The sequence below is a fragment of the Paenibacillus alvei DSM 29 genome (assembly GCF_000293805.1).
Taxonomy (GTDB): Bacteria; Bacillota; Bacilli; order Paenibacillales; family Paenibacillaceae; genus Paenibacillus_B; species Paenibacillus_B alvei.
This window is the reverse complement of sequence record NZ_AMBZ01000002.1, coordinates 5,001-61,258: the sequence shown is the minus strand read 5'-3', so window position 1 is coordinate 61,258 and position 56,258 is coordinate 5,001. Positions and strand designations below refer to the sequence as shown.

68 protein-coding genes, 1 rRNA gene, 3 pseudogenes and 1 other annotated feature (2 of these 73 cut by a window edge) are annotated in these 56,258 nt (G+C 46.2%); of the genes and pseudogenes, 70 read left to right on the top strand and 2 right to left on the bottom strand.

What is annotated here, in order from left to right; genetic code table 11:
• From PAV_RS06845 to PAV_RS06520, 65 genes and pseudogenes are all read left to right on the top strand, one after another.
• On the top strand, positions 1 to 7 hold the end of the coding sequence (locus PAV_RS06845) for a PIN/TRAM domain-containing protein (RefSeq protein ID WP_005544592.1). Its footprint begins 1,079 nt before the window's first position; the window shows 7 of its 1,086 coding nt (coding positions 1,080-1,086); its start codon lies beyond the left edge, outside the window; it ends in the stop codon at positions 5 to 7.
• A gap of 42 nt (positions 8 to 49) precedes the next feature.
• The gene (gene ispD / locus PAV_RS06840; protein WP_005544589.1) at positions 50 to 757 is read left to right on the top strand and encodes a 2-C-methyl-D-erythritol 4-phosphate cytidylyltransferase; all 708 of its coding nucleotides are present in this window, start codon (positions 50 to 52) and stop codon (positions 755 to 757) included.
• Between the two features lie 32 nt (positions 758 to 789).
• Positions 790 to 1,272 carry a 2-C-methyl-D-erythritol 2,4-cyclodiphosphate synthase gene (gene ispF / locus PAV_RS06835; protein ID WP_005544587.1) on the top strand — a complete coding sequence of 161 codons (483 nt, stop codon included), beginning with the start codon at positions 790 to 792 and terminating at the stop codon, positions 1,270 to 1,272.
• 43 nt (positions 1,273 to 1,315) lie between these two features.
• Positions 1,316 to 2,764: a glutamate--tRNA ligase gene (gltX, locus tag PAV_RS06830; RefSeq protein WP_005544585.1), complete on the top strand. Its 1,449-nt coding sequence runs from the start codon at positions 1,316 to 1,318 to the stop codon at positions 2,762 to 2,764.
• Positions 2,765 to 3,368: 604 nt separating this feature from the next.
• The gene (gene cysE / locus PAV_RS06825) at positions 3,369 to 4,142 is read left to right on the top strand and encodes a serine O-acetyltransferase (protein WP_005544583.1); all 774 of its coding nucleotides are present in this window, start codon (positions 3,369 to 3,371) and stop codon (positions 4,140 to 4,142) included.
• Between the two features lie 30 nt (positions 4,143 to 4,172).
• Positions 4,173 to 5,588 (top strand): cysteine--tRNA ligase, encoded by a 1,416-nt coding sequence (gene cysS / locus PAV_RS06820; RefSeq protein WP_005544581.1) that lies wholly within the window; start codon positions 4,173 to 4,175, stop codon positions 5,586 to 5,588.
• A gap of 43 nt (positions 5,589 to 5,631) precedes the next feature.
• Entirely contained in the window at positions 5,632 to 6,114 is a 483-nt protein-coding gene (locus tag PAV_RS06815) for a Mini-ribonuclease 3 (protein ID WP_005544579.1), read from the top strand.
• 33 nt (positions 6,115 to 6,147) lie between these two features.
• Positions 6,148 to 6,888, top strand: a complete 741-nt coding sequence (rlmB, locus tag PAV_RS06810) for a 23S rRNA (guanosine(2251)-2'-O)-methyltransferase RlmB (protein WP_005544578.1) — start codon at positions 6,148 to 6,150, stop codon at positions 6,886 to 6,888.
• Between the two features lie 11 nt (positions 6,889 to 6,899).
• Positions 6,900 to 7,439, top strand: coding sequence for an NYN domain-containing protein (locus tag PAV_RS06805; protein WP_005544577.1), 540 nt, complete (start codon positions 6,900 to 6,902; stop codon positions 7,437 to 7,439).
• A 207-nt stretch (positions 7,440 to 7,646) separates the two neighbouring features.
• Positions 7,647 to 8,306, top strand: coding sequence for an RNA polymerase sporulation sigma factor SigH (gene sigH / locus PAV_RS06800; protein WP_005544576.1), 660 nt, complete (start codon positions 7,647 to 7,649; stop codon positions 8,304 to 8,306).
• A gap of 473 nt (positions 8,307 to 8,779) precedes the next feature.
• Positions 8,780 to 8,929 (top strand): 50S ribosomal protein L33, encoded by a 150-nt coding sequence (rpmG, locus tag PAV_RS06795; protein WP_019420680.1) that lies wholly within the window; start codon positions 8,780 to 8,782, stop codon positions 8,927 to 8,929.
• Positions 8,930 to 8,967: 38 nt separating this feature from the next.
• Positions 8,968 to 9,159, top strand: a complete 192-nt coding sequence (gene secE / locus PAV_RS06790) for a preprotein translocase subunit SecE (protein ID WP_040735664.1) — start codon at positions 8,968 to 8,970, stop codon at positions 9,157 to 9,159.
• Positions 9,160 to 9,182: 23 nt separating this feature from the next.
• Positions 9,183 to 9,716: a transcription termination/antitermination protein NusG gene (nusG, locus tag PAV_RS06785; protein WP_005544574.1), complete on the top strand. Its 534-nt coding sequence runs from the start codon at positions 9,183 to 9,185 to the stop codon at positions 9,714 to 9,716.
• 76 nt (positions 9,717 to 9,792) lie between these two features.
• Positions 9,793 to 10,218: a 50S ribosomal protein L11 gene (gene rplK / locus PAV_RS06780; RefSeq protein ID WP_005544573.1), complete on the top strand. Its 426-nt coding sequence runs from the start codon at positions 9,793 to 9,795 to the stop codon at positions 10,216 to 10,218.
• A 61-nt stretch (positions 10,219 to 10,279) separates the two neighbouring features.
• Positions 10,280 to 10,972 carry a 50S ribosomal protein L1 gene (rplA, locus tag PAV_RS06775; RefSeq protein ID WP_005544572.1) on the top strand — a complete coding sequence of 231 codons (693 nt, stop codon included), beginning with the start codon at positions 10,280 to 10,282 and terminating at the stop codon, positions 10,970 to 10,972.
• 108 nt (positions 10,973 to 11,080) lie between these two features.
• Positions 11,081 to 11,246, top strand: a sequence feature (ribosomal protein L10 leader region).
• Positions 11,247 to 11,306: 60 nt separating this feature from the next.
• Entirely contained in the window at positions 11,307 to 11,810 is a 504-nt protein-coding gene (rplJ, locus tag PAV_RS06770) for a 50S ribosomal protein L10 (protein WP_005544571.1), read from the top strand.
• A gap of 46 nt (positions 11,811 to 11,856) precedes the next feature.
• Entirely contained in the window at positions 11,857 to 12,222 is a 366-nt protein-coding gene (gene rplL / locus PAV_RS06765; RefSeq protein WP_005544568.1) for a 50S ribosomal protein L7/L12, read from the top strand.
• Positions 12,223 to 12,403: 181 nt separating this feature from the next.
• Positions 12,404 to 13,018 (top strand): class I SAM-dependent methyltransferase, encoded by a 615-nt coding sequence (locus tag PAV_RS06760; protein WP_005544567.1) that lies wholly within the window; start codon positions 12,404 to 12,406, stop codon positions 13,016 to 13,018.
• 366 nt (positions 13,019 to 13,384) lie between these two features.
• The gene (gene rpoB / locus PAV_RS06755; RefSeq protein ID WP_040735563.1) at positions 13,385 to 16,927 is read left to right on the top strand and encodes a DNA-directed RNA polymerase subunit beta; all 3,543 of its coding nucleotides are present in this window, start codon (positions 13,385 to 13,387) and stop codon (positions 16,925 to 16,927) included.
• Positions 16,928 to 17,078: 151 nt separating this feature from the next.
• Positions 17,079 to 20,702: a DNA-directed RNA polymerase subunit beta' gene (gene rpoC / locus PAV_RS06750; RefSeq protein ID WP_040735562.1), complete on the top strand. Its 3,624-nt coding sequence runs from the start codon at positions 17,079 to 17,081 to the stop codon at positions 20,700 to 20,702.
• Positions 20,703 to 20,887: 185 nt separating this feature from the next.
• A complete protein-coding gene (locus tag PAV_RS06745; protein WP_005544564.1) occupies positions 20,888 to 21,142 on the top strand; it encodes a ribosomal L7Ae/L30e/S12e/Gadd45 family protein in 255 nt (84 codons plus the stop codon).
• A 136-nt stretch (positions 21,143 to 21,278) separates the two neighbouring features.
• Positions 21,279 to 21,698, top strand: a complete 420-nt coding sequence (gene rpsL / locus PAV_RS06740) for a 30S ribosomal protein S12 (RefSeq protein WP_005544563.1) — start codon at positions 21,279 to 21,281, stop codon at positions 21,696 to 21,698.
• A gap of 32 nt (positions 21,699 to 21,730) precedes the next feature.
• Positions 21,731 to 22,201 (top strand): 30S ribosomal protein S7, encoded by a 471-nt coding sequence (gene rpsG / locus PAV_RS06735; RefSeq protein WP_005544562.1) that lies wholly within the window; start codon positions 21,731 to 21,733, stop codon positions 22,199 to 22,201.
• Positions 22,202 to 22,263: 62 nt separating this feature from the next.
• Positions 22,264 to 24,339, top strand: a complete 2,076-nt coding sequence (fusA, locus tag PAV_RS06730; protein ID WP_005544561.1) for an elongation factor G — start codon at positions 22,264 to 22,266, stop codon at positions 24,337 to 24,339.
• Positions 24,340 to 24,444: 105 nt separating this feature from the next.
• Positions 24,445 to 25,638 (top strand): elongation factor Tu, encoded by a 1,194-nt coding sequence (gene tuf / locus PAV_RS06725; RefSeq protein WP_005544560.1) that lies wholly within the window; start codon positions 24,445 to 24,447, stop codon positions 25,636 to 25,638.
• A 141-nt stretch (positions 25,639 to 25,779) separates the two neighbouring features.
• Positions 25,780 to 26,924 (top strand): IS3 family transposase gene (locus tag PAV_RS06715; RefSeq protein WP_085981350.1). Its coding sequence is split into 2 segments (ribosomal slippage): positions 25,780 to 26,053 and positions 26,053 to 26,924, totalling 1,146 coding nucleotides; the frame shifts between segments, so codons are not numbered across the junction.
• Between the two features lie 1,023 nt (positions 26,925 to 27,947).
• Positions 27,948 to 29,171 (top strand): hypothetical protein, encoded by a 1,224-nt coding sequence (locus PAV_RS06710; RefSeq protein WP_157266693.1) that lies wholly within the window; start codon positions 27,948 to 27,950, stop codon positions 29,169 to 29,171.
• Positions 29,172 to 29,494: 323 nt separating this feature from the next.
• Complete coding sequence (gene rpsJ, locus PAV_RS06705) at positions 29,495 to 29,803, top strand: 30S ribosomal protein S10 (RefSeq protein WP_005544556.1); 309 nt, start codon at positions 29,495 to 29,497, stop codon at positions 29,801 to 29,803.
• A gap of 87 nt (positions 29,804 to 29,890) precedes the next feature.
• Complete coding sequence (rplC, locus tag PAV_RS06700; RefSeq protein ID WP_005544551.1) at positions 29,891 to 30,514, top strand: 50S ribosomal protein L3; 624 nt, start codon at positions 29,891 to 29,893, stop codon at positions 30,512 to 30,514.
• Between the two features lie 25 nt (positions 30,515 to 30,539).
• On the top strand, positions 30,540 to 31,163 hold the full coding sequence (gene rplD / locus PAV_RS06695) for a 50S ribosomal protein L4 (RefSeq protein ID WP_005544550.1): 624 nt from the start codon (positions 30,540 to 30,542) through the stop codon (positions 31,161 to 31,163).
• Positions 31,163 to 31,453: a 50S ribosomal protein L23 gene (rplW, locus tag PAV_RS06690; protein WP_005544549.1), complete on the top strand. Its 291-nt coding sequence runs from the start codon at positions 31,163 to 31,165 to the stop codon at positions 31,451 to 31,453. Before rplD ends, rplW begins: the two co-directional genes overlap by 1 nt.
• Before the next feature lie 31 nt (positions 31,454 to 31,484).
• Positions 31,485 to 32,315, top strand: coding sequence for a 50S ribosomal protein L2 (rplB, locus tag PAV_RS06685; RefSeq protein ID WP_005544548.1), 831 nt, complete (start codon positions 31,485 to 31,487; stop codon positions 32,313 to 32,315).
• Between the two features lie 66 nt (positions 32,316 to 32,381).
• Entirely contained in the window at positions 32,382 to 32,663 is a 282-nt protein-coding gene (gene rpsS, locus PAV_RS06680; protein ID WP_040735662.1) for a 30S ribosomal protein S19, read from the top strand.
• 36 nt (positions 32,664 to 32,699) lie between these two features.
• Positions 32,700 to 33,032 carry a 50S ribosomal protein L22 gene (rplV, locus tag PAV_RS06675; RefSeq protein ID WP_005544545.1) on the top strand — a complete coding sequence of 111 codons (333 nt, stop codon included), beginning with the start codon at positions 32,700 to 32,702 and terminating at the stop codon, positions 33,030 to 33,032.
• A 13-nt stretch (positions 33,033 to 33,045) separates the two neighbouring features.
• Positions 33,046 to 33,711 (top strand): 30S ribosomal protein S3, encoded by a 666-nt coding sequence (gene rpsC / locus PAV_RS06670; protein ID WP_005544543.1) that lies wholly within the window; start codon positions 33,046 to 33,048, stop codon positions 33,709 to 33,711.
• 2 nt (positions 33,712 to 33,713) lie between these two features.
• Positions 33,714 to 34,148 carry a 50S ribosomal protein L16 gene (rplP, locus tag PAV_RS06665; protein WP_005544541.1) on the top strand — a complete coding sequence of 145 codons (435 nt, stop codon included), beginning with the start codon at positions 33,714 to 33,716 and terminating at the stop codon, positions 34,146 to 34,148.
• Positions 34,138 to 34,338, top strand: coding sequence for a 50S ribosomal protein L29 (rpmC, locus tag PAV_RS06660; RefSeq protein ID WP_005544540.1), 201 nt, complete (start codon positions 34,138 to 34,140; stop codon positions 34,336 to 34,338). Before rplP ends, rpmC begins: the two co-directional genes overlap by 11 nt.
• 63 nt (positions 34,339 to 34,401) lie before the next feature.
• On the top strand, positions 34,402 to 34,668 hold the full coding sequence (rpsQ, locus tag PAV_RS06655; RefSeq protein WP_005544539.1) for a 30S ribosomal protein S17: 267 nt from the start codon (positions 34,402 to 34,404) through the stop codon (positions 34,666 to 34,668).
• 35 nt (positions 34,669 to 34,703) lie between these two features.
• Positions 34,704 to 35,072 carry a 50S ribosomal protein L14 gene (rplN, locus tag PAV_RS06650; RefSeq protein ID WP_005544538.1) on the top strand — a complete coding sequence of 123 codons (369 nt, stop codon included), beginning with the start codon at positions 34,704 to 34,706 and terminating at the stop codon, positions 35,070 to 35,072.
• A gap of 39 nt (positions 35,073 to 35,111) precedes the next feature.
• Positions 35,112 to 35,462, top strand: coding sequence for a 50S ribosomal protein L24 (gene rplX, locus PAV_RS06645; RefSeq protein WP_005544537.1), 351 nt, complete (start codon positions 35,112 to 35,114; stop codon positions 35,460 to 35,462).
• Positions 35,463 to 35,489: 27 nt separating this feature from the next.
• The gene (gene rplE / locus PAV_RS06640) at positions 35,490 to 36,032 is read left to right on the top strand and encodes a 50S ribosomal protein L5 (protein WP_005544536.1); all 543 of its coding nucleotides are present in this window, start codon (positions 35,490 to 35,492) and stop codon (positions 36,030 to 36,032) included.
• Between the two features lie 89 nt (positions 36,033 to 36,121).
• Positions 36,122 to 36,307 carry a type Z 30S ribosomal protein S14 gene (locus PAV_RS06635; protein WP_005544535.1) on the top strand — a complete coding sequence of 62 codons (186 nt, stop codon included), beginning with the start codon at positions 36,122 to 36,124 and terminating at the stop codon, positions 36,305 to 36,307.
• A 32-nt stretch (positions 36,308 to 36,339) separates the two neighbouring features.
• Positions 36,340 to 36,738 (top strand): 30S ribosomal protein S8, encoded by a 399-nt coding sequence (gene rpsH, locus PAV_RS06630; protein ID WP_005544534.1) that lies wholly within the window; start codon positions 36,340 to 36,342, stop codon positions 36,736 to 36,738.
• 31 nt (positions 36,739 to 36,769) lie between these two features.
• Positions 36,770 to 37,312, top strand: coding sequence for a 50S ribosomal protein L6 (gene rplF / locus PAV_RS06625; RefSeq protein WP_005544533.1), 543 nt, complete (start codon positions 36,770 to 36,772; stop codon positions 37,310 to 37,312).
• A 64-nt stretch (positions 37,313 to 37,376) separates the two neighbouring features.
• A pseudogene (gene rplR, locus PAV_RS06620) lies at positions 37,377 to 37,744 on the top strand (50S ribosomal protein L18).
• 25 nt (positions 37,745 to 37,769) lie between these two features.
• Positions 37,770 to 38,267: a 30S ribosomal protein S5 gene (gene rpsE / locus PAV_RS06615; protein WP_005544531.1), complete on the top strand. Its 498-nt coding sequence runs from the start codon at positions 37,770 to 37,772 to the stop codon at positions 38,265 to 38,267.
• A 13-nt stretch (positions 38,268 to 38,280) separates the two neighbouring features.
• On the top strand, positions 38,281 to 38,466 hold the full coding sequence (gene rpmD, locus PAV_RS06610; protein WP_005544529.1) for a 50S ribosomal protein L30: 186 nt from the start codon (positions 38,281 to 38,283) through the stop codon (positions 38,464 to 38,466).
• A gap of 94 nt (positions 38,467 to 38,560) precedes the next feature.
• Entirely contained in the window at positions 38,561 to 39,001 is a 441-nt protein-coding gene (rplO, locus tag PAV_RS06605; RefSeq protein WP_005544528.1) for a 50S ribosomal protein L15, read from the top strand.
• Entirely contained in the window at positions 39,001 to 40,299 is a 1,299-nt protein-coding gene (secY, locus tag PAV_RS06600; protein WP_005544526.1) for a preprotein translocase subunit SecY, read from the top strand. The genes rplO and secY overlap by 1 nt, the downstream gene beginning before the upstream one ends.
• Before the next feature lie 142 nt (positions 40,300 to 40,441).
• Positions 40,442 to 41,086 carry an adenylate kinase gene (locus PAV_RS06595; protein WP_005544525.1) on the top strand — a complete coding sequence of 215 codons (645 nt, stop codon included), beginning with the start codon at positions 40,442 to 40,444 and terminating at the stop codon, positions 41,084 to 41,086.
• A gap of 3 nt (positions 41,087 to 41,089) precedes the next feature.
• Entirely contained in the window at positions 41,090 to 41,842 is a 753-nt protein-coding gene (map, locus tag PAV_RS06590; protein ID WP_040735556.1) for a type I methionyl aminopeptidase, read from the top strand.
• A gap of 9 nt (positions 41,843 to 41,851) precedes the next feature.
• Complete coding sequence (locus tag PAV_RS06585) at positions 41,852 to 42,163, top strand: KOW domain-containing RNA-binding protein (protein ID WP_005544523.1); 312 nt, start codon at positions 41,852 to 41,854, stop codon at positions 42,161 to 42,163.
• Positions 42,164 to 42,165: 2 nt separating this feature from the next.
• Positions 42,166 to 42,381 (top strand): translation initiation factor IF-1, encoded by a 216-nt coding sequence (gene infA / locus PAV_RS06580; RefSeq protein ID WP_005544522.1) that lies wholly within the window; start codon positions 42,166 to 42,168, stop codon positions 42,379 to 42,381.
• 101 nt (positions 42,382 to 42,482) lie between these two features.
• Positions 42,483 to 42,596 (top strand): 50S ribosomal protein L36, encoded by a 114-nt coding sequence (gene rpmJ, locus PAV_RS06575; protein WP_003333770.1) that lies wholly within the window; start codon positions 42,483 to 42,485, stop codon positions 42,594 to 42,596.
• Between the two features lie 20 nt (positions 42,597 to 42,616).
• Positions 42,617 to 42,985, top strand: coding sequence for a 30S ribosomal protein S13 (gene rpsM, locus PAV_RS06570; RefSeq protein ID WP_005544507.1), 369 nt, complete (start codon positions 42,617 to 42,619; stop codon positions 42,983 to 42,985).
• Positions 42,986 to 42,994: 9 nt separating this feature from the next.
• A complete protein-coding gene (gene rpsK / locus PAV_RS06565) occupies positions 42,995 to 43,399 on the top strand; it encodes a 30S ribosomal protein S11 (protein ID WP_040735554.1) in 405 nt (134 codons plus the stop codon).
• A gap of 138 nt (positions 43,400 to 43,537) precedes the next feature.
• Entirely contained in the window at positions 43,538 to 44,482 is a 945-nt protein-coding gene (locus tag PAV_RS06560; RefSeq protein WP_005544505.1) for a DNA-directed RNA polymerase subunit alpha, read from the top strand.
• A gap of 33 nt (positions 44,483 to 44,515) precedes the next feature.
• Complete coding sequence (gene rplQ, locus PAV_RS06555) at positions 44,516 to 44,881, top strand: 50S ribosomal protein L17 (RefSeq protein ID WP_005544503.1); 366 nt, start codon at positions 44,516 to 44,518, stop codon at positions 44,879 to 44,881.
• A 272-nt stretch (positions 44,882 to 45,153) separates the two neighbouring features.
• Positions 45,154 to 45,954: a tRNA pseudouridine(38-40) synthase TruA gene (gene truA / locus PAV_RS06550; RefSeq protein ID WP_005544501.1), complete on the top strand. Its 801-nt coding sequence runs from the start codon at positions 45,154 to 45,156 to the stop codon at positions 45,952 to 45,954.
• Between the two features lie 181 nt (positions 45,955 to 46,135).
• Positions 46,136 to 46,573 carry a 50S ribosomal protein L13 gene (rplM, locus tag PAV_RS06545; RefSeq protein WP_005544500.1) on the top strand — a complete coding sequence of 146 codons (438 nt, stop codon included), beginning with the start codon at positions 46,136 to 46,138 and terminating at the stop codon, positions 46,571 to 46,573.
• Positions 46,574 to 46,595: 22 nt separating this feature from the next.
• Positions 46,596 to 46,988: a 30S ribosomal protein S9 gene (gene rpsI, locus PAV_RS06540; RefSeq protein WP_005544499.1), complete on the top strand. Its 393-nt coding sequence runs from the start codon at positions 46,596 to 46,598 to the stop codon at positions 46,986 to 46,988.
• A 279-nt stretch (positions 46,989 to 47,267) separates the two neighbouring features.
• Positions 47,268 to 47,960, top strand: coding sequence for a phosphoadenylyl-sulfate reductase (locus tag PAV_RS06535; protein ID WP_005544498.1), 693 nt, complete (start codon positions 47,268 to 47,270; stop codon positions 47,958 to 47,960).
• A 122-nt stretch (positions 47,961 to 48,082) separates the two neighbouring features.
• Positions 48,083 to 49,261, top strand: a complete 1,179-nt coding sequence (gene sat / locus PAV_RS06530) for a sulfate adenylyltransferase (protein WP_005544497.1) — start codon at positions 48,083 to 48,085, stop codon at positions 49,259 to 49,261.
• Between the two features lie 115 nt (positions 49,262 to 49,376).
• Entirely contained in the window at positions 49,377 to 50,135 is a 759-nt protein-coding gene (gene cwlD / locus PAV_RS06525) for an N-acetylmuramoyl-L-alanine amidase CwlD (RefSeq protein WP_040735660.1), read from the top strand.
• Positions 50,136 to 50,205: 70 nt separating this feature from the next.
• Positions 50,206 to 51,351 (top strand): Mrp/NBP35 family ATP-binding protein, encoded by a 1,146-nt coding sequence (locus PAV_RS06520; protein WP_005544495.1) that lies wholly within the window; start codon positions 50,206 to 50,208, stop codon positions 51,349 to 51,351.
• Positions 51,352 to 51,425: 74 nt separating this feature from the next.
• Here the strand turns inward: PAV_RS06520 and gerD are convergent, their stop codons facing one another.
• A complete protein-coding gene (gerD, locus tag PAV_RS06515; protein ID WP_005544494.1) occupies positions 51,426 to 52,100 on the bottom strand; it encodes a spore germination lipoprotein GerD in 675 nt (224 codons plus the stop codon).
• 129 nt (positions 52,101 to 52,229) lie between these two features.
• Between gerD and PAV_RS06510 the strand changes: the two genes are divergently transcribed.
• A complete protein-coding gene (locus PAV_RS06510) occupies positions 52,230 to 52,832 on the top strand; it encodes a KinB-signaling pathway activation protein (protein WP_005544493.1) in 603 nt (200 codons plus the stop codon).
• Positions 52,833 to 52,996: 164 nt separating this feature from the next.
• Positions 52,997 to 53,421, top strand: a pseudogene (gene tnpA / locus PAV_RS06505) (IS200/IS605 family transposase).
• A 186-nt stretch (positions 53,422 to 53,607) separates the two neighbouring features.
• Here tnpA and pdaB read toward each other — a convergent pair.
• Positions 53,608 to 54,412, bottom strand: a pseudogene (gene pdaB / locus PAV_RS06500) (polysaccharide deacetylase family sporulation protein PdaB).
• 164 nt (positions 54,413 to 54,576) lie between these two features.
• Between pdaB and PAV_RS06495 the strand changes: the two are divergent.
• The 3 genes from PAV_RS06495 to PAV_RS06485 form a co-directional block, all read left to right on the top strand.
• Entirely contained in the window at positions 54,577 to 55,182 is a 606-nt protein-coding gene (locus PAV_RS06495) for a stage II sporulation protein M (RefSeq protein ID WP_005544488.1), read from the top strand.
• Between the two features lie 201 nt (positions 55,183 to 55,383).
• Entirely contained in the window at positions 55,384 to 55,608 is a 225-nt protein-coding gene (locus PAV_RS06490; protein ID WP_005544487.1) for a hypothetical protein, read from the top strand.
• 323 nt (positions 55,609 to 55,931) lie between these two features.
• Positions 55,932 to 56,258: ribosomal RNA gene (locus PAV_RS06485) — 16S ribosomal RNA — on the top strand (it continues 1,224 nt past the right edge of the window).

Genomic DNA, 56,258 nt, shown 5'->3' with positions numbered 1-56,258 from the left:
CCAATAAACAGGTATGATGGGGATACTACCATCATGGGGGTTAGCAAGGATGGACAGAGGGTTTGGCGTGGTCATCGTCGCTGCCGGAAAAGGCACGCGCATGGGTACGGAAGAGAGTAAGCAGTATTTGCAATTAAAGGACAAGCCAGTAATCATCCATACAGTAGAGCGGTTCCAAGCCATGGAGGAATGCGAGTCAATCGCATGGGTAACTTCGGCACAGGATTCTACGCGGTGCGAAGCATGGGTGAAACAATACGGATTGCATAAGGTACAAGACATCGTCGCAGGGGGCAAGGAGAGACAGCATTCAGTATATGCTGGCCTCCAGGCTCTGAAATCGCGCGGCATTGAGTATGTATGTATCCATGATGGTGTACGGCCCTTTGTAGAGCCGGGCAAAGTAAGCGCATGTTATGATGCGGCCCGGCAGCACAGAGCGGCCGTATTGGCCGTTCCGGTCAAGGATACCATTAAGCAGGTGGACAATTCCGGTATCATTACGGCAACGCCTGATCGCAGCAGATTATGGGCCATTCAGACACCTCAGGCTTTCAGGCTGGAGGATGTAATGGCTGCACATGAGCTTGCTGAGCAGGATCAATTCGTTGGAACAGACGATGCAATGCTCGTTGAGCGGATGGGAATTGCTGTTCATGTGGTAGAGGGAAGCTATACGAACATTAAGCTGACGACGCCAGATGATCTGGAGTGGGCTGAATGGTGGCTGTCTCGCCATAAGGCTTCAAGAACTTGAATCTAGAGGCAGAAGGAGAGGGAGGCATTCGGATGATTAGAGTGGGTCAAGGATTCGATGTTCATCAGTTGGTAGAAGGACGCCCGTGTATTATCGGCGGTGTTCGTATTCCGTACGAGAAGGGATTGCTTGGGCATTCAGATGCTGATGTGCTTTTGCACACGGTCAGTGATGCTATTTTGGGTGCGCTTGGACTAGGGGATATAGGCAAGCATTTTCCAGATACGGATCCAGCATTCAAAGATGCAGACAGCATGAAGCTGTTAGAACATGTATGGGCACTGGCTGTTGAGCGGGGGTATCGTCTAGGCAACATTGACTGCACAATCATTGCACAGAAGCCGAAGATGCTGCCGCATATCCCGGCTATGGTAGCGAATATTGCTAGGGCGCTCGGAGCGGAAGAATCGCAGGTGAATGTAAAGGCTACAACAACAGAGCAGCTAGGCTTTGCAGGGCGTGGCGAAGGAATTGCCGCACAGGCTGTTGTCTGCTTATTTCACAATATGGTATGATGAAATGATTAATGGAAAGACAAAGTACGGGAGTGAAGCAATCATGAATAACGATATTCGAGTTCGTTACGCACCAAGCCCAACAGGACACTTACATATTGGCAATACGCGTACGGCATTGTTTAATTATTTGTTCGCACGCCACCATGGGGGGAAATTCATCGTTCGAATCGAGGATACGGACGTGAAGCGCAATGTGGAAGGCGGAGAAGAGAACCAATTTACGTATATGAAGTGGCTCGGCATGAATTGGGATGAAAGCGTTGATGTAGGCGGCGAATATGGGCCTTATCGCCAGACGGAGCGCTTGGATATCTACAATAAATATGTGAATGAGTTGCTTGAGCGTGGTCTTGCGTATCGCTGCTATTGTACGGAAGATGAGCTTGCAGCGGAGCGAGAGGCACAGGTTGAGCGCGGCGAAACGCCGAAGTATTCCGGCAAGTGCTGCAGCTTGTCTGCAGAAGACCATGCTCGTTTGGAAGCAGAAGGGCGTAAGCCGAGCATTCGCTTCCGTGTACCGCAAGGACGCTCGTATACATTTAACGACATGGTTAAAGGTGAAATTACGTTTGAATCGGATACAACAGGCGACTGGGTAATCGTGAAAAAGGATGGCATTCCGACTTACAATTTCGCAGTGGTTATCGATGACCATTTGATGCGGATGTCCCACATCCTGCGCGGGGAAGACCATGTTACCAATACCCTTCGCCAGCTTATGATTTTTGAAGCGTTCGGATGGGAAGCTCCTATCTTCGGTCATATGACGCTGATCGTTAACGAGAACCATAAGAAGCTGAGCAAGCGGGACGAATCCATTATTCAATTTATCGAGCAGTATGAGCAGCTCGGTTACTTGCCAGAAGCAATGGTCAACTTCATTGCGCTGCTTGGCTGGTCCCCTAAAGGTGAAGAAGAGATATTCTCTTTGGAAGAGCTGATCTCGATCTTCGACGAGACACGCTTGTCCAAGAGTCCTGCTGTATTTGATACGAATAAGCTGACGCATATTAATAATACGTATATGAAGAAAGCTGATCCCGACCGCATTGCGGCATTAGCGATTCCTCATCTTCAACGTGCAGGACGCTTGCCGGACCAGTTGAATGAAGAGCAGCAAGCATGGGCGGCTGCGCTTGTGAAGCTGTATCAGGAGCAAATGAACTGTGCTTCCGATATTGTGGAATTGTCAGAGATGTTCTTCCGTGAAGAGCTTGTCATCGATGAAGAAGCAAAGTCTGTACTGGCTGAAGAACAGGTTCCAACTGTATTGTCCGCACTTCGTTCGAAGCTGGAAGTTGCTGCGACTTGGGATGCGGATACGATCAAGGCATCGTTAAAGGAAGTACAGAAGGAAACGGGCGCTAAGGGCAAAGGCTTGTTTATGCCGGTTCGTGTTGCTGTATCTGGTCAAATGCACGGTCGAGATTTAAACGAAACGATCGTTCTGTTAGGCAAAGAGAAGGTTCTTGCTCGCTTGAACGCATAGAGATTCACTGGAAACGAGGATGCCATTGATGGTTCAGATTCGAAGTTGTGCAACTTTCAAGGTTTGGTTATTGTCATGCAGCACATGCTTCGAATATACTTACGATAGAATCCTTTTCATAAATTCGTTCTGAACAAAAGTCATGCAAAGAGCTGTATGAATGAGAATACGAACAATAGCGTTGAACGGGAGAGTATAAGCCTTACAAAAATGAACAGAGAGAACGATCGTGATAGGGGAATGGTGGAGTTGAAAGTCCATCTCGCCTAACAGGCTGCAAGTCGTTCCATTTTTAAGCTTATGCGATGCACCCGGAAGCTCCGTCCTTGAGCATGCATGTGATGCATGGGTAGGGGATGGCGAATCATCCGCGTTATGGATGCTCAAGAGAGATAACAGGTGTCTGCTATGTAATAAGCTTGTATCCGTTGGTGCGGAACGGCGATAGAGGCATGATGTTGTCTAAGCAGAGTGGAACCGCGCATCGCGTCTCTGCAGCATCATGCTGCAGAGACGTTTTTTATTGCCTTGAATTCATGCATCCGCATGGTGCACAAGAGAGAGAACCCTAACTCAATTCGCTAAGTTCCGGGGGGGATAGAGCATGTGGCGTATCATTCGCAGAATGAAATCCGATGTGCAAGCGGTGTTCGATAACGACCCGGCAGCACGTAGCCGATTTGAAGTTATCTTTACCTATTCAGGCCTGCATGCGATATGGGCGCATCTCATCGCACACCAGTTCTATCGCTGGCGCTGGTATACAACAGCGCGTATTATTTCTCAAATTAGCCGATTCATGACAGGGATCGAAATACATCCTGGTGCACGTATTGGTCAGAGACTGTTCATTGACCACGGCATGGGGGTTGTTATTGGAGAAACTTGTGAGATAGGCGATGATGTGGTTATTTACCAAGGTGTAACGTTAGGGGGGACTGGGAAGGAGAAAGGGAAGCGGCATCCGACGATTGGGAACAACGTCGTCATCGCTTCCGGGTCTAAGGTGCTAGGCTCCTTCACCATTGGAGATAATTCAAGCATTGGAGCCAATTCCGTTGTGCTTCGAGAGGTTCCGCCGAACTGTACCGTTGTAGGCATACCGGGACGGGTAGTGAAGCAGGATGGAGTACGGATTGATCGCTTGAACCATGCCCAACTTCCTGACCCTGTTATTGATATGCTACGCAACATGCAGCATGAGTTGGATGCAGTGAAGGCTGAGCTTCATCAATTGAAGCAGCGAACAGAATCGGAAAATGGATCGCTTGCCAGCCAAGCAAGTCAGCAGATAGATGAGTCTGCTGACGAAGAGTCTGCCGAATCACCAAAATCATCTGAATCACCAAAAAAAGAACTTGAGAAAGTGAATAAATAGAGGCTCGAACATCAAGGAGGAGTGACTTGAATGAATTTGCACATTTATAATACGCTGACACGCACGAAAGAGCCGTTTCAGCCGATAGATCCGGATCGCGTTACGATGTATGTATGCGGACCAACCGTGTATGATTATATTCACATTGGAAACGCGCGGCCCGCGATCTTTTTTGATGTAGTGCGCCGTTATTTAGAAACACTGGATTATGAAGTGAACTACATCGTGAACTTCACGGATGTAGATGACAAGTTGATCCGCAAAGCGGCTGAACTGGGATCGACAGTGCCGGAGGTTGCGGATCGCTTCATTCAGGCGTTCTATGAGGATAATGATGGTCTCGGCATTCGCCGTGCATCGAATAACCCTCGTGTAACGGATAATATGGAAGAAATCATCGCCTTTATTTCGGAACTCGTGGAGAGCGGCAAGGCTTATGAATCGGGTGGCGATGTGTATTTCCGTACGAGAGAATTCGCAAAGTACGGACAGATTTCTCGTCAAAATGTAGATGAGCTGCAATTGGGGATTCGCATCGAAGTAGATGAGCGCAAAGAGGACGCGGCTGACTTCGTATTGTGGAAGGCAGCCAAGCCGGGTGAAATATCGTGGGCCAGCCCATGGGGAGAAGGCCGTCCAGGTTGGCATATTGAATGCTCGGCTATGTCGCGCAAGTACTTGGGTGAAACGATCGACATCCATGGCGGAGGTCAGGATCTGCAGTTCCCGCATCATGAATGCGAAGCTGCGCAATCCGAATCGGTTACGGGCAAGCCGCTTGCCAACGTGTGGATGCATAACGGATATATTAATATTGATAATGAAAAAATGTCGAAGTCGCTTGGCAACGGGGTGACTGTTCAACAATTGCGCAAGCAATACAATCCAGGCGCATTGCGTTACTTCATGCTGTCGACCCATTATCGCAATCCGCTGAACTTCAGTGCTGAAGCGATGGAGCAAGCAGAGAAGAGCGTTAGCCGCATTGAGAATGCAGTTGCGAATGTGCGTCATGCGTTGGCATCATTGAAAGCAGATCGTTCCATGCAGGAGGATCCAAATGAAGCGATTCAAGCGAAGATTGTTTCCATTCTAGAGACCTTTGACGCCAAGATGCAGGATGACTTCAATACAGCGGATGCCATTACAGCTGTATTCGAATGGGCAAGTGAGGCGAACTCGTATTTGCAGCAATCTGATGCGTTAGCAGCAGGGGATCTGGAAGCACTGCTTGACGCTTTTGAAGCGATGAACGGTGTGCTTGGATTGGTGCTGGACAAGGACGAAGAATTGCTGGATGAGGAAATTGAACGACTCATCCAAGAGCGTAACGATGCTCGCAAAGCGAAAAACTGGGCGAGAGCTGACGAAATCCGCGATTTGTTGACCGAGCAGGGGATCGTTCTGGAAGATACGCCTCAGGGTGTACGCTGGCGTCGGAAATAGTGGCAGCGGCATTACGGTTGACGAAGGAGCTTGAGCATAATCAATGAATGATAATCAACAGGAACATCAATTAGCAATGAGGGATGGGAAGGAATTAGGGGCTGAGGGGACATGGCTGTTCCCTTTTGCCCCTACGAAGCAGCCAAAACAGTTGCATCCGATTGTGCTCGCCTATATCGGCGATGCCATCTTCGAAATTGCCATTAGACAATACCTTATATCACAGCCGAATCATCGACCGAATCATTTGCATAGAGAGGCGACTGGGTATGTATCTGCCAAAGCGCAGGCACGTGCCCTTGCACTGCTGGCACCGCATTTGACCGATGAAGAGGCAGATGTTGTTCGACAAGGACGCAATACGAAGTCCAGCGTGCCGAAGAGCGCGAATGTAAGTGAGTATAGACAAGCAACAGCGCTTGAATCGCTATTCGGTTATTTATACTTGAATGAAAACTTTGAACGGATGCAGCAATTCGTTAATATGATTGTTCAAGCACACGAGAAGGAACAGCAGCCAAAGTAAGAAGGAAACATAAGACGGGAGGCGCGCATACGCATGCAGGAAGAATACATTGCCGGGAAGCACTCGGTTACCGAGGCGCTAAAATCTGGAAGAACGATTAATAAAGTATGGATCGCGGAAAACGCACAAAAACATTTAACAGGCCCGATTATCGCAGAAGCCAAGAAAGCTGGCGTAGTCATCCAAACGGTCGATAAGCGAAAGCTTGATCAAATGGTTGAGGGTGTTCAGCATCAAGGAGTTGTAGCACAGGTTGCTGCATATCATTATGTAGAAGTAGATGATATCTTGGCTCAGGCTGAGGCAAAGGGCGAGATACCGTTCTTGATCCTGTTAGATGAAATTGAAGATCCACACAACTTGGGCTCTATTCTTCGTACCGCAGATTGCACAGGAGCACATGGGGTTGTTATTCCGAAACGCCGTTCAGCAGGGCTGACTGCTACGGTATCCAAAACATCAGCGGGAGCGGTTGAATATGTACCTGTAGCAAAGGTGACTAACTTGGTACAGACGATGCAGCAGTTGAAGGAACGCGGCGTATGGATTGTAGGTACAGATGTATCGGCAACTCAAGACATCTATGAAGCAGATGTATTCAATCTTCCTATCGCACTTGTCATCGGCAACGAGAATAAAGGAATGGGCAGACTTGTTCGGGAAAATTGCGATATGCTGTACAAGCTTCCAATGGCAGGGCAAATTAACTCGCTTAATGCGTCGGTAGCTGCAGGCATCTTCATGTATGAGGTCGTGCGCCGGCGTCGCGGCTGAGGCTGCTCGGTATGGAGCGTCAGGACTGGCGAGATGTGCTTCTCGTAGACGGCTACAACATGATTGGGGCGTGGCCGGAGCTAAGAGAGGTGAAAGATAAAGATTTAGATGAAGCAAGAGAACGGCTGCTGAATATGCTTGCGGACTATCAGGCATATTCAGGCCGGAGAGCAATTGTCGTATTCGATGCTTATCGTGTTCCAGGCTTAGGTGCCAAATATGCACAGGGCAAAGTAACGGTACAATTCACGAAGGAAAAGGAAACAGCGGATGAGTGTATTGAGCGTCTCGCAAGAGAACTCGGTCACCGTCGTCGGCAAATCTACGTTGCGACTTCTGACATGACGGAGCAGAATGTAGCTTTTGCACAGGGCGCGCTCCGTATTTCAGCTCGTGAACTTAGACTTATTATTATGCAAGCCCGGCGCGAGGTCGAAACGAAGATCCGTGAACAGGCGATACAGCCAATTAAACGCAATCCTATTGAAGGGAAGCTGAAGCTGGATCAACTGCTTAAGCTCGAACGGCTGCGCCGAGGAGAAGAGGATTGAGCAGAAGCTCACAAGAGCAATGAATGCCATATTCATCGTTATAAGTGGCGTATGCAGCCAAATGCATAGTATTATTTTGGAATAATGCTCAAATTCCGCACAGGATAAGGCTTCCTTTGGTTGACGTTGATAGATAGATTCATATATACTGAATCTATCATTTGTGATGTAACGGATGGATTGCGTTGCAGGCCGGAGGGATTGCTAGTGAGTGTTGACCTCAAAGTATTAAGCATCTCCTCATACGAACGTTCGTCGGATGAACAGTTAGTCGACGCGGTTCGGGAGGGAGATAGCGAAGCGCTCGAATACTTAATTAACAAGTACCGCAATTTCGTTCGAGCGAAAGCACGCTCATATTTTCTAATCGGCGCTGACCGTGAGGATATTGTTCAAGAAGGCATGATCGGATTATACAAGGCGATTCGTGATTTTAAGGGAGACAAGCTGGCCTCTTTCAAGGCGTTCGCTGAATTGTGCATTACGAGACAGATTATTACGGCAATCAAGACGGCAACTCGCCAGAAGCACATACCACTGAATTCTTATGTGTCCTTGGACAAGCCGATATATGATGAGGATTCGGATCGTACCTTGCTGGATGTGATCGGTGGATCTCGGGTATCTGATCCTGAAGAGCTAATCATCAATCAGGAAGAATTCGTCGGGCTTGAGGACAAGATGTCTGAAATATTGAGCGATTTGGAGCGGAAAGTGCTGATGCTTTACTTGGATGGGCGTTCCTATCAGGAAATTGCCGTCGATCTGGATCGCCACGTCAAATCGATAGACAATGCGCTACAGCGAGTCAAGCGCAAGTTGGAGCGATATTTGGAGTTACGGGATGGCGGGGATAGCGAATGTTAATAAGTCAAATACAGGTATGAGAGCTTATCAACCAAGTGTGGGGGATAAGCTCTTTTTTAGAAGATAGATGAATATGCGTTCAAGAGGGCAGATAAACAGTAGAAAATGAAAGGTTTTGTAACGAATAGGGTTTAGATTGTTGTTTATTCCACCATACTGATATCGAATAAGAGCATTAGTGATCTTTTCCTTTGTCAAGCGGCTGTCGAATATGGTAGAGTGAAAGGCATCGCCCCCCCACGGCGTCAACATCTTATCATTGACATCATTTGACCCTTGTGATAAAGTGTTTTAGGTAGCCCTAAATATGCGTACGTATTTACTGAATAAGAAATGATTGGTTATGAGACTGAGAGTGGATTATTCAGCGCACAAGAGACGACTTGTCCCCCTGTAGAAGGATGGTCAATCCGTTTCTGCTTGGGGAAATTCGACGCTTCTTATCATTAAGGTGTCTTCAGGAGGTGTACTACATGCGGGTAATCGTTACGATGGCTTGCACGAACTGCAAACAACGCAACTATACGACAACAAAGAACAAACGTAATCACCCAGACCGCATTGAGTTGAAGAAATTCTGCAAGTTCTGCAACGAGCATACTTCTCATCGCGAAACGAGATAAGTCTGATGGAGGTGTAGTCCGTGGCTTTCTTCGGGAAACTGAAACAAAGTTTCGGTTCGATGTTTTCCTTCTTTGCCGACAGCTGGGGTGAATTAAAAAAGGTTCGCTGGCCCAATCGTAAAGAACTGACAAGCTACACGATCGTCGTATTAGCCACGGTTATCTTTATGACGCTTTATTTCTGGGTCCTTGATATCGGTATTTCCGCGATAGTCGAAGCGATTATTTAATAAAGTCCCAAGGTGGCTTAGTTATGGAAAAAAGATGGTACGTTGTTCATACCTACTCAGGTTATGAGAACAAAGTAAAAGCCAATTTGGAAAAGCGCGTTGAATCCATGGGCATGGAAGACAAAATATTCCGCGTTCTTGTTCCGATGGAAGAAGAAATGGTAAACAAGGATGGCAAAAAGAAAGTTGTCATGCGTAAAGTTTACCCGGGGTATGTTTTGGTTGAAATGATTCAGACGGATGAGTCTTGGTATGTTGTTCGCAACACGCCAGGGGTTACCGGATTCGTCGGATCTACCGGCTCTGGTTCGAAGCCTATTCCACTGTTGCCAGAAGAGGTCGAACAGATCTTGAAGACAATGGGAATGGAAGATCCGAGACCAAAAGTCGAGTACGACTTGAAGGAATCGGTTCGCATCAAGGTAGGGCCTTTTGCAAACTTCGTCGGTACGGTCGAAGAGATCGTTACAGACAAGCAGAAGCTTAAGGTTCATGTCAACATGTTTGGAAGAGAAACCCCTCTTGAGTTGGATTACCACCAAGTGGAGAAGATTTAATACATCTTTCTAATGGTTTCTTTTGTGAGATAGGGCAACCTTACACTCACATAACTAGCGCAAGGAGGTGTTTGAAATGGCGAAAAAGGTCATTAAAGTCGTTAAATTGCAAATTCCAGCGGGTAAGGCGAATCCAGCGCCTCCGGTAGGTCCAGCATTGGGTCAAGCGGGTGTCAACATCATGGCGTTCTGTAAGGAATTCAATGCGAAAACAGCTGACCAAGCAGGTTTGATTATTCCTGTTGAGATCTCTGTATTCGAAGATCGTTCCTTTACGTTCATCACGAAGACTCCACCGGCTGCAGTATTGTTGAAAGTAGCGGCTAAGGTTGAAAAAGGTTCCGGTGAACCGAACAAGAAAAAAGTTGCAACAGTGAAACGCGACGTTGTACGTCAAATCGCTGAGCAAAAAATGCCTGACCTGAACGCAGCATCCGTTGAATCGGCTATGCGTATGGTTGAAGGTACAGCTCGCAGCATGGGCTTTGTCGTAGAAGACTAATACGTTCTTCTTGGCGCATGTGGGAGGTTAATCCGCTAAAACCACAAAGGAGGAAATTAAAATGGCAAAACGTGGCAAGAAATATATCGAAGCTGCGAAGCTCATCGATAGAGATGCAGCTTATGAGTCGATGGAAGCCATTGAATTGGTGAAAAAATCGGCTACAGCAAAATTCGACGAAACAGTTGAAGTGGCTGTTCGCTTGGGTGTAGACCCTCGTAAACAAGACCAAGCTGTTCGTGGGGTAGTTGTACTTCCACACGGTACAGGTAAAACAAAACGCGTTCTCGTCTTTGCAAAAGGCGAAAAAGCGAAAGAAGCAGAAGCAGCTGGTGCTGATTTTGTAGGCGATCAAGATATGATCAACAAAATTCAACAAGGCTGGTTCGACTTCGATGTCTGCGTAGCTACGCCAGACATGATGAGCGAAGTAGGTAAATTGGGACGTATCCTCGGTGGTAAAGGTCTCATGCCTAACCCTAAAGCCGGTACGGTTACATTCGACGTTACTAAAGCGATCCAAGAGATCAAAGCTGGTAAAATCGAATACCGTCTGGATAAAGCAGGTCAAATCCACGCTCCAATCGGTAAAGCTTCTTTCGATGCGGACAAGTTGCATGACAACTTCAAAGCGTTGATCGATGCATTGAACCGTGCGAAGCCAGCAGCGGCTAAAGGCGTGTACTTGAAAAACATCGCGGTTTCTTCCACGATGGGTCCTGCAGCACGTGTGAACACAGCATCTTTCCGCTAAGATTCATTCCTGTATGGAAAATCTAGCAGAATATTGGCAAGTTTTGTGGATGGTTGACATCGTTCGCCTATCCATGCTATGCTAATAGAGTTGCTAACACATGCAATTAACTTTTGAATAATCGTACCGTAGACAGTAGGTGCCGAAAGGCTTAATCTCCTACCGAGGTGTTCGAAATAGACTGAGTGCTTGGGGCGTGTCGTTGATACGTCTGCGCACCAAGTGCTATCGTGATGCCTCTGTAGTGAACTACAGAGGCTTTTCTTATGCTGAAGTAGGTAGAAGATATCGGACAGGATACGGTGTAAGTAGAACCTTGTAGGAGGTGGATCGAGTGGCAAACGCAAAAGTAATCGAAGCGAAACAGCAAGCCGTACAAGATATCGCTGAGAAATTGCGCGGCAGCGCTACAACGGTTGTTGCTGACTACCGTGGATTGTCAGTAGCACAAGTTACTGAACTTCGTAAGCAACTGCGTGAAGCAGGCATCGAATTCCAAGTATTGAAAAATACATTGGTACGCCGTGCGACAGCAGAAGCTGAGTTGTCTGAACTTGATGAAGTATTGTCTGGTCCGACGGCTATCGCGTTCAGTCGTGAAGACGCAGTAGCACCTGCGAAAATCTTGAACGATTTCGCGAAGAAAAACGAAGCCCTTGAAATTAAGGGTGGCGTCGTTGAAGGTCGCGTCGTTGACGTAGATCAAATCAAAGCTTTGGCAGCATTGCCTTCCCGCGAAGGTTTGTTGTCCATGTTGCTCAGCGTGCTCCAAGCACCAATGCGCAACTTCGCATTGGCTGTCAAAGCCGTTGCAGAGAAGAACGAAGCGGAAGCGTAAGCTTAATCGCGTAACATACATTTTATTAAATATGGAGGTTTAACAAATGAGCAAAGAGCAAATCTTGGAAGCCATCAAAGGCATGTCCGTATTGGAATTGAACGACCTTGTTAAAGCAATCGAAGAAGAATTCGGCGTAACTGCAGCAGCTCCTGTAGCTGTAGTAGGTGGCGCAGCTGGTGACGCTGGCGCAGCTGAACAATCTGAATTTGACGTAATCTTGACTGCACCAGGCGCAGGCAAAATCAACGTTATCAAAGTTGTTCGCGAAATCACTGGTCTTGGCTTGAAAGAAGCAAAAGACTTGGTAGACAACTGCCCGAAACCATTGAAAGAAAAAGTAAGCAAAGAAGAAGCAGAAGCAGTAAAAGCGAAGCTCGAAGAAGCTGGCGCATCTGTAGAAGTGAAGTAATCTCTGCTTGCGAAAGTGCGAACCCCTTGAACCTGTTTTCAAGGGGTTCGTTGTCTAAGATACGACTTACCGATTTAGCATGGATGTAATCGAATACGAAGTGTAAAAAGGGAACTCGACGCGCATCTTAGCCAATGAACGACAGCACTTTTTATTTTCACCATGACAGGAAGGGATCGAGATGACAGGCCATTATTACAGCAAGCGTCCAGAAGTAGAGCATGATCGAAAAAAATGGACTACAGCTTTGCGTGGTATGCAGCTAGCATTTGTATCGGATGCAGGTGTGTTTTCCAAGGGGGGTGTCGATTACGGCAGTCGTGTGCTGATTGATTGCATGGACATCCCTGAAGATGCTGCTGTTCTTGATGTGGGCTGTGGATATGGCCCAATTGGATTGACTGCGGCAAAGCTGGCTAAGCGTGGGCAAGTCACCATGGTAGATGTGAATGAACGGGCCTTGGATTTGGCGAGAGAGAATGCTCTTCTTAATGGAATCCATAACGTCACGATTCAAGAGAGTGATGGTCTTAATGCGCTTGGCAATGAACAGTATTCTGTAATTCTTACGAATCCACCAATTCGTGCAGGCAAAGAAGTTGTTCATCGGATATTCGAACAATCCTATCAGCATCTAGTGGATGGAGGAGCTCTCTGGATCGTGATTCAGAAGAAACAGGGGGCGCCATCAGCTGAAGCGAAGCTGCAGCAGTTGTTTGGAGAAGAAAACGTAGAATTAGTAGTGAAGGACAAAGGGTATCGGATCTATCAAGCGAAGAAATCATTTCCGAGTTGACTCCAAGTACCCAATATGGTATTATTATAAAATGTCAGTATTAGGATAGGCTTCATGTCTTTACATGACCAAATTGTCAAGCCTTTTTTTGAAAGGATGCATACATTTTTGTGAAATGACGTATAATGTTTACATTTTGGGCAAGTCTATCGGATATGAAGTTGTAATCGACAACAGGAAACGGCGACACGGGGGAAACGGCGTCCATCGCATTTGCGTTTTGCCGTGAACGTGCGTTTTTCTTTTTTCTGACATTTTGTACTATATTATTCGTTTTTAGAGTCTCTTTCGTGGACTTTATTATAAAGGATATCGAAAAGGATTCGCAATCCATTTTTGTGAGTAGACATGAGGGGTGAGTTAAAGTTGGCAGGACATCTTGTTCAATATGGACGACGCACTCGGCGCAGTTATGCGCGCATCAAAGAGGTACTCGAAGTTCCGAACTTGATTGAAATCCAACAGAAATCGTATCAATGGTTTTTGGACGAGGGATTGCGTGAAATGTTCCAAGATATTTCACCGATTCAGGATTTCACAGGTAATTTGGTTTTGGAATTTATCGATTACAGCTTGGGTGAACCCAAATATACAGTCGATGATTCGAAAGAACGCGATGTAACTTTTGCGGCGCCGCTCCGTGTAAAAGTGCGCCTTCTTAACAAAGAGACCGGAGAGGTCAAAGAGCAGGAAGTGTTTATGGGTGATTTCCCGCTCATGACGGAAACGGGCACGTTCGTTATTAATGGTGCTGAACGTGTAATTGTCAGCCAGTTAGTTCGCTCTCCGAGTGTCTATTTCAGTACTAAAGTTGACAAGAACGGGAAGAAAACTTACACGGCGACAGTTATTCCGAATCGTGGTGCATGGCTGGAACTTGAGATGGATGCGAAGGACATTATCTATGTTCGTATCGACCGTACTCGTAAAATTCCGGTTACGGTATTGCTGAGAGCACTCGGATTTGGTACAGATGAGCAAATCTTAGATTTGCTTGGCCATGATGAGTATATCCGTAATACGCTGGATAAAGATAATACGGATTCAACAGAGAAGGCTCTGATTGAAATCTATGAGCGTCTTCGTCCAGGCGAACCTCCTACATTGGAGAATGCAAGAAGCTTGCTGATCGCACGTTTCTTTGATCCGAAGCGCTATGATCTAGCGAATGTAGGTCGTTACAAGATTAATAAGAAGCTTCACATTAAGAATCGCTTGTTCAATCAACGTTTGGCAGAAACGCTTGTTGATACGGAAACAGGTGAAATTATTGCGGAAGCTGGTCAAGTCGTTGACCGTCGTCTCTTAGACGAAATTTTGCCTCGTCTTGAAAGCAATGTTGGCTTCAAGACCTATCATGTGGCAGGCGGAGTAATGGAATCTGAAGATATCCCAGTACAGGTTATCGACGTATTCTCTCCAATCGAAGACGGCAAAGTTATTAAAATTATTGCTAATCGTAACATTGATAAATCCGTGAAGAACATTACTCCAGCGGATATTATCTCATCGATTAACTACTTTATTAACTTGTTGCATGGAATTGGCAGCACAGATGATATCGACCACTTGGGCAACCGTCGTCTGCGCTCTGTAGGTGAATTGCTGCAGAACCAATTCCGCATCGGTTTGTCTCGTATGGAGCGTGTTGTGCGCGAACGCATGTCTATCCAAGACGCGAACGTGATTACACCGCAGGCGTTGATTAATATCAGACCTGTTATTGCATCCATTAAGGAGTTCTTCGGTAGCTCCCAGTTGTCTCAGTTCATGGATCAGACGAACCCACTTGCGGAACTTACGCACAAGCGTCGTCTGTCTGCACTCGGACCTGGTGGTTTGACGCGTGAGCGCGCGGGCTTTGAAGTTCGTGACGTCCATCCATCCCACTATGGCCGTATGTGTCCAATCGAGACTCCAGAGGGCCCGAACATCGGTTTGATCAACTCCTTGTCTACATTCGCTAGAGTGAACGAGTATGGCTTTATCGAAGCACCATACCGTTGGATCGATCCGAAGACAGGTAAAGTTACAGATCATATCGATTATATGACTGCTGACGAAGAAGATAACTACGTAGTCGCACAGGCGAATGCGCCGCTGAATGAAGATGGTACATTCCGTGACGAAACAGCTATCGTTCGTTACAATAAGCAATCTGATAACATTTTGACAATGCCTACGGATCGTATTGACTATATGGACGTATCGCCGAAGCAGGTTGTATCGGTTGCAACAGCGCTTATTCCGTTCTTGGAGAATGATGACTCCAACCGTGCGCTCATGGGATCAAACATGCAGCGGCAAGCGGTGCCTTTGCTCGTGCCAGAAGCTCCGTTTGTTGGTACAGGAATGGAATACAAGTCTGCGAAAGACTCCGGCGTATGTATCGTCTCCAAAGTAGACGGTGTCGTCGAGCGTGTTACAGCGAATGAAGTTCAAGTTCGCAAAATTGAAGTGATTGATGGTAAAGAGGTTAAAGGTGACCTCGTCAAATATAAATTGCAGAAGTTTATGCGTTCCAACCAAGGAACATGCATTAACCAGCGTCCACTTGCCAAGAAAGGCGATATCGTGAAAAAAGGCGACATCTTGGCGGACGGCCCTTCCACAGAGGTCGGCGAATTGGCCCTTGGACGCAACGTTGTTGTCGCGTTCATGACGTGGGAAGGTTACAACTACGAGGATGCGATTTTGCTATCCGAGAAAATGGTGAAAGAAGACGTTTATACGTCCATTCACATTGAAGAATACGAGTCCGAAGCTCGTGATACGAAGCTCGGACCAGAAGAAATTACCCGCGATATTCCGAACGTCGGTGAAGAAGCGCTCAAGAACTTGGATGAGCGCGGTATTATCCGCGTCGGTGCGGAAATTAAAGACGGTGACATTCTCGTTGGTAAAGTAACACCTAAAGGGGTTACTGAACTGACAGCAGAAGAACGCCTCTTGCATGCTATCTTCGGCGAGAAGGCACGCGAAGTTCGTGATACTTCCTTGCGCGTTCCTCACGGTACTGACGGTATCGTCGTTGATGTCAAAGTATTTACACGTGAGAAAGGGGATGAACTCCCTCCAGGTGTGAATCAACTCGTTCGTGTTTATATTGCCCAAAAACGTAAAATTTCCGAGGGTGATAAGATGGCGGGACGCCATGGTAACAAGGGTGTCATCGCACGTATCTTGCCTGAAGAAGATATGCCGTTCCTTCCAGACGGTACACCAGTTCAAGTCGTCTTGAACCCATTGGGGGTTCCATCGCGTATGAACATCGGTCAGGTACTCGAGGTTCACTTGGGTATGGCTGCTCGTTACCTTGGCATGCATATGGCAACGCCGGTATTCGACGGTGCTACCGAGTATGACGTATTTGATACAATGGAAGAAGCTGGCATGCAGCGCAACGGTAAAACGATCTTGTACGATGGTCGTACAGGTGAGCCGTTCGAGCGTGAAGTTACCGTTGGTGTCATGTACATGATCAAACTCGCACACATGGTTGACGATAAAATTCACGCACGTTCAACTGGACCATACTCGCTCGTTACGCAGCAGCCGCTCGGTGGTAAAGCACAGTTCGGCGGTCAGCGCTTCGGTGAGATGGAGGTATGGGCGCTCGAAGCTTACGGTGCAGCTTATACTCTACAAGAGATTCTTACCGTCAAGTCTGATGATGTTGTCGGCCGCGTGAAGACGTACGAATCGATTGTGAAGGGCGAAAATGTTCCTGAGCCAGGTGTTCCTGAGTCGTTCAAAGTCCTTATCAAAGAGCTGCAAAGCTTGGGTATGGATGTCAAAATCTTGACAGAGAACGAAGAAGAAATTGAAATGCGCGAATTCGATGAAGATGACGATATTCCGCAGGATAAGTTGAATCTCGGCATGGATGACGAGTACGTCATCGAGTAAGCTGCCGAAGTCGTATAACGTTGGATCGGACGGTGGCCGTTAGCATTTGCTATACGGCCACCGCCAACCCATATATGGTTCGAACACAGAATTCCGCTCCTGTGTACTAACAGAGCGGTACACTCAAGTACAGATTAAGGAGGGTCGCTCCTTGATGGACGTCAACAATTTTGAATTTATGAAAATCGGGCTTGCCTCTCCCGAAAAGATTCGTTCTTGGTCTCGTGGCGAAGTCAAGAAGCCGGAAACGATTAACTATCGTACGCTCAAACCGGAGAAAGAAGGTTTGTTCTGCGAGAAGATTTTCGGACCGACGAAAGACTGGGAGTGTCATTGCGGTAAATACAAGCGTGTACGCTACAAAGGCGTTGTCTGTGATCGATGCGGCGTTGAAGTAACACGTCAGAAGGTGCGCCGCGAACGGATGGGTCATATTGAATTGGCTGCTCCTGTGTCGCACATTTGGTATTTCAAGGGCATTCCAAGCCGCATGGGCTTGGCGCTGGACATGTCTCCGCGTTCCTTGGAAGAGATCATTTACTTCGCATCTTATGTTGTAACAGAGCCTGGCGATACGCCTCTTGAGAAGAAGCAATTGCTTTCTGAGAAGGAATATCGCAGCTACCGTGAGAAGTATGGTCACGCATTCCAAGCAGGAATGGGTGCAGAAGCGGTTAAGAAGCTTTTGCAAGACTTGGATGTTGAGAAAGAACTTGAAGTGCTGAAGGAAGAACTTCGTACGGCACAAGGCCAACGCCGCAACCGTGCGATCAAGCGTCTGGAAGTAATCGAAGCATTCCGTAACTCTGGCAACCAGCCAGATTGGATGATTCTCGATGTTCTTCCGGTTATTCCTCCAGAGCTTCGTCCAATGGTACAGCTCGATGGCGGTCGCTTCGCGACGTCTGACTTGAATGACCTGTATCGCCGTGTAATCAACCGGAACAACCGCTTGAAGCGTTTGCTTGACTTGGGTGCCCCGGACATTATCGTGCAGAACGAGAAGCGTATGCTGCAAGAAGCAGTAGACGCCTTGATTGATAACGGTCGCCGTGGTCGTCCAGTTACAGGCCCTGGTAACCGTCCATTGAAATCGCTCAGCCATATGCTCAAAGGTAAGCAAGGTCGTTTCCGTCAGAACTTGCTCGGTAAACGGGTTGACTACTCTGGTCGTTCCGTTATCGTCGTAGGTCCTTACTTGAAGATGTACCAATGTGGTTTGCCGAAGGAAATGGCGCTTGAGCTGTTCAAACCTTTTGTCATGAAAGAACTCGTGAATAAAGGTTTGGCACACAACATTAAGAGCGCGAAACGTAAAGTAGAGCGCATTAGCCCGGAAGTATGGGACGTTCTCGAAGAAGTGATTCGCGAGCATCCAGTATTGCTTAACCGTGCACCAACACTTCACCGTCTCGGTATCCAAGCATTTGAACCGATTTTGGTAGAAGGGAAAGCAATCCGTCTTCACCCACTCGTATGTACAGCCTATAACGCTGACTTCGACGGTGACCAAATGGCGGTTCACGTTCCGTTGTCTGCAGAAGCGCAAGCAGAAGCTCGTCTTCTTATGCTCGCTTCCGGCAACATCTTGAACCCGAAAGACGGTAAGCCAGTTGTAACCCCATCTCAGGATATGGTTCTTGGATCCTTCTACTTGACGATGGACAACAAGGAAGCTAAAGGAACAGGCATGATCTTTGGCTCCGTTAACGAGGCTGTATCTGCTTATCAACGCGGTTCGGCATCCTTGCACGCACGCGTTGCGATTCCAGTACGTGCATTGGGTAAATCTGACTTTACTGAAAAACAACAAGATGCGTTCCTCATTACAACGGTTGGACGTATCATTTTCAACGAAATCTTCCCGGCGGACTTCCCGTACATCAACGAGCCGACGAAGCGCAACTTGTTCGAGGGAACACCGGAACACTATTTCGTATATGAAAAAGGCGCGAATATTAGAGAGTTGATTGAAAATATTCCGCAAACAGGTGGGGTAGGTAAAGACTATCTTGGTCAAATTATCGCCCGCTGCTTTGATATTTTCCATACGACGAAGACTTCTGTTATCTTGGACCGTATCAAGCAAATCGGTTTCACGTATTCCACGAAGGCTGGTATCTCGATCGCGGTATCCGACGTTATCGTACCGCAAGAGAAAGTGGATATCTTGAAGGAATCCGAAGAGAAAGTACGCGTGATTACGAACCAATATCGTCGCGGTCTGATTACGAACGAAGAGCGTTATGACCGTGTCATCGAAATCTGGTCGAACACGAAAGATCGGATTACCGATATTTTGATGAAATCGATGGAACGCTATAACTCCATCATGCTCATGGTTGACTCCAAAGCACGGGGTAACAAATCGCAGATTACTCAGCTGGGTGGTATGCGTGGTCTCATGGCCAACCCGTCCGGTCGAATCATTGAGTTGCCAATTAAATCGAACTTCCGTGAGGGCCTGACGGTCCTGGAATACTTTATTTCCACTCACGGTGCGCGTAAAGGTCTCGCGGATACGGCTCTTCGTACGGCGGACTCGGGTTACTTGACTCGTCGTCTCGTTGACGTTGCACAAGACGTTATCGTTCGTGAAGAAGATTGCGGTACGGATAAAGGCTTCTTAGTAGCCAACATCTCCGACGGTAAAGAAGTTATCGAAGGCTTGTACGATCGTATCGAAGGTCGCTATTCCGGTGAAACCGTTCGCCATCCGGAGACAGGGGAAATCCTTGTTAACCGCAACGAACTGATCGATACGGATAAGGCAGAGTTGATCGTCAATGCTGGCGTACAGAAGATGATGATCCGTTCCGTGCTCAGCTGCCGTGCTCGTCACGGTGTATGTAAAATTTGTTATGGTCGCAACCTGGCGACTGGTAAGCACGTTGAAATTGGTGAATCTGTTGGTATCATCGCGGCGCAGTCCATCGGTGAACCAGGTACACAGCTCACCATGCGTACGTTCCATACCGGTGGTGTCGCGGGTGACGATATTACACAAGGTTTGCCGCGTATCCAAGAGTTGTTCGAGGCGCGCAATCCGAAAGGGCAAGCGATCATTTCCGAGATCGACGGTGTGGTTAAGGAAATTCGCGAAGCGAAAGATCGTCGTGAAATCGAAATCCAAGGTGAGGCAGAGTCCAAAGTGTACTCCGTCACATACGGTTCTCGTGTCCGCGTAAGCGAAGGCATGGCAATCGAAGCCGGCGATGAGATTACAGACGGTTCCATCGACCCTAAAGAAATGCTCCGCATTAAAGGTATCCGTGGCGTTCAGAACTACATCTTGCAAGAAGTTCAACGCGTATACCGGAACCAAGGGGTAGAAATTAACGATAAGCACGTCGAAGTTATGATCAAGCAAATGCTTCGCAAAATCCGTATCATCGATGCGGGTGAAACGACATTGCTTCCAGGATCATTCGTTGACATGCATGAATATGAAGCAGCGAACAAAGAGGCGATCCTCTCTGGCAAGGAACCTGCTGTTGCGAAACCGATCTTGCTCGGTATCACGAAGGCATCCTTGGAGACAGACTCCTTCTTGTCTGCAGCATCCTTCCAGGAGACAACTCGCGTTCTTACTGATGCAGCGATCAAAGGTAAAGTCGACCAATTGCTCGGCTTGAAAGAGAACGTTATTATCGGTAAGCTGATCCCTGCAGGTACAGGTATGAACCGTTATCGCAGCGTTAAAGTGATTAATCCGCTTGACGAGGAAGTAACGGAAGAATCCCTAGATGCAGCAAGTGTTGGCGCAGCTGAGTAAGCTCAAATAATGAGTTTCAAATGAGTTGGTTGGCGCTGTCTAGTACGGCGCCAACTTCCATTTTTGTAACAAATATATTGTTTTGAAAAAGAAGTTACGAAATTGCTTGACACTGGGTAAACGAAGTGATATTATGTCGTAGTGTGCCCAAGACAAAGACCTGTGCTTTTGGAGGAACATGCTTCATGTCTAATGAAAAAGGTTTACAGGATGCAACAATTCGTATTGGGACGAAGCAAACATTGAAGATGGTTGAGCTTGATAAGGCCATCGAGGTGTACATTGCCGAAGACGCTGATGAACGCGTTACATCGAAAGTCGTAAGCTTATGTGAGAAGAAGGGTATCAAATTGACATATGTCAGCACGATGCGCGATCTTGGCAAGGCATGCGGCATTGAAGTAGGTGCAGCCGTCGCAGCTGTCGTTGAAGAAGAATAAGGAAGCCGATTGTTTTTGTAACAGAAGAAATTCTGGGGCAAAGACATTTCATTTGTTCATTTATGAACCACCTGGATCTGTGGACTTAGATGAATGATTTGTGAAGGTGTCGATAATATGGGAAGGGGGTGCCAACATGCCAACAATTAACCAATTGGTACGTAAGGGCCGCAAAGATAAAGTTACTAAATCCAAATCCCCAGCTTTGCAAAAAGGTTTCAACGCGTTGAAACGTGAAGAAACGGATTTGAGCGCGCCTCAAAAACGCGGTGTCTGCACTCGTGTAGGTACAATGACTCCGAAGAAACCGAACTCCGCGCTTCGTAAATATGCTCGTGTTCGCTTGACGAACCGTGTAGAAGTTACAGCGTACATCGGTGGTATCGGCCATAACTTGCAAGAGCACAGTGTTGTTCTCGTTCGCGGTGGTCGTGTAAAAGACCTTCCGGGTGTTCGTTACCACATCGTTCGCGGTGCTTTGGATACTGCAGGTGTAAACAATCGTATGCAAGCTCGTTCCAAATACGGTACGAAGCGTCCTAAAGCAAAGAAATAAGAAGTTAATGCTACTCAGAAAGGGGGATTCACATGCCACGCAAAGGTCCAGTTCCTAAGCGCGACGTGTTGCCGGATCCGGTGTATAACAGCAAGCTTGTTACTCGCTTGATCAACCGCATCATGCTCGACGGTAAACGTGGTGTTGCTCAATCGATCTTGTACAATTCTTTCGAAATCATTCGTGAGCGTACAGGCAACGATCCTATGGAAGTATTTGAAGCAGCACTGAAAAACATCATGCCAGTCCTTGAAGTTAAGGCTCGCCGTGTAGGTGGTTCTAACTATCAAGTGCCTATCGAAGTTAAACCTGAGCGCCGCACATCCTTGGGATTGCGCTGGTTGGTTAACTACTCCCGCAACCGCGGTGAGAAAACGATGGAAGAGCGTTTGGCAGCAGAGATTATCGATGCTTCCAACAACACTGGTGCAGCAGTTAAGAAACGCGAAGATACGCACAAAATGGCTGAAGCGAACAAAGCGTTTGCTCACTACCGTTGGTAGGATAAAGCTGTTTTGGTCTCGATATTCGAGTAACCAAACCCAATTTGAAGGGAGACCATTCCATGGCAAGAGAGTTCTCCTTAGCAAATACGCGTAACATCGGAATCATGGCTCACATCGATGCCGGTAAAACAACAACTACGGAACGTATCTTGTTCTACACAGGCCGTACTCACAAAATCGGAGAGGTGCATGAAGGCGCCGCTACGATGGACTGGATGGAACAAGAGCAAGAGCGTGGTATTACGATCACTTCCGCTGCGACTACAGCGCAATGGAAGGGCCATCGTGTAAATATCATCGACACTCCGGGGCACGTTGACTTTACGGTAGAGGTTGAGCGTTCCCTTCGCGTATTGGATGGAGCAGTAGGCGTGTTCTCCGCTAAAGAAGGCGTAGAACCGCAATCTGAAACGGTATGGCGTCAAGCTGACAAGTACAGCGTACCTCGTATCGCATACGTTAACAAAATGGACATCATCGGCGCTGATTACCTCAACGTTATCGAGTCCATGAAGGATCGTTTGCAAGCGAATGCTGTTGCTATTCAGCTTCCTATCGGTGCAGAAAACGACTTTACAGGCATCATTGACTTGATGGAAGAGAAAGCTTACATCTTCAAAGATGACTTGGGTAAAGAAGTTGATGAAACAGAAGTTCCTGCTGAGTTCAAAGACAAAGTCGCTGAACTTCGTATGGAAATGATAGAGAAAATCGCAGAACTTGACGAAGATCTGATGATGAAATACCTTGAAGGCGAAGAAATTACAGTTCCTGAACTGAAAGCAGCTCTTCGCAAAGGGGTATGTAGCGTTCAAATCTTCCCAGTAGTATGTGGTTCTTCCTACCGCAACAAAGGCGTACAGCTCATGATTGATGCTGTCGTTGACTACTTGCCATCCCCACTTGATGTACCTGACATTAAAGGTCATCTTGAAGATGGTGAAGAAGAAGTTCGTCATTCTTCGGATGAAGAGCCGTTCTCGGCACTTGCGTTCAAGATCATGACTGACCCTTATGTTGGTAAGTTGACGTTCTTCCGCGTTTACTCTGGTGTATTGAACTCCGGTTCTTACGTCTTGAACGCGACAAAAGGCAAACGTGAACGTATTGGCCGTATCCTTCAAATGCATGCGAACAGCCGTGAGGAAATCGCTACAGTTTATGCTGGTGATATCGCTGCTGCCGTTGGTTTGAAAGATACAGGTACAGGCGACACACTCTGCGATGAAAAATCTCCGATCATCTTGGAATCCATGAACTTCCCAGATCCGGTTATCAGTATCGCAGTTGAGCCGAAGACTAAAGCAGACCAAGATAAAATGGGTACTGCTTTGGCGAAGTTGACAGAAGAAGACCCAACACTTCGTGCTTACACTGATGAAGAGACAGGTCAAACGATCTTGTCTGGTATGGGTGAGCTTCACCTTGATATCATCATCGACCGTATGCGTCGTGAGTTCAAGGTTGATACGAACGTAGGTAGCCCACAGGTTGCTTATCGTGAGACATTCCGTCAACCAGCTAAAGTTGAAGGTAAATTCGTACGTCAGTCCGGTGGTCGTGGTCAATACGGTCACGTATGGATCGACTTCGAACCTCTCGAGCCAGGAACAGGATTCCAGTTCGAGAACAAAATCGTTGGTGGCGTAGTCCCTCGTGAATACGTGCCTGCGGTTCAAGCTGGTATTGAAGAATCGATGAAGAACGGTGTCTTGGCAGGCTTCCCGCTTGTTGATATCAAGGCTACTATCTTCGACGGTTCCTACCATGATGTTGACTCCAGTGAAATGGCGTTTAAGATCGCTGGTTCCATGGCGCTTAAAGCTGCTAAGGACAAGTGTAAGCCAGTATTGCTTGAGCCAATCATGAAAGTAGAAGTTACAGTGCCAGAAGAGTACATGGGCGATGTTATGGGTATGTTGAACTCCCGTCGTGGTCGTATCGAAGGTATGGATGCTCGTGCTGGTGCACAAATTATCCGTGCTAAGGTACCTCTCTCCGAGATGTTTGGTTACTCCACAACTTTGCGTTCCGGTACTCAAGGACGCGGTGTGTTCTCCATGGAACTCTCTCACTATGAAGAAGTTCCTAAGAATATCTCCGAAGAGATTATCGCGAAGAACAAAGGCGAATAATTTCGCTTCTGATTCATTTGCAATCGGCTGAGCACATGACTTGTTGTGTGTCTCAGCTGCTTATAACATATATCTATTCCACTCATTGAAGGAGGACTAGTTCAAATGGCAAAGGCTAAGTTTGAACGTACGAAACCGCACGTTAATATCGGTACAATTGGTCACGTTGACCATGGTAAAACAACTTTGACAGCTGCTATCACAACAGTTCTGTCTAAAAAATATGGTAGCGGTGCAGCTGTAGCATTCGATCAAATCGATAAAGCTCCAGAAGAGCGCGAGCGCGGTATCACAATCTCCACGTCCCACGTAGAGTATGAGTCCGCTAACCGTCACTATGCACACGTTGACTGCCCAGGTCACGCCGACTATGTTAAAAATATGATCACTGGTGCTGCTCAAATGGATGGCGCGATTCTCGTAGTATCCGCAGCTGACGGCCCAATGCCACAAACACGTGAGCACATCTTGTTGTCTCGCCAAGTAGGCGTACCTTACATCGTCGTATTCATGAACAAATGCGACATGGTTGAAGACGAAGAGTTGTTGGAATTGGTTGAAATGGAAATTCGCGATTTGCTTAGCGAATACGAATTCCCTGGCGATGACACTCCAGTTATCCGCGGTTCCGCTCGTGAAGCTCTTCAAAACCCAGACGGAGAATGGGCTGACAAAATCGTTGAATTGTTCGCACAAATCGACGAGTACATCCCAACTCCAGAACGTGACACTGACAAGCCATTCTTGATGCCAGTCGAGGACGTATTCTCCATCACTGGTCGTGGTACAGTTGCTACTGGCCGCGTAGAGCGTGGTACTGTTAAAGTCGGCGACGAGATCGAAATCGTTGGTATCCAAGAAGAGACTCGTAAGTCCGTAGTAACAGGCGTTGAAATGTTCCGTAAACTTTTGGATTCCGCTCAAGCTGGTGACAACATCGGTGCGTTGCTTCGTGGTGTAGACCGCAACAACATCGAGCGTGGCCAAGTATTGGTTAAGCCAGGTTCGGTTAAACCACACACTGAGTTCACTGCTCAAGTTTACGTTTTGACTAAAGAAGAAGGTGGCCGTCATAAGCCATTCTTCACAGGCTACCGTCCACAGTTCTACTTCCGTACAACGGACGTAACTGGTATCATCAACTTGCCAGAAGGTACTGAAATGGTTATGCCTGGTGACAACATCACAGTTACTGTACAATTGATCGCTCCAATCGCGATTGAAGAAGGTACTCGCTTCGCGATCCGCGAAGGTGGCCGTACAGTAGGTGCTGGTGCGGTTGCAACTATCATCAAATAATGATAGTACCGACAATAGTCGGTAATAAAAACCCCTTATCCTTGGGGACTGACCCCATAACGTGAGACAAATCAAAACACCTTTAAGAGAAATATCCTTATATCGTAAGATAAGGGAGACAATCTTGGAGGTGTTTTTGCGTTGGCAACTAGAGTGAGTTACCCGGCGGAAGTGAAATTGAAAGCAATCGAAATGAGATTAGCTGGTATTCCTGTGAAAGAAGTAATGAACGAGCTAAACATCAAAAATGAGACTCAGTTAAAAGTCTGGATGAAATGGTATCGGGAAGGTGAACTCTATCGCCTGGAGCAGCCAGTAGGTAAGCAATACAGCTACGGCAAAGGCCCAGAATATCTATCAGAGCTTGAAAAAGTGAAAGCAGAGAATCATTTTCTTAAGCAGCAGTTAGAGGTTCTAAAAAAGTACAAGGATTTGGAAAGGAGGTGTCACCTGAAGTAGTTATCGCTTGGATGGAGTCCATTCGAGGAGAAATAAGTATTACTCAAGCCTGTGCATGGTTAGGGATTCCTCGATCTAATTATTATCGTTGGAAATCATCTTGCAGAGCTAAGCGTGTAGATAATGCCGTAGGGAAAATTCGAGAGCTCTGTACGGAACATAAATTCCGTTATGGGTACCGAAAGATCACGTCACTCCTTCGAATGGAACAACAAATTAATCACAAACGTGTACAGCGAATTATGCAACGTGAAGGACTACAATGCCGAGTTAAAGTGAAGAAACGCAAACCTACTGGACAGCCAGCACATGTCGCGGAACACCTGTTAAAGCGTCAATTTCAAGCAATTGCTCCGATGCAAAAACTCGTGACTGATATTACGTATTTGCCTTACGGCGGAAAAACACTATACTTATCAAGTATTTTAGACTTGTATAACGGAGAGATCGTGGCTTACAGTATAGCAGACAAGCAAGACACTTCTTTTGTTCTTGATACGCTGAATCAGCTTCCGCTACGTTCAGATATGATGCTTCACAGCGATCAAGGAAGTGTATATACGTCTCAGGTTTATCAAGAAGCAATAAAAGCAAAAGGCATTACCATGAGCATGTCCCGCAAGGGAACGCCCGCTGATAATGCCCCCATCGAATCGTTTCATTCCACACTAAAGTCTGAAACGTTCTATCTCGAAAAAATTACCTGTACAACGACCGCCATCGTTGAGCAGATCGTTCGAGATTACATTACTTACTATAACTCAATTCGCATTCAAACGAAACTAAATAACCAGTCGCCGATTAATTTTCGACGACTGGCTGCTTAAACTTGTAAGGTGTTTTGATCCCTGTCTCACAAACGGGGGTCAGTCCCTTGTGATAAGGGGTTTTTGCTTTATATAAAGAACAGGTAATGTTCATCATTCTTTCAAGAAGTGCTGACCAGAATGCTGTACACGAATATTTCGTTATAGCGCTATAATATGTAATAAAATTCAAAAGGTATAGGTACGTAGAGCTAGAGAAAATAGAATATTTGTGGAAGTAGTGAGACACAGGAGGGAAGCAATAAGAAGGAGCAACAAGCTGCTGGGAATGGGGTGCCAAGTAAATCAAGGAACGTACTGTGGATAACAAAGTTATAATATCTACAGAAAGCCAACCATTAGAACAAGCTATGATTCTTTTATCCACAACTCATCCCATACATCGATGTCATCGGTTTGACGTGGGACAAACTTACCTTGCTATGTCAGCTTAGGCTATATTTATTGCCACAGATGAAAGGTATGACAGAGAAGTTTTAACAAGTTAACAATCATAAGTATGGATCAATTAAAACAGCTGATTCTAAAACACTGTCCAATAGAATGTTTGCAACTGACATTGGAACAGCATATCGATGAAATGTCTTGAGCACCAGCTTGTACAAACATATGAAGAACGGGATCGACTAGAACGACCGAGCAGGTGAGCATGGCGCAAGTTGGCCATTGTAGCTAAAGAGGGAACAAGTTGGCCGCTAATAAGAAGGTGCATTTCAGCAAATCGTGGAGCATGTAAAGCATAGTACATCGCATTGGAGCTTATTCAAGGTGATGATTCACCTTTTAAGGATGATCAGCTATATACATGAGGTGAAAGTAGAGGTTGCATTTTCAGCTGAGCAATTGAATCCTAAATGAAGCATTTATAGTCACGTTGATTTCTTTGTCGATAGAAATCCAGCATACATGTGGAAGAGACTGGTTTAATGACTAGTCTTTTTCTATGTTATGGATGTTTTGCGTGTTATGCTTGCTTTCGTATTTACTTTATTTATAAACAGGGGGAAACAAATGAGGAAGTGTATGAGTCAGGCGGTTGTATTGATGCTTGTAAGTGTATTACTACTGACCTCGATGTCGGGTATAGCATCAGCAAAATCGAATTATTTACAAGAAAGTGCTGCTATAGGGAAGATCTCATCTGAGCAAATGAAAGGAAAAATTAACGGGATTTCGATATCAGGCTATACATTTCGTAATTCTTTCTGGATACCGGTTAAACAGCTAATCGAATACGGATTCGATGTAGCAGTTGGTGGAAAAACGGATCCTATACGTATTTCTCGTAACCTTAATAAGGAAATAAAAGGAGTAAAACAAGGAAATACAGCTCCTTCAAAAAAGGAAATTACGGTTCATTATACAGACAAAGAAATCTACGTGGGGAACCTTAAGCTGACAGCATATCAAATTGATAATACAAACGTAATTCGTTTAAGCGATCTAAAAATGTTTGGTGATATGACATGGGAAGCAAAAAGTAAAACGATACAATTGAAGCTCAATTCTTCAACCTATAACAATGAATTGAATATTTGGGTCACAGACGATAAAGTTTATAATCGCACTGGACAAACGATGAGTCAAATTCAAATTAAGCATTTCTACTTGCAAGATGGTCAAATACAAGAGAAGTTTGAAACCCTACGTAATGTTGAAACTGTCGCTGCAGTAAAAGGTAACAAGCAAGAGGATAATGCAAAACGAATAGTGATGGGATACTTAGGAACGGTTTTATTTAATGTGGTTACCGTCGAGGGGGAAAAAGTAGCAAACTTAAGAGCTATAGAGGAAATCGATTTTTACAAAAGTAAGACACGACTTGAAGACGCAAAGTACCAATTAGATCAGGAGTATAAGATATTCGAAAAAGAAGTCAAAGCGTATTTGAAGCAAGAGTTGAAGAGAAATAATAACCAACCACTAAAAGTGCTAGGTACAGAAGTAAGTTATGACTCTATAGGTACTCCTGAAGTAAATGTTGACATCATAAATTTATCGGAGAAGCGAGTAGTCGCATTCGAAGTTATTGTGACGGGATATGACAGTTACAATCGAGTCGTCCGAAATACCATAACAAAGGAATCATCATTAAAGGGAATTGCACAAAATCTTTCCGAGGTGATAGGAATGGGGAGTAGAGGAGTCTACACCTGGAAGATGCATTTCCATGACAATATGGTCAAGGCAAGTGTGAAGGTAACATCGGTTAAGTTCTCCGACGGTACCGTATGGAGAGCAAAGTAAATCGGACAGCTTACGGAGGCTGGAACAGCATCCAGAACCTTCATCTTTCAATATTTATATAAACTGTGATAGACTCTAACAAGTGCCTAATAGAATTGAGTTATGTTATGTCCTGGCTGCCCGCAAGCAATCGTCTGAAAAGAGTTACGAAAAAAACTTGCAATAGTCAGGACATTTATATATAATAGTGAATGTTGTTCGTCGACGTTGCGATGAAGTGAGAGGTTACCGACACACCCGGCCCCTTTGCCATGGCGATGTGTTAGGAAAATTTTCACGGAGTATGTCCGATGCAAAATTGGGCGATAAAAGGAGGGACTAAAATGGCAAAGCAAAAAATTCGTATTCGCTTGAAAGCATACGATCACAGAATTCTTGACCAATCCGCTGAGAAAATCGTTGAAACGGCAAAACGTTCCGGTGCTGGAGTATCCGGTCCAATCCCGTTGCCAACGGAGAAGCAAATCATTACGATTCTTCGTGCGGTGCACAAGTATAAGGATTCCCGCGAGCAGTTCGAAATGCGCACTCATAAGCGCCTTATCGACATCGTGAATCCAACGCCGCAAACGGTGGATGCGCTGATGCGCTTGGACTTGCCGTCCGGTGTAGATATCGAAATCAAATTGTAAGTTAGTTGAAACGGTTATCCACATGTGGATAGCAAAGCCGTTTCTACTTCACTATGAACGGACTAAGGAAAGAAAAGAGGTGTCAACATGAAAGGTATCTTAGGTAAAAAGCTCGGCATGACTCAAGTATTTACCGCTGAAGGTAATGTACTGCCGGTAACTGTTATCGAAGCTGGTCCTTGCGTCGTTCTGCAAAAGAAAGACGTTGAGAACGATGGCTACGAAGCAATCCAAATCGGCTACGCTGATAAGAAAGAAAAGCGTGCTACGAAACCAGAAATCGGTCACGCGAAAAAAGCTAACGCAACACCTAAGCGCTACGTTAAAGAACTTCGTGGTGTGGATCTTTCTCAATATGAAGTTGGCCAAGAATTGAAGGCTGATTTGTTCGCTGAGGGAGAATACGTTGACGTTACAGGTATTTCGAAAGGTAAAGGCTTTGCCGGCGTAATTAAGCGTTGGGGACAAAGCACGGGTCCTATGTCTCACGGTTCCCGTTACCATCGTGGTCCAGGTTCCATGGGTTCCATTCAAGCGAACCGCGTACCAAAAGGCAAACGCCTTCCAGGTCACATGGGTACTGACACAGTAACAATTCAAAACCTTGAAGTTGTTAAAGTGGATGCAGAACGCAATGTTATCCTCGTTAAAGGTTCTATTCCAGGCCCTAAAAACAGCTTCGTTAACATTAAATCTGCAATTAAAAAGTAATTGGTGAGGAAAGGAGGAGCACATAATGCCTAAAGTAGCAGTTTACAACATGAGCGGTGCGCAAGTTGGCGAGATCGAATTGTCCGACAGCGTATTCGGCATTGAACCAAACAAACATGTACTTCATGATGCAGTCGTGATGCAGCTTGCATCTATGCGTCAAGGTACTCACAAAGTTAAGAACCGTTCCGAAGTTAGCGGCGGCGGTCGTAAACCATGGAAACAAAAAGGCACAGGTCGTGCGCGTCAAGGTTCCATTCGTTCGCCACAATGGGTTGGCGGCGGTACAGTATTTGGACCGACACCACGTAGCTATGCTTACAAGCTTCCTAAGAAAGTTCGTCGTTTGGCGATTAAATCCGCATTGTCTTCGAAAGTGTTGGCAGAGCAAATTATCGTAATCGATAGCCTTGCTTTGAACACGCCAAAAACGAAGGAATTCGCGGCAGTATTGAACAACCTGAAAGTGGATCGCAAAGCGCTTGTCGTGCTTCCTGAGTACAACGACAACGTAGCACTTTCCGCTCGCAACATTCCTTCTGTAAAGCTTGTTGCAGCTGACGGTGTCAACGTATATGATGTTCTTCGCCATGAGAAGCTCATCATTACGAAGGATGCGGTTCAGAAGGTAGAGGAGGTGTTCGCATAATGAAAGACCCTCGCGATATCATTAAGCGTCCGGTTATTACTGAGCGTACAGCAGACATGATGAATGACTTGAAATACGTATTCGAAGTTGATATGCGTGCTAACAAGACTGAAATCAAATTGGCTGTAGAACAAATCTTCAAAGTGAAGGTTGCGAACGTGAACACGCTTCGTATGCCTGCTAAGCCAAAACGCTATGGCCGTCACTCCGGCTACACTTCCGAATGGAAAAAAGCGTTCGTCACTTTGGCAAAAGACAGCAAGCCACTCGAGTTCTTCGAGACGGTTTAATATAGATTTCTAAAGTAAGGAGGGAAAACAAGTGCCTATCAAAAAGTACAAACCGACATCCCCGGCTCGTCGTAATATGAGCGTGTCCACGTTCGAAGAAATTACAACGAATGTACCGGAGAAATCGTTGTTGGCTCCTTTGAGCAAAACTGCGGGCCGCAACAACCAAGGTAAAATTACGGTTCGTCACCACGGTGGTGGACACAAGCGTAAATACCGTATCATCGATTTCAAACGTAACAAGGATGGCATTCCAGGCCGCGTTGCTACAATCGAGTACGATCCAAACCGTACTTCCAATATCGCATTGATCAACTATGCTGATGGTGAAAAGCGTTATATCATCGCTCCTAAAGGGTTGAAAGTAGGCGACGTAATCGAATCCGGTTCCGGCGCAGACATCAAAATCGGTAACGCATTGCCATTGGAAAACATTCCAGTAGGTACAGTTATCCACAATATCGAATTGCAACCAGGTAAGGGTGGTCAGTTGGTTCGCGCCGCTGGTACGGAAGCTCAATTGCTTGGTAAAGAAGAAAAGTACGTAACAGTACGCTTGTCTTCTGGCGAAGTTCGTAAATTGTTGAAAGTGTGCCGTGCTACAATCGGTTCCGTAGGTAACGGAGACCATGAGCTTATCAAAATCGGTAAAGCAGGCCGTAACCGCTGGTTGGGCAAACGTCCAGTCGTTCGTGGTGTGGTAATGAACCCGGTTGATCACCCTCACGGTGGTGGTGAAGGTAAAGCTCCAATCGGTCGTAAGTCTCCTATGTCTCCATGGGGCAAACCGACACTTGGTTACAAAACGCGTAAAAAAGGCAAACATTCCGATAAATATATCGTTCGTCGTCGCACGAAATAATATGTTTCCGTTTCATTGCGCAGCAGCGTAATCGCAAGCGAATCAGTTCTGTCGAAGGGAGGATTCATACATGGGTCGCAGTTTGAAAAAGGACCATTTGTTGATGGTCACCTGATGAAGAAAGTTGAAGAATTGAACGATACAAGCAAAAAAGTTGTTATCAAGACTTGGTCCCGTCGTTCTACAATTTTCCCTCAATTCATCGGTCACACGTTCGGGGTATATGACGGACGTAAACATGTGCCAGTGTACGTAACGGAAGATATGGTCGGCCATAAGCTTGGCGAATTCGCGCCAACGCGTACGTACAAAGGTCATGACGATGACAGAAAAACAGGCAAACGCTAATTATTGATTAGAGAGCATTCGAGGGGAGGTACTTCCATGCAAGCAAAAGCACATGCGAATAACATTCGCATCGCCCCGCGCAAAGTTAAGCTCGTTATTGACTTGATCCGCGGCAAACAAGTGGGCGAAGCAATCGCAATTTTGCGCCACACGCCGAAGTCAGCTTCGCCAGTGGTTGAAAAATTGTTGAACTCTGCAATTGCCAATGCAGAACACAACCATCAAATGGACGTTAATAATCTCGTTATTTCGGAAGTCTTCGTGAACCAAGGTCCAACGATGAAACGTTTCCGTCCACGCGCTATGGGACGTGCGAGCCGAATTAACAAAAGAACAAGCCACATCACGCTTGTAGTATCTGAAAAATAAGGAGGGACAACGTGTGGGTCAAAAGGTAAATCCAGTCGGACTTCGAGTGGGCGTTATCCGCGATTGGGAATCCAAGTGGTATGCCGAGAAAGATTTCGGTACATTGCTCATCGAAGACGTGAAGATTCGTGAATTCCTTAAAAATAAATTGAAAGAATCCGCCGTATCCCGCATTGAGATTGAACGTGCAGCTAACCGCGTGAACGTTACAATCCACACTGCGAAACCGGGTATGGTAATCGGTAAAGGCGGTTCCGAAGTTGAAGCACTTCGTCGTGAAGTAACGAAAATTGCTAACGGCAAAAAAGTACACATCAACATCTCGGAAATCAAAACTCCAGATTTGGACGCAACTCTCGTTGCAGAGAGCATTGCACAACAACTGGAACGCCGCGTTTCTTTCCGCCGCGCTTTGAAACAATCAATTCAACGTTCCATGCGCGCTGGTGCGAAAGGGATCAAGACTGCAGTAAGCGGTCGTTTGGGCGGTGCTGAAATCGCTCGTACAGAAGGATACAGCGAAGGGACAGTGCCACTTCATACGCTTCGCGCCGACATCGACTACGGCACAGCTGAAGCTCATACAACTTACGGCCGTATCGGCGTAAAAGTATGGATCTATCGTGGAGAGGTACTTCCTACGGCTAAGAAAAAGGCTGTTGAGGAAGGAGGCAACTAATCATGTTGGTACCTAAACGTGTAAAGCACCGGAAGCAGCAAAAAGGACGCATGAAGGGTCAAGCTAAAGGTGGCACGACAGTTCACTTCGGTGAATACGGGTTGCAAGCATTGGAGCCTACATGGATTACGAACCGTCAAATCGAGGCTGCTCGTATTGCGATGACTCGTTACATCAAACGTGGCGGTAAAGTATGGATTAAAATTTTCCCAGACAAACCAATTACGGCTAAGCCGCTTGAGGTTCGTATGGGTAGCGGTAAAGGTAACGTTGAGAAGTGGGTTGCTGTAGTTAAGCCTGGTAAAGTAATGTTCGAACTTTCCGGTGTACCTGAAGAGGTAGCTCGCGAAGCTATGCGCCTTGCTGCTCACAAACTGCCTGTCAAGACTAAGTTTGTGAAACGTGAAGAAATGGGTGGTGAAGCAAATGAAAGCTAGTGAATTCCGCAACTTGACCACTGCTGAAATTGAACAAAAGATTGCCGGATTCAAGGAAGAACTTTTCAACCTCCGTTTCCAATTGGCTACCGGACAGCTTGACAACCCAACTCGCATTCGTGACGTGCGTAAAGCGATTGCTCGTGCACATACGATTCTGCGTGAAAGAGAACTTGGTATTACTAGCTAATTCACCAAGATGTCAGTTTCGGAAAAATAGACATCCTGTATCCAGGAAGGAGGCAGAACACTAATGAGTGAAGTACGTAACGCTCGTAAAGTGCAAATTGGTAAAGTTGTCAGCGACAAAATGGACAAAACAATCGTAGTAGCGGTTGAGACATACAAGAAGCATGATTTGTATCACAAACGCATCAAATACACGAAGAAGTTCAAAGCGCATGACGAAAATAACGAAGCCAAAATTGGCGATACTGTGAAAATCATGGAGACGCGTCCGTTGTCGAAAGACAAGCGCTGGAGACTCGTTGAAATCGTTGAGAAAGCAGTTATCGTTTAATGAACGGATAGTTTCACCGAAAGGAGGACATTCGAATGATTCAAGCATTTTCACGTTTAAATGTAGCAGACAACTCTGGTGCGAAAGAACTGATGTGTATTCGCGTGTTGGGCGGTACTGGCCGTAAATCAGCTCACATCGGTGACTTGATCGTATGCTCCGTCAAACAAGCAACACCAGGCGGCGTTGTCAAAAAGGGTGACGTAGTCAAAGCGGTTATCGTTCGTACGAAGCGTGCTGTTCGCCGTAAAGACGGTTCTTACATCGCATTTGACGAAAACGCAGCGGTTATCGTGAAAGAAGATAAGGGCCCACGTGGGACTCGTATTTTCGGACCTGTCGCTCGCGAACTTCGCGAAAAAGACTTCATGAAAATCGTTTCCCTGGCACCGGAAGTTATCTAATCAACTTGCCCGCCAGGCAAGACTCAGGAGGTGTGACACATGCCACGATTGAAAAAAATTCTCGAGTCGCATAACAACAAATTGCACGTGAAAAAAGATGACACTGTCATCGTGATCACGGGTAAAGATAAAGGCAAAAAAGGCCGTGTTATTGCAGCATTCCCTCGTGAAAACCGCGTTATTGTGGAAGGCGTAAACATGGTGAAGAAGCATCAGAAGCCTAACGCTAAGAACCCACAAGGCGGTATCGTTGAGCAAGAAGCAGCAATTCATGCATCTAACGTTATGCACGTGGATCCAAAGTCGGGTAAAGTAACGCGCATCGGTTACAAAGTGGAAAACGGTAAAAAAGTGCGCGTAGCTAAACGCTCCGGCGAAATTATCGACTAATCGCTTCGGAAAGGAGGTCCATTCTAGATGGCAGCTCGTTTGAAAGAACGTTATTTGAACGAAATTACTCCTGCGCTAGTGCAGAAGTTCAACTATACATCAGTTATGCAAGCTCCAAAAGTGGAGAAAGTCGTCATCAACATCGGTATGGGTGAGGCTGTTCAAAACTCCAAAGTTTTGGATACTGCAGTAGCTGAATTGCAACAAATCGCTGGTCAAAAGCCAGTAATCACTCGCGCGAAGAAGTCTATCGCAGGCTTTAAGCTTCGTGAGGGAATGCCGATTGGTGTGAAAGTTACATTGCGCGGCGAGCGCATGTATCACTTCTTGGACAAATTGTTCAATGTCACGCTTCCTCGTGTACGCGACTTCCGCGGTATCTCGAACAAAGCGTTTGACGGCCGCGGCAACTACACACTCGGTTTGAAGGAGCAAATCATCTTCCCTGAAATCGAGTACGATAAAGTTGACAAGGTTCGTGGTATGGATATCGTCATCGTTACGACGGCGAAGACGGACGAAGAGTCCCGCGAATTGTTGACGCAACTCGGCATGCCTTTCGCGAAGTAATTCGTAAAAAGGTCGGTTACGTTTGAGATACAAACTGAGCAATCAGTTTTGAATCCATCGACACAAATCTCTAGGAGGTGTCAACTCACGTGGCAAAAACTTCGATGAAAATCAAGCAACAACGCAAACCGAAGTTTGAAGTACGGGCATATACGCGCTGTGAGCGCTGCGGACGTCCGCATTCCGTATTACGTAAGTTCAAAATTTGCCGGATTTGTTTCCGCGAATTGGCATACAAAGGCCAGATTCCTGGCGTTAAAAAAGCAAGCTGGTAATCAACCCTGTTGCGGGAAGGAGGTTTACACTAATGGTTATGTCCGATCCGATTGCAGATATGCTTACACGCATTCGCAATGCTAATACAGTGCGTCATGAAACGGTGGAAATGCCTGCTTCTACTATGAAGAAGCAAATCGCAGAAATCTTGAAGCGTGAAGGCTTTATCCGTGACGCTGAATATATCGATGACAACAAACAAGGGATCATTCGCGTGTTCCTGAAGTACGGTGCAAACAACGAGCGTGTTATCACAGGCTTGAAGCGCATCAGTAAACCAGGACTGCGCGTGTACACGAAAGCTAATGAGGTTCCTCGTGTACTGGGCGGTCTCGGTATCGCAATCATCTCGACGTCCAAGGGCGTCATGACTGACAAAGAAGCTCGCCAGTCCAAATCCGGCGGCGAGGTAATCTGCTACGTTTGGTAAACCATTCGCATAAGATTGGAGGTGCAACAACATGTCCCGTATTGGTCGCAAACCAATTGAGGTACCAGGTGGCGTAACTGTCACTTTGGAAAACCACGTTATTACAGTAAAAGGACCGAAAGGAACTTTGACTCGTGAACTTCATAAAGACATGAAAGTGTCTGTAGAAGAGAACGTCATTTCCGTAGAACGTCCTTCTGAAAATAAACTTCATCGTTCGTTGCACGGTACAACACGCAGCGTAATCAACAACATGGTTAGCGGAGTAACTGAAGGTTTCTCCAAAACCCTTGAGTTGGTCGGTGTAGGTTACCGTGCTAACAAATCCGGCGACAAGCTTGTCTTGAACGTAGGATACTCCCATCCGGTTGAAATTACACCGGAAGCTGGTATTGAATTCGAAGTGCCTGCTCAAACGAAAATCATCGTTAAAGGCATTGATAAAGAGCGCGTTGGTGCATATGCAGCGAACATTCGTGCAGTACGCGAGCCAGAACCTTACAAAGGTAAAGGTATCAAGTACGAAGGCGAACGCATCATTCGTAAAGAAGGTAAAGCAGGCAAGAAGAAGTAAGATCTTGCCTAGCTCACTTACCTTAGCAGCTTAATGGTTAAACTGAAGGGAGTGAAACAATCCGATGATTACCAAAGGCGATAAGAACAAAGCTCGTTTGAAAAGACACCTGCGTGTCCGTAAAAAATCGAAGGTACAACGGAACGTCCTCGTTTGAACGTATTCCGTTCTTCCAAACATATTTACGCTCAACTTATCGATGACGTGAAAGGCGTAACAGTCGCTTCCGCTTCGACTATGGATAAAGAGCTTCGTGGAGATATCAAAAATGGTGGTAACGTAGAATCCGCTCGCAAAGTTGGCGAATTGATCGCAAAACGTGCGAAAGAGCAAGGATATGAGACAATCGTATTCGATCGCGGTGGTTACTTGTACCATGGACGTATTCAAGCTTTGGCTGACGCAGCACGCGAAGCTGGTCTTGAATTCTAATTTTTAATCGAAGGAGGTAAACGACTTGCGAGTTGATCCAAACACGTTAGAACTTTCTGAAAAAGTTGTTCAAATTAACCGCGTTGCTAAAGTTGTTAAAGGCGGACGTCGCTTTAGCTTTAGCGCTCTCGTGGTTGTCGGCGATGGCAAGGGCTGGGTTGGCGCTGGAATCGGTAAAGCATCCGAAGTACCAGACGCAATCCGCAAAGGTATCGAAGACGCTAAGAAAAACCTGATTCATGTTCCGTTTGTTAACACGACAATCCCTCACCAAGTAATTGGTCAGTTCGGCGCTGGTAAAGTTCTCTTGAAGCCAGCATCCGAAGGTACTGGGGTTATCGCAGGCGGTCCAGTACGTGCCGTTCTTGAGTTGGCTGGTGTAGGCGATATCTTGACGAAATCGCTTGGTTCCTCTAACTCCATGAACATGGTTAACGCTACATTGGAAGGCTTGTCTCGTTTGAAGACAGCTGAACAAGTAGCAAAATTGCGCGGTAAATCCGTTGAAGAACTGTTAGGTTAAGGAGGGGACGAAGATGGCGAAATTGCAAATTACCCTCGTTCGCAGTCTGATCGGTCGCCCGGAAACTCATCGCCAAACGGTGAACACTTTGGGTTTGCGCAAGTTGAATCAGACGGTTGTTCATAACGACAACGTTGCGATCCGCGGAATGGTAAACCAAGTTAAACACTTGGTTGAAGTCAAAGAGATCGAAGCGTAAGGGTAACACCATACGACTTCTGTAATCGGATATAGATTACATGGTACAATACAAAAGATTAGAGTCATAAATATTAAAGGAGGTGCGACGAACGATGAAGTTGAATGAACTTTCTCCGGCACCTGGTTCCCGCCAAACACGTAATCGTGTAGGCCGTGGTATCGCGACAGGAAACGGTAAAACATCTGGCCGTGGTCACAAGGGTCAAAATTCCCGTTCTGGCGGTGGTGTTCGTCCGGGCTTCGAAGGTGGACAAAACCCACTTTACCGTCGTCTGCCAAAACGCGGCTTTGTAAATCCTACTCGTAAAGAGTATGCGGTAGTTAACGTAACGGATTTGAACCGCTTTGAGGCTGGTACGGAAGTAACTCCGGAATTGTTGATGGAACAAGGCATCGTGAACAACCCAATGAGCGGAATCAAAGTATTGGGCAATGGCGAGCTGTCCGTTAAATTGACGGTCAAAGCTAATAAGTTCTCTCAATCTGCGGTAGAGAAGATCGAGGCTGCCGGCGGTAAATCCGAGGTGATCTAATGTTCAAGACCGTATCGAATATATGGCGAGTCGAGGACTTGAGACGTAAGATTTTGTTTACGCTCATGGTTCTGATCGTTTATCGCGTCGGGTCCTTTATTCCGGTTCCCGGCGTCGATACGTCGGTCTTTGCTACAGCAAACCAAAACACGGATTTGTTCAGCATGCTGAACACATTCTCTGGTGGTGCGCTGTTTAAATTCTCTATCTTTGCTCTAGGAATTATGCCGTACATTACGGCATCGATCATCGTACAGCTTCTGTCGATGGACGTCATTCCGAAGTTTACTCAATGGGCGAAAGAAGGAGAAGTCGGCAAACGTAAGCTTTCCCAAATCACGCGCTACGGTACCGTAATATTGGGATTGATTCAAGCTTTCGGTACGGCGATTGGGTTTAATCGCATGTACGGTGCGCAGCTGGTTCCAGGTGCGACATTTGCGGATTATGTCCTAATCGCGATTGTCTTGACTGCTGGTACGGCGTTCTTGATGTGGATCGGTGAGCAAATCACGGAAAAGGGTATCGGCAACGGTATCTCGATTCTGATTTTCGCAGGTATCGTCGCAGCTATCCCGATTCATATCGGGGAGATTTATCGTAGTCAATTTGCCGATGCAAGCGGACAAATGTTCCTCAACATCGTCAAAATGATCGTTATCGTATTGGTTATCGTGCTGATTGTGGTTGGTGTTATCTACATTCAGCAAGGGAACCGTAAAATCCCGGTACAATACGCTAAACGTGTTGTGGGTAACAAAATGTATGGTGGACAGAACACGCACATTCCGCTTAAAGTAAATGGTGCAGGCGTTATTCCGGTCATCTTTGCATCTTCGCTTTTGATGTTCCCGGCTACAATTGCTCAATTCTGGGCGGATAAGCCGTGGGCTCGTTGGATCATTGAACATATGGGATTGAACAAGCCGCTTGGCATGTTCTTATACGTTCTCTTGATTATCGGGTTTACGTTCTTCTACACATTTGTACAGTTGAATCCACAGCAAATGGCTGATCAAATGAAAAAGAATGGCGGTTATATTCCAGGAATTCGTCCGGGGAAAGCAACAGCTACGTACTTGACGCGTGTAATGTCTCGCATTACACTTGCTGGAGCTATCTTCCTTGCTGGCGTATCCATCTTGCCAGTGTTCTTCGGGGCACTAGCTGGATTGCCGCAATCTGTTCAAATTGGTGGTACTTCGATTCTCATCGTTGTCGGCGTTGCGCTTGACACAATGAAGCAGATCGAAAGCCAATTGATCAAACGCCATTACAAAGGTTTCATTAATAAATAGGCAATAGGTTCTGATGAGACCATTTAGGCTCATTGGCACCTATTGTGCTGTTCTTGTAGAGCAGAGGCTTAACGAATGGCATCGAAGCACCCCACTTCCGACGAAGTTAAGCCTGTGCTTACCATAAAGGGAGTGACATTCGATGAACATTCTATTCATGGGGCCTCCTGGGGCAGGAAAAGGAACACAGGCCGAGCGTATCGTTGAACAATTCGGCGTTCCTCATATCTCGACAGGAGACGCATTCCGCAAGGCAATTGGTGAAGGCACTCCTATCGGATTGAAGGCTAAAGAATACATTGATCAGGGTCTGCTCGTTCCGGATGACGTGACGGTAGGCATCGTGCGAGAGCGCCTTGCACAACCTGATTGCGAGAAAGGTTTCCTTCTCGATGGTTTCCCACGCACATTGGCGCAAGCTGAAGCGCTGGATAGCATCTTGGTGGAACTGAGTCGCAGTCTTGATCACGTCATCAACCTGAGCGTTGACCGCGATTTACTGCTGGCGCGTCTTACAGGACGACGCATTTGCAAGTCTTGCGGCGCGACGTACCATGTCATCTATAACCCGCCTAAACAAGAGGGCGTTTGTGATAAGTGCCAAGGCGAGCTGTACCAACGTTCGGATGATTCCGAAGAGAAAGTTGGCACACGTCTTGATGAGTACATCAACAAAACGGCACCTTTGCTCGCATACTATGAGGACAAAGGCTTGTTGCGTCAGGTTGACGGGGAGAAGGAAATTGATACGGTCACGTCAGAAATCGTATCTTTACTGCGGGGTTAAACCATGATCATTTGTAAGTCCGAAGTGGAATTAGGCTTCATGAGGGAAGCTGGGCGAATTGTTGCGGAAACGCATCGTCTTTTAGCGAAATCGATTGAGCCGGGGATTACCACTCTCGAGCTTGATTCGATCGCGGATTCGTTTATTCGCAGCCAAGAAGCAACACCTTCTTTCAAGGGCTACAACGGTTTTTCCGGCAGCATTTGCGCATCAGTGAACGAAGAACTGGTTCACGGCATTCCCGGAAAGCGCAAGTTAAACGAAGGCGACATCATCAGCATCGACATCGGTGCGGAATACCGCGGATATCATGGCGACTCTGCCTGGACATACGGTGTTGGTAAGATTACGGATGCAGCTCAGCAGTTGCTTGACGTAACGGAACAATCACTTTATGCTGGCTTAGCGCTGGTTAAGCCGGATGTTCGGTTGTACACGATATCGCACGCGATTCAACGCGTGATCGAGGATGCAGGTTTTTCCGTTGTACGGGAATATGTCGGACACGGAATCGGTGCGGAGCTTCATGAAGAGCCGCAAATTCCGAACTACGGCATTCCGGACCGCGGACCACGCTTAAAGCCGGGCATGGCGCTCGCGATTGAGCCGATGGTCATTGCCGGTGGGCGTCACGTCAAAACGCTCGCAGACAACTGGACGGTCGTGACGGTGGACAGTTCATGGTGTGCTCATTTCGAGCATACGGTAGCTGTAACGCCGGACGGATGCGAAATTTTGACGAAGCTGGTTGAGTAGGTGAGGGGCATGAATGAATATTCGACTCCGCGTCTCGGCCAATTCGTCAAGGTTCTTCAAGGTCGTGATGAAAGCAAATATGCGGTTATTGTCGGCATTGAAGAGTCGCGCTACGTCAAGATAGCGGACGGAGACAAACGAAAGTTTGATCAACCAAAGCGTAAAAACTTGCTTCATCTCGAATTGCAACCTGCAATTAGCCATGAAGTTGTCCATAGTTTACACGAAAGCGGACGGGTAACGAACAGCAAGCTACGTTATGTCATAGCGAAGCATGCTGAACAACAAGCCGCTGCACATGCTGATGAGAAAGGAGAATGACGTTGGCCAAAGAAGATGTAATTGAAGTTGAAGGTGTTGTAATTGAACCGTTGCCGAATGCAACGTTCCGTGTTGAGCTGGAGAATGGTCACCAAATTCTTGCCCACGTTTCCGGAAAGCTGCGGATGCATTTCATCCGTATCCTGACGGGGGACAAAGTGGTCGTTCAACTGTCGCCATACGATTTGAGTAAAGGTCGCATCACATATCGGAAGTAGTGCTCGGATCGTTCCGAGTCGCGCTTGCATGAACTTGCAGGCCGTTCACGCGTCAGGAAGACGGTTTGACGTGCTACTTGAGAAACTGGGAGGTATTCAGCATGAAGGTAAGACCTTCTGTTAAGCCCATTTGCGAGAAATGCAAAGTCATTCGTCGCAAAGGCAACGTTATGGTAATCTGTGAAAATCCGAAACACAAACAAAAACAAGGATAATAGAAGGGGGTGTAGCGTAAATGGCTCGTATAGCTGGTGTAGACTTGCCACGGGATAAACGCGTTGAGATCGCCTTGACATACATTTTTGGTATTGGTAAAACAACTTCTAAAAAGGTAATTGCTGAGGCTGGCGTTAACCCTGATACTCGCGTTCGCGATTTGACGGAAGATGAGGTAAACAAAATTCGTGAGCTGATTGACAAAACGGTTAAGGTTGAAGGTGACCTTCGTCGTGAGATTTCTCTGAACTTGAAGCGTTTGGTTGAAATCGGATGCTATCGTGGTATCCGTCATCGCCGTGGATTGCCTGTTCGTGGACAACGCACGAAAACAAATGCTCGTACACGTAAAGGCCCTCGTCGTACTGTAGCGAACAAGAAGAAGTAATAAGGGGGGATAAGTAGCAATGGCAAAACCAAAAAAGTCGTACGTACAAAACGTCGTGACCGTAAAAATATTGAGACTGGTGTGGCTCATATCCGTTCCACGTTCAACAACACGATCGTGACTATCACGGATCCACACGGCAACGCAATTTCTTGGGCTAGCTCCGGCGGTTTGGGCTATAAAGGCTCCCGTAAATCTACGCCATTCGCAGCTCAAATGGCTGCTGAATCCGCAGCTAAAGCTGCTATGGAACATGGCATGAAGACGGTAGAAGTTATGGTTAAAGGCCCAGGCGCAGGTCGTGAAGCTGCCATCCGTTCTCTGCAAGCTGCAGGTTTGGAAGTTAGCATGATCAAAGACGTAACGCCAATCCCGCACAACGGCTGCCGCCCACCAAAACGTCGTCGCGTATAATGACGGCAACACCGATGCGTGTAGTATTAAGCTAGCGCCTGTTGGGAAGAATGGTTGTTTAGGCATACTGCATGAATCGACCGACCGTAGGTGTTTGACGTTAATGAACGCCAGCGACGTTTTAAGGAGGGTTATATAGTGATTGAGATCGAAAAGCCGAAGATTGAAACCGTGGAAGTCAATGAGGAAGGCACATACGGCAAATTTGTCGTAGAACCATTAGAGCGTGGATACGGTACGACGCTGGGTAACTCCCTGCGCCGTATTCTCCTCTCCTCGTTGCCCGGTGCAGCAGTGACGTCCGTTCAAATCGACGGTGTCTTGCACGAGTTCTCGACAGTCCCAGGCGTCTATGAAGACGTTACTGAGATTATCTTGAACTTGAAGGCCCTATCGCTGAAAATTCACTCCGATGAAGAGAAAATTCTCGAAATCGATGCGGAAGGCGAAGGGGTAGTAACGGCTGGCGATATTCGAGCGGATAGTGATGTGGAAATTTTGAACCCGGATCTCCGCATTGCGACATTATCACAAGGTTCGAGACTCCATATGCGCATTTATGCGAATCGTGGACGTGGTTACGTACAAGCAGATCGCAACAAACGGGAAGATCAGCCAATCGGCGTCATTCCAGTTGATTCGATCTACACACCAATCTCGCGTGTGAACTACACAGTAGAGAACACTCGTGTTGGTCAAGTAACCAACTACGACAAGCTGATGCTTGAAGTATGGAGTGACGGAAGCATTCGACCAGAAGAAGCGGTTAGCCTCGGCGCGAAGATCCTCACAGAGCATCTGATGCTCTTCGTTGGTCTGACTGATGAAGCGAAAGACGCAGAAATCATGGTTGAAAAAGAGGAAGATAAGAAAGAGAAAGTTCTTGAGATGACTATCGAAGAGCTGGATCTCTCCGTTCGTTCCTATAACTGCTTGAAACGTGCCGGCATCAATACGGTTCAAGAGCTGATTACGAAAACGGAAGAAGATATGATGAAGGTTCGCAATTTGGGCCGCAAATCTTTGGAAGAAGTTCAAGAGAAGCTCGAAGAACTCGGATTGGGCTTACGCATGGAAGACTAAACGGGACTTGGCATAGAAGGAGGGGAAATAGCAATGGCATACCAAAAGTTGGGTCGTGACTCTAGCGCGCGTAAAGCTTTGTTCCGCGACTTGGTTACTGACTTGTTCTTATATGAGCGCATCCAAACAACTGAAGCGAAAGCGAAAGAAGTTCGTTCCATCGCTGAAAAGTTGATCACGTTGGCGAAGCGCGGTGACTTGCATGCTCGCCGTCAAGTGGCAGCATTCGTTCGTCGCGAAACGTTGAACGGTGAACAAGATGCAATCCAAAAGCTGTTCTCGGAGCTTGCACCACGTTACGCAGAGCGTCCAGGTGGCTACACACGTATCATGAAACTGGGACCACGCCGTGGCGACTCCGCGCCTATGGTTTATTTGGAACTGGTTGACCGCGCGTAATTGCGGTTAGAAAATACGTTCAATACGTCGTGTAACAGCGACGTGAAAGAAGGCTCCCATGAGGAGCTTTTCTTTTTAACTGTGTCGGATTGGAGCCAACTCCTGTTGGTCTCCAGTCATGACTCTTGCAATGATTCACTTATGAACCTTATATGCTATATCTCATGTGGTGAATGAATGCAAGAACTTACGCAATGCAGCGGCTATCTTTATGCAAATAGAGATGGCAGCGACTGCCCTGCCACGCAGAGCAGTGAATGAAAGGAGTCTTCATGCGTAACATAGGAATGCTTGTAAGCTACGATGGAACAGCTTACAGCGGTTTTCAGATACAGCCGAATGAAGACACGGTACAGGGTCGGATTGAGCAAGCTATTAAAATGCTGACGAATGAATCTATAAGCATTCATGCTTCAGGTCGGACAGATGCAGGAGTGCATGCTTACGGCCAAGTATTCAACTTCATGACCGAATCGGCGATTCCGATTGACCGGTGGACGATTGCGATCAATTCGCGTTTGCCAGATGACATTGTCATCCGTGAGACGTGGGAGGCGCCATTGTCATTCCATTCTCGTTACTCGTCGAAGCGGAAGACATACCGTTACTCCATCATTGCAGAGCGGAAACCGGATGTATTCCGGAGGTTGACCGAGTTCTTTTACCCGAAGCCTCTGAATGTCCGTGCAATGCAAGAAGCCATTACACATATAATAGGGGAGCATGACTTTACCTCGTTTACTTCTCCGAAGTCGACGAAGGTGAGCAATGTTCGCACCATTTATGATGCCCACATCGAATATGAACCAAGCGAAACGGGGGAAGAAGGCCGCGGGAGGATCCATATCGTCGTGACAGGCAATGGCTTCTTATACAATATGGTTCGCATCATTGCAGGTACGATGATACGGGTGGGACAAGGCAAGCTCGCACCTCATGATATCCCACGCATTCTTGAAGCGAAGAATCGCCAGGTGGCAGGTCCCTTGGCTGTTCCTCAAGGACTGATGCTGTGGAGCGTGGAATATGGCGGCGAAGAGCGTCTTGACCTCATAAACAACGTATCCGAGTGATTCGAAAGAATTCCTTGCATTATGCACTAATCTGTTGTAAAATAACTTTTGTGTTTCTTTAGGCTTTCCCACAGCCCCCCAAAGAAATCACACTGCAGATTGCAGTTCTTGAATGGAAATTAACGATTGAACGAATATACACAAGCTAGACAGGAACGAATGTTATTAAGGAGGATATTTCATGCGTACCACTTACATGGCGAAGCCAGCTGACGTTGAGCGCAAATGGTTCATTATCGACGCTGAAGGTAAGACACTTGGCCGCTTGGCGAGCGAAGCAGCTGCACTTATTCGCGGCAAACACAAACCAACTTTCACGCCACATGTTGACGGCGGTGATTTCGTTGTTATCATCAACGCTGAGAAAATCGTGTTGACAGGTAAGAAATTGACTGACAAGAAATACTATCGTCACTCCCACTATCCAGGCGGTTTGAAAGTGACATCGGCTCAAGAAATGTTGAACAACAAGCCAGAGCGTATGATCGAACTTGCTGTTCAAGGGATGTTGCCTAAGACTCGCATGGGTAACAAAATGAAGCTTCGCGTTAAAGCATATGCAGGCGCTGAGCATCCACATCAAGCACAACAACCTGAAGTTTACGAACTTCGCGGATAATAAATAAAGGGAGGACAGTTTCATGGCACAAGTACAATACTATGGGACAGGTCGTCGTAAGCATTCCGTAGCGCGTGTTCGCCTTGTACCAGGCGAAGGCCGCATCGTGATCAACAAACGTGACCTTAATGAATACTTTGGTTTGGAAACTTTGAAGCTTATCGTGAAGCAACCATTGAACCTTACAGAAACACTCGGCAAATACGATGTGTTGGTATTGGCTCATGGTGGCGGCATCTCCGGTCAAGCTGGCGCAATTCGTCACGGCATTTCCCGTGCATTGCTCAAGGCTGACCCTGAGCTTCGTCCAGCTTTGAAAAAAGCAGGATTCTTGACTCGCGACCCTCGTATGAAAGAACGTAAGAAATACGGTCTTAAAGCAGCTCGTCGCGCACCTCAGTTCTCCAAACGTTAAGATTGGATTACCGAACATACAGCCCTTTCTTGGTCTATGGCCAAGAAGGGCTTTTTTGTTTGTCCAATAATGTCATTCATTTCTCCTCAACGCAAAGCATCAATCTCTCCAACTTTACAATCACCTTAAACATCCGCCTGGAATAGGCTGTTATCGTACGTGTTTCTTTAATTTCTAATTTTCGAATTGACAAAGCGTGGAAACGATCTATAATTATTTATTATATAAAACATATCAAAATACTAGGAATAATAAGGCGAATATTTGGAGGATGCGAAAATGAATTTGTTGGAGAAAGAGGCCCTCATTCACGAGATGGCTGAGCAATTCGAGCACTCGAAGCCGGAAGAAGTCGTTGCCTGGGCGGTAGAGACCTTTCCGAATATTACATTTGCCTGCAGTTTTGGCGCCGAAGACGTTGTATTGGTAGATATGCTGCAGCGAATCAGTCCTTCAACCGATATATTTTACTTAGATACCGATTTCCATTTTAATGAGACTTATGACACGAGAGATCGAATTTCTGAACAATATGGTTTGGATTTTGTTCGTGTCACCCCACAACTCTCCCCTCAGAAGCAAGCTGAACAGTTCGGTGATGAACTATGGCTCCGAGATCCCAATCAATGCTGTAATTTGCGGAAGGTAGAACCACTCACACGTATTCTTAGTAAATATGATGCTTGGATAACAGGGATTCGCCGAGATCAAGCACCAACAAGAGCCAATGCACGAAAAGTTGAATACGATTCTAAATTTGGCCTTATTAAATTCAATCCATTAGCTGCATGGACATCAGAAGATGTATGGAATTATATCCGTGTTAATGGTGTCATTTATAACCCGCTTCACGATCATGGATATCCCAGTATAGGTTGCTCATATTGCACACGAACTGTTCAAGCTGGTGAAGACCCTCGTTCTGGTCGTTGGTCAGGCACAGAGAAAGTTGAATGCGGACTTCATAAGTAATTTTATAGCCATTAAAAGTTAAAAGGCATTGCACAAGTGTAAATGTGGAGCTCATAATCTAAACTTATCTTTCATCGAATAATAGGAGTATTGTTGCTGCGAGAGGAGAGGTGGAAACCACTATGCCAACAATAGAACCTCACGGGAGGATACTAGTCAATCGACTAGTACTGGAAGGTGATAAGGAACATAAACGCAATGAGGCGGCAGCTTTGCCGCATATCCAAATAGACGGTCGGACATTATCAGATTTAGAAATGATCGGGGTAGGGGCTTTTTCTCCACTAGAAGGCTTTATGAATGAGGACGATTATAAGAGTGTAGTAGCTCGGATGAGGCTGGCAAATGACATCATATGGAGCTTGCCTATTACGTTGGCAGTGACTGATGAAGTTGCAAAGGAACTCTCGATTGGAGAAACGGCAGCTTTAGTTGGGGAAGAGGATGGAAAACTGTATGGCACTATTGACATCGAAAGCATCTATCAGGCGGACTTACTGCATGAAGCAGAACAAGTCTACAGAACGATGGATACGGCGCATCCTGGGGTCGAGAAGCTTCTGAAGCGACCTTCTACATATGTAGGAGGCAAGGTGTCCGTATTGGAGCGAAAGCAGCCGGATCAGTTTACCCAATATTATTTTGATCCGGCGGAGACTCGTCGATTATTTGCGGACAAAGGCTGGAGAACGATTGTAGGCTTCCAAACGCGAAATCCGGTTCATCGTGCACACGAGTATATTCAAAAGAGTGCAATGGAAATTGTAGATGCATTATTTTTAAATCCGCTCGTTGGGGAAACCAAATCTGATGATGTCCCTGCTGATGTGCGCATGCGCAGTTATGAAGCATTACTAGCGAATTATTATCCAGAGAATCGAGTATTTCTTGGAGTATTCCCAGCTGCAATGCGTTATGCGGGGCCAAGAGAAGCCATATTCCATGCCATCGTACGGAAAAACTACGGCTGTACACATTTCATTGTTGGCCGCGATCATGCAGGAGTAGGCGATTATTACGGCACCTATGATGCTCAGCATATATTCAGCTCCTTCGAACCAGGAGAACTAGGAATACAGCCTTTGTTCTTTGAGCATAGCTTCTATTGCAGGACATGTGGCGGTATGGCCTCCAACAAAACCTGCCCTCACAGTGCGACCCATCATTTGACCTTGTCGGGGACGAAGGTACGTGCCTTATTGCGTGAGGGAACATGTCCTCCGCCAGAGTTCTCGAGACCGGAGGTAGCCCGTATCTTAATCGAAGGAATGGCACATTCCACAACTGCTCGTACGAATTGAATAGAGGAACCTTCGGCAGATAACGTATATTTGTCCACCTCGTCCCATATAGATGATTAGGAGTCTTTATGGAGCGGAGGTGGACTTTTTTGTGAAAAATGTGAGATGGGGACAAATGAAACAAAAACGAAGACAAACGTCAATCTTATGGATACCGTTGCGTAATGTCCGCCAATGGGTGATAAGCCTATGCCTGGTGCTTGCCGTCATCACGGTAATGACAATGGAGATGCCGGTATCGAAAACGTGGACGTATTGGTCGATTCCGTTATCAGGCAAAGTGATTGCAATCGATGCGGGGCATGGAGGCGTGGATGGGGGAGCTGTAGGTCGTGAAGGACTGCTCGAAAAGGATATCAATTTAACGATTGCGCTTTTGTTACGGGATTATTTGCAGCAAGCAGGTGCTATTGTTGTCATGACACGTGAAGGAGACTATGATTTGGCAGATAAGAATACGAAAGGTTATTCTCGAAGGAAAGCTGAGGACTTGAAGAAGCGTGTAAGCTATATCAAGGAAAAGAAAGTGGACGTCGTCATTAGTCTCCATATGAACAGTGTTCCTTCTTCGCGCTGGAGTGGGGCACAGGCCTTTTATACGAATCGCCATCCCGATAATGAGCGTTTAGCGAAGTGGATTCAAGCTGAAATTCGAACGAATTTGGGCAATACCGATCGGGAAGCCAAACCGACGGATCGAAAGCTTTACTTTATGGATCATATCTCAATCCCTTCTGTATTGGTGGAGTCTGGATTCCTCTCAAATCCGGAAGAATCGCGAATGTTGGCTAATGAAGAATATCAGCGTAAGTTAGCTGCATCCATTTACAAGGGAATTTTGCGATATATTGCAGGGGAAAAGACTGGGAAATGAGGACCTTATGCTATAATAGAAGCGGTTACATAGTGACCGATATGAACTTCATAGGAGACGAGGTGCCATCATGACGACGAAAGAAGAAGTGCTGCAAGCGCTGCAGGGCTTGCAAGAGCCGGTGTCCGGACAAGACATGACAAGCCTTCATTGGATTCGCGATATGATGATTAAGCAAGATGAAGTGAAGCTGACGGCTATCGTAGCGCCGCAGGCAGCAGATGCAGCCGCACGCGAATCGCTGGCCGAACAGATTAAGGAACGTTTGGCTAGAATTGGACAGCACAATGTATATGTGCGTACTCGGATTGCTTCTGAAGCTGAATGTAATGCTGCAGGGATAGCGATGCAAGGGCAATCTCCGGAGCAAGCGAATGCGAGCCGTAACGCTCAAGGAGGCACTGCTCCTCGCGGACATGGTACGGGATTAGAGCAGCATCCTATCTTGGATCCGGAATCTGGAGTCAAGTTCATTGCAATTGCGAGCGGCAAGGGCGGGGTTGGAAAATCAACGGTTACCGTGAATCTTGCGGTTGCGCTTGCTCGTCTCGGTAAGCGTGTTGGTCTTATAGATGCAGATATTTATGGGTTTAGTGTACCTGATATGATGGGAATAGAAGATCGCCCAGTAGTGGTGGACAACTATATCATTCCGCAAGAGCGCTTTGGAGTGAAGGTAATGTCCATGGGATTCTTTGTGGAAGACAATAGTCCAGTCGTATGGCGTGGTCCGATGCTTGGCAAGATGTTGCGTAATTTCTTCCAAGAAGTACAATGGGGAGATCTAGACTACATGCTTCTCGACTTGCCGCCGGGTACGGGGGATGTCGCTCTCGATATCCATCAGATGATTCCGCAAAGCCAAGAAATCATCGTTACAACACCGCATGCGACAGCTGCTTTTGTTGCAGCGCGCGCAGGAACGATGGCCGTTCATACGAAGCATGACATTATTGGGATCGTTGAAAATATGTCCTACTTGGAATGCGGCTCGTGTGGCGAGAAGCAGTATGTATTTGGACGCGGTGGCGGTGCGAAGCTTGCAGATGAGCTTCATGTTGATTTGCTTGCACAGCTCCCGCTTGGTGCTCCTGACAACCATCCTGCTGAGCCAGATTATGCACCTTCTATATATAAGGCTGATTCCCCAATTGGGAAGCTGTTCGATGAACTGGCCACGGCTGTTAATGCAAAGATACAAGCCGGTTCGATATAACAAGATCAAGATTGGAGAGGGCCCAAATCAGGAGCTCCTCTCCATTTTGATTTCAAAAGGGGATAGCGTAACTATTAGCCTTCGCTACTTCCGCCCTCTTCTTCAGATCCTCCACTCTCGCCACCGCCTTGCTTTTCTCCGCCTTTTTTCTGTCCTTCCTTACCTTTTTCCTTCGGCTGAAGCTCTTCCTTAACGACCTTTCCTAATAAGTCCATAACTTCAAGCTTAAATAAAGGGCTATTCATTGCGTCTTTCATTACCGTTTGAAGCTGTTTGCGATACTCCGGTGTTTTCACCATATCCAAATAGGATTTCATCATATCCGGTGATTTTACAATATCCCCAAAATCCTTCTGATATTCTGGATCCTTCATTAATGCTTTCAGGATCTGTTTATTTTCTTTGCTGACAGCCTTAGCGAATTCCCCGGCGAATTTCGGATCCTTCATCACCTTATCCAGCACTTTTTCATATTCAGGTGATACAAGTGTATCCTTAACAGCTGTACGTAATTGCTCCTGCTGCTGCATGGTAAGCGATTGGGCTTGCATACCGCCGCCGCCACCGCCTGATGGCCCTGATTGGATCGCCTTTTGAGCTTCCTCAGTCTTTAAAATATCGACAACCATCGTTTTGACTTCTTTATAATCGAGATTACTGCTTTGTGTGGGCTGCTCCATGCCGCAAGAGGTCAACAGCACGATTACGATAAGACTGACAATCGCAAGCTTGCCCAGTGGTGCCTTCATAACAGCTTCGCTCCCTTCTGTCCATGTCCTCACGCGTAGTATGTGGAGGAAATTATGAATTATGTTTGACAATGATAGTTTTTGCTGAGAACATTGGTAAAATAATGAACATTGCGGAGGTGGAGCACCATGAATTTGAAAAAATGGTCTTATTTATTTTGGACGACTACATGTATTGGTGGGGCGATTAGTCTCGTCATTGGCCTCGCATTACAAGTATTTCAAGGGGAAATGGGCAATTTTAGAGGGCCAGTGGACATTATGCTTAATGTGCTTCAACTGATTTTGAGCGGATGTATGATAAGCGTCTATTCTCAGATGGGCTTTTTCGCATACTTGACATTGAATTATATTGCCATAGGTCTATTTAAGAAAGGATGGCCGTATGTTCAGGTCGTATTGACTGTAATTGCTCTGCTGGATCTAATGTTTTTACGGATGTTGTTAGTTGACAGGCCAGAAGGTGCAGCAAGAGGAGGATATGAGGATATCTTATTAGGCGTAGTCGTCCTTGTATTCGCTATCGTTGTTTCCTATTGGAAAGTCAAAGCGACAAATGCAACAGCTCTCATTCCAACCTTATTCTTTATGATTGCCATCACCACAGTTGAAACATTGTCAGCACTTAATATTGGAAATATGGCTACTTGGTTCGTATACATACCGCTCGCAATCTGCAATGCATATCAAATTTTGATGCTGCATCGACTGCTGGGCACAGCAAAAAGCTGACGGAAATCCGTCAGCTTTCTTGTTATGGGCTTTAGCCCGTTGAGTGCGTGAACCGCACGAAACAAAAAACCACCCGCTATGGGGTGGAGGGATCGAGGGTTTGACCAACAAGACCATCCCGATAAAATTGAGATGTTCAGGCTCAATGAAAGGAATGGTCTTAGATGGCAAACAAGAACTATAGTCTAGCTCACACGAAGTGGATGTGCAAATACCACATTGTGTTCACCCCGAAGTATAGACGGAAAGAGATCTATAATCAAGTAAGGAGAGACTTTATTGGAATTTTCAAGCGTTTATGTAAATACAAGGGGGGTGGAAATCTTAGAAGGTCACATGATGCCAGATCATGTACATATGTTAGTAGCAATTCCTCCAAAAATCTCATTCATGGGATATCTAAAGGGAAAAAGCTCATTGATGATATTCGAGAAGCATGCAAGCCTGAAGTATAAATACGGAAATCGGAAAGAAATTTTGGGCTGAGGGATACTACGTCAGCACAGTAGGCTTAAATGAAGCAACCGTTGCAAAATATATACGTGAACAGGAAGCACATGACCAAGCAGTTGATAAACTGAGTGTATGAAGATCCATTCAACAGAAACAGTAGCAAGCAAAAGTAAACCAGTTTAACTGGTAAGTGAAAGTGACAAGTTACACTGAGCCTGAACAATTTATTTGTCAGGCTAGCGTCTTTAGGCGCAGTTTGGCAACAGGGGGTTATACCCCAAGTGCAAACCACCCGTTGGACGGGTGGTTTTGATTTATCTCCTTACATGCCAACTGCATTTTGCAAATGCTCCATCATGGTCGCTTGATCTTGAATTGCTTTGCTCTTCATTTCTGTTTGTTGTATTAGTTCCGAGACCGTGACGAACTCAAATCCCTTGGCAGACAGCTGATCCAGAATGGTCGGCAGAGCGAGGTGGGTTTGCTTGCATGAATCACTGGCGTGCATGAGAATAATGTCCCCAGGATGTGCTTTGCTAACAACACGGTTTACAATCGTATCGACCCCGGGATTTTTCCAATCCAATGAATCCGTATCCCATTGAATAACTTTATAATTTAGGCTATTCGCGATTTGGAGAACACGTTTGTCAAAATCCCCATTGGGCATGCGGATTAAATTCGGAGATTTCCCCGTAACTTCGGTCAAAATATGATGGGCTGCTTGTATTTGCTTGCGAATATCCTCATCACTCATACTGCTGTAATTGTCATGCTTGTGACCATGGCTTCCAATTTCATAGCCTGCGCTTACGATCTTTTTCACTAGATCACTGTGCGTTTTGCTCCAAGGAGAGGAGAGAAAAAACGTTGCTTTCTTGACACCCTTCTCCTGCAAAACCTGTAAAATAGGCTCGATGCGGCTATCGCCCCAACTGATATCGAACGTTAGTGCGAGCATTTTTTGTCAGTAGGAACACTGTAAATCGCAGAAGGACTGCTGCCTTCTGAAAATACAGTGATGTTGTCGCTCTCCACGTAAACGACACCAGCGGCGAATAACATCGCAATAGCGAGGAAGAATACGCGTTTTATTTTTTGCCGCTAAATACATAAAAGTAATTCATAGCAAGGCTGCTCCTCTCGTACCGTTGGAATGGGGCTTCTTAACAGGAAGTAATCCAATATATTGCTGCCCGTCGACAAGCTGCAGCTTGTCATGCTTGTTTACTACACTGTATGCTGAGTATATAGAATTATGTCTGCAGGTCAGTCTGAAAGGAGGGTTCATATGCTTCGATTTCCATCATGGTGGAATACGTTAAAGCAGATTCGCTTGTATCTCCTAGCCGCTGTCGTGCTTTTTGCTGGAGGTTACATACTGGGGAACCAGTGGAGCGGGTTTGAAGGGTTTATTATGGAGCAGCTCAAAGGGATTCAGAGCATTCGGGATCAGTTGATGCAATCCGAAAATCAAGAGTTGTCGTTCTTTGTGTTCATTTTCTATAACAATGCGATTAAAGCCGTTTTAATTATGTTTGCTGGGATCGTATTAGGAATTGTTCCAGCAGCCTTCCTTGTTATCAATGGCATGGTGATCGGGCTGCTGCTTCGGATGATGGAGTCACAAGGCATTGATTTAGCAAGTACAATCGTCAAGGGCTTACTGCCGCACGGGATACTTGAAATTCCGGCCATTCTTATCGCAGGAGCCTACGGTATGAGATTTGGAATGCTTATTTTGCAGCGATGCTTTAGCAAACGGAAACGAACCGAAGTGCCTACAATTATAGAATGGGTGAAGCATACCGGAGTAGGGGCTGTATGGATAACCGCAATGCTGCTAGTAGCTGCTATTATTGAGAGTACAGTCACATTTTGGCTCATGCATAGTTAACTAGATGAAGAATACGCACCTCCCTGTGATAAAACGTCTTAAAAATGAGCATAACAGTAAAGCGGCACCATTCTTTCTGTAAAATCACAGAAGCGGGTGTATGCTGTCAGCCTGAAGCTCACCTTATGGCTGTAATGCGCTTTATGGAAGCAAGACATTATGTTCAATGGGGTATTGTCTCAAGGGAGGATGCGGTCAGTTATGCTAGGATTTCTGTTCAATGAGAGAGAATGTAAAGAGTTAAGTTATATGCTTCGAAAAGAATTAGATGAGATGCTGTTCGACTTAAGCGATAAACGTTTAGAAGTAGAAATTCGGGATGCCATATCAAAGCGATATCGCACGGTATTCCGCATGTATGCACGGATAGCTTCACCTAAAGAACTGTCTAAGTATGCAAGGAATCATCGCAATGTTACTATGTAATAAAAAAGTTTTAAAAAAGTGTTGACGTGTTTTCGAATATATGATAAATTATTTTTCGTTCCCTTCTGAACGACTTCGACATGAAGCGAGTGGGAATAACATCATAAAGAACAGTTGAAAAAAACATTTGAAAAAAAGTGTTGACATCAACTGAATGAAATGATAAGATATGAAAGTCGCCGCTGACAAAGCGGTGAGAAAAAGAAAGTAACTAAGAGATTGGTTACTGACTGAGATTGTTCTTTGAAAACTGAACAACGAGCAACGTTTGTGAATGAGGTAGCAATACCTCGTCAAAAGATATGAGCAGTTCAAACTTAACTTTAACGGAGAGTTTGATCCTGGCTCAGGACGAACGCTGGCGGCGTGCCTAATACATGCAAGTCGAGCGGACTTGATGGAGTGCTTGCACTCCTGATGGTTAGCGGCGGACGGGTGAGTAACACGTAGGTAACCTGCCCATAAGACTGGGATAACCCACGGAAACGTGAGCTAATACCAGATAGGCATTTTCCTCGCATGAGGGAAATGAGAAAGGCGGAGCAATCTGTCACTTATGGATGGACCTGCGGCGCATTAGCTAGTTGGTGAGGTAACGGCTCACCAAGGCGACGATGCGTAGCCGACCTGAGAGGGTGATCGGCCACACT

Excerpts from the sequence above, each read along its gene's own strand:
- secY (WP_005544526.1), top strand. The coding sequence starts at position 39,001 with ATGTTCAAGACCGTATCGAATATATGGCGAGTCGAGGACTTGAGACGT.
- rplD (WP_005544550.1), top strand. The coding sequence starts at position 30,540 with ATGCCTAAAGTAGCAGTTTACAACATGAGCGGTGCGCAAGTTGGCGAG.
- rpsH (WP_005544534.1), top strand. The coding sequence starts at position 36,340 with ATGGTTATGTCCGATCCGATTGCAGATATGCTTACACGCATTCGCAAT.
- PAV_RS06495 (WP_005544488.1), top strand. The coding sequence starts at position 54,577 with ATGCTTCGATTTCCATCATGGTGGAATACGTTAAAGCAGATTCGCTTG.
- PAV_RS06745 (WP_005544564.1), top strand. The coding sequence starts at position 20,888 with ATGTCTAATGAAAAAGGTTTACAGGATGCAACAATTCGTATTGGGACG.
- rplA (WP_005544572.1), top strand. The coding sequence starts at position 10,280 with ATGGCAAAACGTGGCAAGAAATATATCGAAGCTGCGAAGCTCATCGAT.
- PAV_RS06535 (WP_005544498.1), top strand. The coding sequence starts at position 47,268 with ATGAATTTGTTGGAGAAAGAGGCCCTCATTCACGAGATGGCTGAGCAA.
- rplM (WP_005544500.1), top strand. The coding sequence starts at position 46,136 with ATGCGTACCACTTACATGGCGAAGCCAGCTGACGTTGAGCGCAAATGG.
- PAV_RS06760 (WP_005544567.1), top strand. The coding sequence starts at position 12,404 with ATGACAGGCCATTATTACAGCAAGCGTCCAGAAGTAGAGCATGATCGA.
- PAV_RS06510 (WP_005544493.1), top strand. The coding sequence starts at position 52,230 with ATGAATTTGAAAAAATGGTCTTATTTATTTTGGACGACTACATGTATT.
- rplP (WP_005544541.1), top strand. The coding sequence starts at position 33,714 with ATGTTGGTACCTAAACGTGTAAAGCACCGGAAGCAGCAAAAAGGACGC.
- sat (WP_005544497.1), top strand. The coding sequence starts at position 48,083 with ATGCCAACAATAGAACCTCACGGGAGGATACTAGTCAATCGACTAGTA.
- PAV_RS06710 (WP_157266693.1), top strand. The coding sequence starts at position 27,948 with ATGAGTCAGGCGGTTGTATTGATGCTTGTAAGTGTATTACTACTGACC.
- rplF (WP_005544533.1), top strand. The coding sequence starts at position 36,770 with ATGTCCCGTATTGGTCGCAAACCAATTGAGGTACCAGGTGGCGTAACT.
- gerD (WP_005544494.1), bottom strand. The coding sequence starts at position 52,100 with ATGAAGGCACCACTGGGCAAGCTTGCGATTGTCAGTCTTATCGTAATC.
- rplX (WP_005544537.1), top strand. The coding sequence starts at position 35,112 with ATGCCACGATTGAAAAAAATTCTCGAGTCGCATAACAACAAATTGCAC.
- rplC (WP_005544551.1), top strand. The coding sequence starts at position 29,891 with ATGAAAGGTATCTTAGGTAAAAAGCTCGGCATGACTCAAGTATTTACC.
- rplQ (WP_005544503.1), top strand. The coding sequence starts at position 44,516 with ATGGCATACCAAAAGTTGGGTCGTGACTCTAGCGCGCGTAAAGCTTTG.
- rplK (WP_005544573.1), top strand. The coding sequence starts at position 9,793 with ATGGCGAAAAAGGTCATTAAAGTCGTTAAATTGCAAATTCCAGCGGGT.
- PAV_RS06595 (WP_005544525.1), top strand. The coding sequence starts at position 40,442 with ATGAACATTCTATTCATGGGGCCTCCTGGGGCAGGAAAAGGAACACAG.
- ispF (WP_005544587.1), top strand. The coding sequence starts at position 790 with ATGATTAGAGTGGGTCAAGGATTCGATGTTCATCAGTTGGTAGAAGGA.
- rpsG (WP_005544562.1), top strand. The coding sequence starts at position 21,731 with ATGCCACGCAAAGGTCCAGTTCCTAAGCGCGACGTGTTGCCGGATCCG.
- cysE (WP_005544583.1), top strand. The coding sequence starts at position 3,369 with ATGTGGCGTATCATTCGCAGAATGAAATCCGATGTGCAAGCGGTGTTC.
- rpsL (WP_005544563.1), top strand. The coding sequence starts at position 21,279 with ATGCCAACAATTAACCAATTGGTACGTAAGGGCCGCAAAGATAAAGTT.
- tuf (WP_005544560.1), top strand. The coding sequence starts at position 24,445 with ATGGCAAAGGCTAAGTTTGAACGTACGAAACCGCACGTTAATATCGGT.
- rplW (WP_005544549.1), top strand. The coding sequence starts at position 31,163 with ATGAAAGACCCTCGCGATATCATTAAGCGTCCGGTTATTACTGAGCGT.
- rpmJ (WP_003333770.1), top strand. The coding sequence starts at position 42,483 with ATGAAGGTAAGACCTTCTGTTAAGCCCATTTGCGAGAAATGCAAAGTC.
- rpmC (WP_005544540.1), top strand. The coding sequence starts at position 34,138 with ATGAAAGCTAGTGAATTCCGCAACTTGACCACTGCTGAAATTGAACAA.
- rplL (WP_005544568.1), top strand. The coding sequence starts at position 11,857 with ATGAGCAAAGAGCAAATCTTGGAAGCCATCAAAGGCATGTCCGTATTG.
- gltX (WP_005544585.1), top strand. The coding sequence starts at position 1,316 with ATGAATAACGATATTCGAGTTCGTTACGCACCAAGCCCAACAGGACAC.
- rplV (WP_005544545.1), top strand. The coding sequence starts at position 32,700 with ATGCAAGCAAAAGCACATGCGAATAACATTCGCATCGCCCCGCGCAAA.
- ispD (WP_005544589.1), top strand. The coding sequence starts at position 50 with ATGGACAGAGGGTTTGGCGTGGTCATCGTCGCTGCCGGAAAAGGCACG.
- PAV_RS06815 (WP_005544579.1), top strand. The coding sequence starts at position 5,632 with ATGAATGATAATCAACAGGAACATCAATTAGCAATGAGGGATGGGAAG.
- fusA (WP_005544561.1), top strand. The coding sequence starts at position 22,264 with ATGGCAAGAGAGTTCTCCTTAGCAAATACGCGTAACATCGGAATCATG.
- rpsM (WP_005544507.1), top strand. The coding sequence starts at position 42,617 with ATGGCTCGTATAGCTGGTGTAGACTTGCCACGGGATAAACGCGTTGAG.
- rplO (WP_005544528.1), top strand. The coding sequence starts at position 38,561 with ATGAAGTTGAATGAACTTTCTCCGGCACCTGGTTCCCGCCAAACACGT.
- map (WP_040735556.1), top strand. The coding sequence starts at position 41,090 with ATGATCATTTGTAAGTCCGAAGTGGAATTAGGCTTCATGAGGGAAGCT.
- rpmG (WP_019420680.1), top strand. The coding sequence starts at position 8,780 with ATGCGGGTAATCGTTACGATGGCTTGCACGAACTGCAAACAACGCAAC.
- PAV_RS06520 (WP_005544495.1), top strand. The coding sequence starts at position 50,206 with ATGACGACGAAAGAAGAAGTGCTGCAAGCGCTGCAGGGCTTGCAAGAG.
- PAV_RS06490 (WP_005544487.1), top strand. The coding sequence starts at position 55,384 with ATGCTAGGATTTCTGTTCAATGAGAGAGAATGTAAAGAGTTAAGTTAT.
- cysS (WP_005544581.1), top strand. The coding sequence starts at position 4,173 with ATGAATTTGCACATTTATAATACGCTGACACGCACGAAAGAGCCGTTT.
- rpsJ (WP_005544556.1), top strand. The coding sequence starts at position 29,495 with ATGGCAAAGCAAAAAATTCGTATTCGCTTGAAAGCATACGATCACAGA.
- nusG (WP_005544574.1), top strand. The coding sequence starts at position 9,183 with ATGGAAAAAAGATGGTACGTTGTTCATACCTACTCAGGTTATGAGAAC.
- PAV_RS06585 (WP_005544523.1), top strand. The coding sequence starts at position 41,852 with ATGAATGAATATTCGACTCCGCGTCTCGGCCAATTCGTCAAGGTTCTT.
- rplE (WP_005544536.1), top strand. The coding sequence starts at position 35,490 with ATGGCAGCTCGTTTGAAAGAACGTTATTTGAACGAAATTACTCCTGCG.
- PAV_RS06805 (WP_005544577.1), top strand. The coding sequence starts at position 6,900 with ATGGAGCGTCAGGACTGGCGAGATGTGCTTCTCGTAGACGGCTACAAC.
- rlmB (WP_005544578.1), top strand. The coding sequence starts at position 6,148 with ATGCAGGAAGAATACATTGCCGGGAAGCACTCGGTTACCGAGGCGCTA.
- rpsI (WP_005544499.1), top strand. The coding sequence starts at position 46,596 with ATGGCACAAGTACAATACTATGGGACAGGTCGTCGTAAGCATTCCGTA.
- rpsQ (WP_005544539.1), top strand. The coding sequence starts at position 34,402 with ATGAGTGAAGTACGTAACGCTCGTAAAGTGCAAATTGGTAAAGTTGTC.
- cwlD (WP_040735660.1), top strand. The coding sequence starts at position 49,377 with ATGAAACAAAAACGAAGACAAACGTCAATCTTATGGATACCGTTGCGT.
- truA (WP_005544501.1), top strand. The coding sequence starts at position 45,154 with ATGCGTAACATAGGAATGCTTGTAAGCTACGATGGAACAGCTTACAGC.
- rplN (WP_005544538.1), top strand. The coding sequence starts at position 34,704 with ATGATTCAAGCATTTTCACGTTTAAATGTAGCAGACAACTCTGGTGCG.
- rpmD (WP_005544529.1), top strand. The coding sequence starts at position 38,281 with ATGGCGAAATTGCAAATTACCCTCGTTCGCAGTCTGATCGGTCGCCCG.